Annotated in this window: 45 protein-coding genes, 1 pseudogene and 1 riboswitch; of the genes and pseudogenes, 11 read left to right on the forward strand and 35 right to left on the reverse strand. The window is 70.4% G+C overall.

Going from position 1 to position 48480, the window contains the following annotated elements:
• Positions 1-276 (reverse strand): annotated as a pseudogene (locus tag ABD747_RS01505) (MFS transporter); the annotation flags it as partial.
• 70 nt (positions 277-346) lie between these two features.
• Here ABD747_RS01505 and ABD747_RS01510 point away from each other — a divergent pair.
• A complete protein-coding gene (locus ABD747_RS01510; RefSeq protein WP_344801301.1) occupies positions 347-1291 on the forward strand; it encodes a LysR family transcriptional regulator in 945 nt (314 codons plus the stop codon).
• 9 nt (positions 1292-1300) lie between these two features.
• On the opposite strand, the gene ABD747_RS01515 is transcribed toward ABD747_RS01510, so the two are convergent.
• Positions 1301-2203: a LysR family transcriptional regulator gene (locus ABD747_RS01515; RefSeq protein ID WP_344801302.1), complete on the reverse strand. Its 903-nt coding sequence runs from the start codon at positions 2201-2203 to the stop codon at positions 1301-1303.
• Positions 2204-2274: 71 nt separating this feature from the next.
• Here ABD747_RS01515 and ABD747_RS01520 point away from each other — a divergent pair, with 71 nt between their 5' ends.
• A complete protein-coding gene (locus ABD747_RS01520; RefSeq protein WP_344801303.1) occupies positions 2275-3234 on the forward strand; it encodes a DMT family transporter in 960 nt (319 codons plus the stop codon).
• Here the strand turns inward: ABD747_RS01520 and ABD747_RS01525 are convergent.
• A complete protein-coding gene (locus ABD747_RS01525) occupies positions 3212-4435 on the reverse strand; it encodes a beta-1,3-glucanase family protein (RefSeq protein ID WP_344801305.1) in 1224 nt (407 codons plus the stop codon). The genes ABD747_RS01520 and ABD747_RS01525 overlap by 23 nt on opposite strands.
• Before the next feature lie 375 nt (positions 4436-4810).
• Here ABD747_RS01525 and ABD747_RS01530 point away from each other — a divergent pair, with 375 nt between their 5' ends.
• Complete coding sequence (locus tag ABD747_RS01530) at positions 4811-5392, forward strand: hypothetical protein (RefSeq protein ID WP_344801306.1); 582 nt, start codon at positions 4811-4813, stop codon at positions 5390-5392.
• 160 nt (positions 5393-5552) lie between these two features.
• Here ABD747_RS01530 and ABD747_RS01535 read toward each other — a convergent pair whose 3' ends face one another.
• The gene (locus tag ABD747_RS01535; protein WP_344801307.1) at positions 5553-7751 is read right to left on the reverse strand and encodes a transglycosylase domain-containing protein; all 2199 of its coding nucleotides are present in this window, start codon (positions 7749-7751) and stop codon (positions 5553-5555) included.
• 164 nt (positions 7752-7915) lie between these two features.
• Here ABD747_RS01535 and ABD747_RS01540 point away from each other — a divergent pair, with 164 nt between their 5' ends.
• On the forward strand, positions 7916-8392 hold the full coding sequence (locus ABD747_RS01540) for a PPOX class F420-dependent oxidoreductase (RefSeq protein WP_344801308.1): 477 nt from the start codon (positions 7916-7918) through the stop codon (positions 8390-8392).
• Positions 8393-8399: 7 nt separating this feature from the next.
• On the opposite strand, the gene ABD747_RS01545 is transcribed toward ABD747_RS01540, so the two are convergent.
• The 14 genes from ABD747_RS01545 to ABD747_RS01610 form a co-directional block, all read right to left on the reverse strand.
• Complete coding sequence (locus ABD747_RS01545) at positions 8400-10133, reverse strand: cation:proton antiporter (protein WP_344801309.1); 1734 nt, start codon at positions 10131-10133, stop codon at positions 8400-8402.
• A 39-nt stretch (positions 10134-10172) separates the two neighbouring features.
• Positions 10173-10913, reverse strand: a complete 741-nt coding sequence (locus ABD747_RS01550; protein ID WP_344801310.1) for an SDR family NAD(P)-dependent oxidoreductase — start codon at positions 10911-10913, stop codon at positions 10173-10175.
• A gap of 124 nt (positions 10914-11037) precedes the next feature.
• Positions 11038-11790, reverse strand: coding sequence for an IclR family transcriptional regulator domain-containing protein (locus ABD747_RS01555; RefSeq protein WP_344801311.1), 753 nt, complete (start codon positions 11788-11790; stop codon positions 11038-11040).
• A gap of 3 nt (positions 11791-11793) precedes the next feature.
• Positions 11794-12471, reverse strand: a complete 678-nt coding sequence (locus tag ABD747_RS01560) for a 3-oxoacid CoA-transferase subunit B (protein ID WP_344801312.1) — start codon at positions 12469-12471, stop codon at positions 11794-11796.
• Positions 12468-13154, reverse strand: a complete 687-nt coding sequence (locus ABD747_RS01565) for a 3-oxoacid CoA-transferase subunit A (protein ID WP_425562462.1) — start codon at positions 13152-13154, stop codon at positions 12468-12470. The genes ABD747_RS01560 and ABD747_RS01565 overlap by 4 nt, the downstream gene beginning before the upstream one ends.
• The gene (locus ABD747_RS01570; protein WP_344801313.1) at positions 13151-14350 is read right to left on the reverse strand and encodes a thiolase family protein; all 1200 of its coding nucleotides are present in this window, start codon (positions 14348-14350) and stop codon (positions 13151-13153) included. Before ABD747_RS01570 ends, ABD747_RS01565 begins: the two co-directional genes overlap by 4 nt.
• Positions 14351-14643: 293 nt before the next feature.
• Positions 14644-16320: a phospholipase D family protein gene (locus ABD747_RS01575; RefSeq protein WP_344801314.1), complete on the reverse strand. Its 1677-nt coding sequence runs from the start codon at positions 16318-16320 to the stop codon at positions 14644-14646.
• A 49-nt stretch (positions 16321-16369) separates the two neighbouring features.
• Entirely contained in the window at positions 16370-17581 is a 1212-nt protein-coding gene (gene pcaDC / locus ABD747_RS01580) for a bifunctional 3-oxoadipate enol-lactonase/4-carboxymuconolactone decarboxylase PcaDC (RefSeq protein ID WP_344801315.1), read from the reverse strand.
• On the reverse strand, positions 17578-18801 hold the full coding sequence (locus tag ABD747_RS01585) for a lyase family protein (protein ID WP_344801316.1): 1224 nt from the start codon (positions 18799-18801) through the stop codon (positions 17578-17580). The genes pcaDC and ABD747_RS01585 overlap by 4 nt, the downstream gene beginning before the upstream one ends.
• 4 nt (positions 18802-18805) lie before the next feature.
• Entirely contained in the window at positions 18806-19375 is a 570-nt protein-coding gene (gene pcaG, locus ABD747_RS01590) for a protocatechuate 3,4-dioxygenase subunit alpha (RefSeq protein ID WP_344801317.1), read from the reverse strand.
• Positions 19375-20208: a protocatechuate 3,4-dioxygenase subunit beta gene (pcaH, locus tag ABD747_RS01595; RefSeq protein WP_344801318.1), complete on the reverse strand. Its 834-nt coding sequence runs from the start codon at positions 20206-20208 to the stop codon at positions 19375-19377. Before pcaH ends, pcaG begins: the two co-directional genes overlap by 1 nt.
• Before the next feature lie 71 nt (positions 20209-20279).
• On the reverse strand, positions 20280-21626 hold the full coding sequence (locus tag ABD747_RS01600; protein ID WP_344801319.1) for an MFS transporter: 1347 nt from the start codon (positions 21624-21626) through the stop codon (positions 20280-20282).
• A gap of 62 nt (positions 21627-21688) precedes the next feature.
• Positions 21689-22558, reverse strand: coding sequence for a shikimate dehydrogenase (locus ABD747_RS01605; protein WP_344801320.1), 870 nt, complete (start codon positions 22556-22558; stop codon positions 21689-21691).
• Between the two features lie 227 nt (positions 22559-22785).
• Positions 22786-23436 (reverse strand): TetR/AcrR family transcriptional regulator, encoded by a 651-nt coding sequence (locus tag ABD747_RS01610; protein WP_344801321.1) that lies wholly within the window; start codon positions 23434-23436, stop codon positions 22786-22788.
• A gap of 105 nt (positions 23437-23541) precedes the next feature.
• Between ABD747_RS01610 and ABD747_RS01615 the strand changes: the two genes are divergently transcribed.
• On the forward strand, positions 23542-25356 hold the full coding sequence (locus ABD747_RS01615) for a bifunctional sugar phosphate isomerase/epimerase/4-hydroxyphenylpyruvate dioxygenase family protein (protein ID WP_344801322.1): 1815 nt from the start codon (positions 23542-23544) through the stop codon (positions 25354-25356).
• Here the strand turns inward: ABD747_RS01615 and ABD747_RS01620 are convergent.
• The gene (locus tag ABD747_RS01620) at positions 25353-25970 is read right to left on the reverse strand and encodes an L-threonylcarbamoyladenylate synthase (protein WP_344801323.1); all 618 of its coding nucleotides are present in this window, start codon (positions 25968-25970) and stop codon (positions 25353-25355) included. The two genes, ABD747_RS01615 and ABD747_RS01620, sit on opposite strands and share 4 nt — an antisense overlap.
• Positions 25971-26004: 34 nt before the next feature.
• Positions 26005-27261, reverse strand: a complete 1257-nt coding sequence (gene lysA / locus ABD747_RS01625) for a diaminopimelate decarboxylase (protein ID WP_344801413.1) — start codon at positions 27259-27261, stop codon at positions 26005-26007.
• 62 nt (positions 27262-27323) lie between these two features.
• Between lysA and ABD747_RS01630 the strand changes: the two genes are divergently transcribed.
• The 4 genes from ABD747_RS01630 (at position 27324) to ABD747_RS01645 (ending at position 30266) form a co-directional block, all read left to right on the forward strand.
• The gene (locus ABD747_RS01630; protein ID WP_344801324.1) at positions 27324-27473 is read left to right on the forward strand and encodes a hypothetical protein; all 150 of its coding nucleotides are present in this window, start codon (positions 27324-27326) and stop codon (positions 27471-27473) included.
• A complete protein-coding gene (locus ABD747_RS01635; protein ID WP_344801325.1) occupies positions 27473-28456 on the forward strand; it encodes a TIGR03557 family F420-dependent LLM class oxidoreductase in 984 nt (327 codons plus the stop codon). The genes ABD747_RS01630 and ABD747_RS01635 overlap by 1 nt, the downstream gene beginning before the upstream one ends.
• Before the next feature lie 36 nt (positions 28457-28492).
• The gene (gene soxR / locus ABD747_RS01640; RefSeq protein WP_344801326.1) at positions 28493-28945 is read left to right on the forward strand and encodes a redox-sensitive transcriptional activator SoxR; all 453 of its coding nucleotides are present in this window, start codon (positions 28493-28495) and stop codon (positions 28943-28945) included.
• Positions 28946-29045: 100 nt separating this feature from the next.
• On the forward strand, positions 29046-30266 hold the full coding sequence (locus tag ABD747_RS01645) for a pyrophosphate--fructose-6-phosphate 1-phosphotransferase (RefSeq protein ID WP_344801327.1): 1221 nt from the start codon (positions 29046-29048) through the stop codon (positions 30264-30266).
• Positions 30267-30311: 45 nt separating this feature from the next.
• Here ABD747_RS01645 and ABD747_RS01650 read toward each other — a convergent pair whose 3' ends face one another.
• Positions 30312-32219 carry a hypothetical protein gene (locus ABD747_RS01650; protein WP_344801328.1) on the reverse strand — a complete coding sequence of 636 codons (1908 nt, stop codon included), beginning with the start codon at positions 32217-32219 and terminating at the stop codon, positions 30312-30314.
• Positions 32220-32425: 206 nt separating this feature from the next.
• Between ABD747_RS01650 and ABD747_RS01655 the strand changes: the two genes are divergently transcribed.
• A complete protein-coding gene (locus ABD747_RS01655; RefSeq protein ID WP_344801329.1) occupies positions 32426-34933 on the forward strand; it encodes an ATP-binding protein in 2508 nt (835 codons plus the stop codon).
• Between the two features lie 8 nt (positions 34934-34941).
• Here ABD747_RS01655 and ABD747_RS01660 read toward each other — a convergent pair whose 3' ends face one another.
• Both ABD747_RS01660 and ABD747_RS01665 read right to left on the reverse strand, forming a co-directional pair.
• Positions 34942-36042: a YhjD/YihY/BrkB family envelope integrity protein gene (locus ABD747_RS01660; RefSeq protein WP_344801330.1), complete on the reverse strand. Its 1101-nt coding sequence runs from the start codon at positions 36040-36042 to the stop codon at positions 34942-34944.
• Between the two features lie 54 nt (positions 36043-36096).
• Positions 36097-37197 (reverse strand): SLC13 family permease, encoded by a 1101-nt coding sequence (locus tag ABD747_RS01665; protein ID WP_344801331.1) that lies wholly within the window; start codon positions 37195-37197, stop codon positions 36097-36099.
• A gap of 64 nt (positions 37198-37261) precedes the next feature.
• On the opposite strand from ABD747_RS01665, the gene ABD747_RS01670 reads away from it, so the two are divergent.
• Positions 37262-37564 (forward strand): 4a-hydroxytetrahydrobiopterin dehydratase, encoded by a 303-nt coding sequence (locus ABD747_RS01670; protein ID WP_344801332.1) that lies wholly within the window; start codon positions 37262-37264, stop codon positions 37562-37564.
• 456 nt (positions 37565-38020) lie between these two features.
• On the opposite strand, the gene gcvP is transcribed toward ABD747_RS01670, so the two are convergent.
• The 12 genes from gcvP to ABD747_RS01730 form a co-directional block, all read right to left on the reverse strand.
• On the reverse strand, positions 38021-40921 hold the full coding sequence (gcvP, locus tag ABD747_RS01675; protein WP_344801333.1) for an aminomethyl-transferring glycine dehydrogenase: 2901 nt from the start codon (positions 40919-40921) through the stop codon (positions 38021-38023).
• Positions 40922-41008: 87 nt separating this feature from the next.
• A riboswitch (glycine riboswitch) is annotated at positions 41009-41118 on the reverse strand.
• 46 nt (positions 41119-41164) lie between these two features.
• Positions 41165-41767 (reverse strand): MerR family transcriptional regulator, encoded by a 603-nt coding sequence (locus ABD747_RS01680; RefSeq protein WP_344801334.1) that lies wholly within the window; start codon positions 41765-41767, stop codon positions 41165-41167.
• Positions 41768-42240: 473 nt separating this feature from the next.
• Entirely contained in the window at positions 42241-42717 is a 477-nt protein-coding gene (locus ABD747_RS01685) for a bifunctional nuclease family protein (RefSeq protein WP_344801335.1), read from the reverse strand.
• A 43-nt stretch (positions 42718-42760) separates the two neighbouring features.
• The gene (gene ftsR, locus ABD747_RS01690) at positions 42761-43501 is read right to left on the reverse strand and encodes a transcriptional regulator FtsR (protein WP_344801336.1); all 741 of its coding nucleotides are present in this window, start codon (positions 43499-43501) and stop codon (positions 42761-42763) included.
• A 55-nt stretch (positions 43502-43556) separates the two neighbouring features.
• Complete coding sequence (locus ABD747_RS01695; RefSeq protein ID WP_344801337.1) at positions 43557-44066, reverse strand: FHA domain-containing protein; 510 nt, start codon at positions 44064-44066, stop codon at positions 43557-43559.
• 193 nt (positions 44067-44259) lie between these two features.
• Positions 44260-44643, reverse strand: a complete 384-nt coding sequence (gene gcvH, locus ABD747_RS01700; RefSeq protein WP_344801338.1) for a glycine cleavage system protein GcvH — start codon at positions 44641-44643, stop codon at positions 44260-44262.
• Between the two features lie 31 nt (positions 44644-44674).
• Entirely contained in the window at positions 44675-45604 is a 930-nt protein-coding gene (locus tag ABD747_RS01705; protein WP_344801339.1) for a DUF881 domain-containing protein, read from the reverse strand.
• Entirely contained in the window at positions 45597-45929 is a 333-nt protein-coding gene (locus ABD747_RS01710) for a small basic family protein (RefSeq protein WP_344801340.1), read from the reverse strand. The genes ABD747_RS01705 and ABD747_RS01710 overlap by 8 nt, the downstream gene beginning before the upstream one ends.
• Entirely contained in the window at positions 45926-46744 is an 819-nt protein-coding gene (locus ABD747_RS01715) for a DUF881 domain-containing protein (protein WP_344801342.1), read from the reverse strand. The genes ABD747_RS01710 and ABD747_RS01715 overlap by 4 nt, the downstream gene beginning before the upstream one ends.
• Positions 46737-47345: a CDP-alcohol phosphatidyltransferase family protein gene (locus ABD747_RS01720; protein ID WP_344801343.1), complete on the reverse strand. Its 609-nt coding sequence runs from the start codon at positions 47343-47345 to the stop codon at positions 46737-46739. The genes ABD747_RS01715 and ABD747_RS01720 overlap by 8 nt, the downstream gene beginning before the upstream one ends.
• Positions 47346-47355: 10 nt before the next feature.
• The gene (locus ABD747_RS01725) at positions 47356-47859 is read right to left on the reverse strand and encodes a hypothetical protein (RefSeq protein WP_344801345.1); all 504 of its coding nucleotides are present in this window, start codon (positions 47857-47859) and stop codon (positions 47356-47358) included.
• Positions 47856-48480: glycosyltransferase family 4 protein (locus ABD747_RS01730; RefSeq protein WP_344801347.1), on the reverse strand; the 625-nt coding region annotated here is incomplete at its 5' end. The genes ABD747_RS01730 and ABD747_RS01725, both read right to left, overlap by 4 nt.

Below are 48480 nucleotides of genomic sequence, written 5' to 3' on the forward strand. Positions count from 1 at the left end.
CCGACCGATGCGGTCGGACCAGACCGACCACGGCAGCACCGACAGCGCGACGCCCCAGGTGGCCAGCGAGACCGAGAGCGCCGCCTGGGACGCGTCGATCCGAAGTCCGCGGGCGAGCACCGGAAGCAGGCCCTGAGGTGCGTACAACTGTGCGAAGGTCGCGATCCCGGCCGCGCCGAGGCCGACCAGCAGGCGCCGGTAGGCCACCGTGCCGGCCCGGTAGCCGGACCAGCGACCCCGGAGCCGGTGCGTCGGGTCGATGGCGGTCGTGCTCACCAGGACACGGTAGAAATCGCCGATCGAGACCACAAATGCATCTTTGGCGCAAATCTCATACGATTTTTGAATGGAAGCGTCCGACCTGCAGCGAATCTCACGGTTGCTGCCGATCTTTCTCGCGGTGGCCGAGACCGAGCAGGTCACGGTCGCGGCGTCGGTGCTGCGGATGCCGCAGCCCACGGTCAGCCGAGCGCTGCACTCGCTGGGCGGCCTGATCGGCGCCCCGGTGGTGGAGCGGCGAGGTCGCGGCATCGTGCTGACCGCGGCCGGTCGCGAGCTGCTTCCCTACGCGCAGTCCGCCGTCGACCAGATCGTCGCCGGGGTGGCCGCAGCCGGCCGGACCGACGTCGTGGGACATGGTGAGATCGCCATCGCGTTCCAGAACATGCTCGGCGAGACCGTGGTCCCGGCCCTGATCCGGCGGTTCCGCGAGCGCTTCCCGGCGGTCTCCTTCGGCCTCACCCAGGGCTCGCGGCAGCGCTGCCTGAGCGCGCTGGATCACGGCGACGCCGCCGTTGCCCTGGTCGCGACCCCGCCGCGCCGAGACGATCTGGTCACCCTCCCGCTGTACGAGGAGCCGCTGGTGCTGGTCGTGCCCCGGCATCATCGGCTCGCCGATCGGAGCCGGGTCGGGCTGGACGCGTTCGCCACCGAGGAGCTGATCGCGCTGAAGCCGGGCTACGGCCTGCGGCTCGGCATCGAGGAGCTGTTCGCCGAAACGGACCGTCGACCCCGGATCGCGTTCGAGGCCGAGGACGCCCATACGGCGCGCGGGCTGGTCTCGGCCGGGCTCGGGGTGACCATCGTGCCGTCCTTCCCGCCCGACCCGCAGACCGAGCAGATCCGGATCGACCACCCGAAGGCGGTCCGCACGATCGGCGCGCTGGCCCGCCCGGGCGGCGGGACTCCCTCGGTCCGGGCCTTCGTCGGCTTTCTCCAGACCTCGGGCGCAGCGGTCGCGGTCAGCTCGCTCGGCCCGTACGCCCGACCGCTGGTCTCGCTCCCGGCCTGAGTCCGACGATCAGCCGGCCTGCCGGGCCTGCTCACGGAGCACCCCGAGCACGGCTGCGGCCGCCGGCGTGTGCGCGACGGAGTCCTTGACCACCGCGAAGATCGAGCGAACCGGGACCGGACAGGTGACGGGCACCGCGACCACGCCCGGCGGCAGGTTCCGGGCGCCGAGCCGCGGCAGCACGGTGATTCCGATCCCCGCCGCGACGAACGCGATCGCGGTCGGGTAGTCGTGAGCCTCGACGTGGAACGGCGGGCTGAAGCCGGCCGCGTGGCAGGCGGTGATCAGGTTCTTGCGGCACCAGCCGCGGGCGAAGTCGTTGTCGACCCACCGGTCGCTGGCCAGCGCGGCGAGCTCGACCTCGGTGGCGGCGGCCGAGGGGTGATCCTGCGCCAGCACCGCGACGTAGGGGTCGTCGAGCAGGTGGTGTGCCCTCACCCCGACCTGCTCCCTGCCGGACTGGTCGACCAGGATCTGGATGTCGGGCCGATCGCCCGGACCGGTCGGGACGTCCTCCAGCAGGCTCAGATCCAGCCGCAGTGCGGGGAAGTCGGCGAGCATCGCCGCGACCACCTGCGGCATCCAGGCCGCACCGACCGACGCGAAGTAGGCGATCGACAGCGCGCCCGTCCGGCCGGCACGGAGATCGCCGACCATCGACTCGACCTCGCCGAGCCGGTCCAGCACCCCGTCCACCCGCAGGGCGAGCGCACGCCCGGCGGCCGTCGGCTCGATCCCCCGGCCGACCCGGCTGATCAGGGTGAGCCCGGTCTCGCGCTGCAGCGCGGTCAGGTGCTGGCTGACCGCCGATGGGGTGTAGCCGAGGTTGGCGGCCGCCGCCTGAACGGAGCCGCTGGCGACGACGGAGCGGAACACGCGGAGGCGATGGACGTCCAGCACGCCAGAGATCATACAGTCAGACTGAACTGTCGTGTAGATCAATTTGCTTGTGCTAACGCTACTGGCGGGCGAGCATGGTGGCCGTGACCTCGCTCGCCGATCCGGCCTCCGCCACCCGCCCGAGCCCGACCGCGGCGGGTCCCGGCTGGCGCCCGCTGGTCGCGGCGGCCGTCACGATGGTGCTGTGGGCGTCGGCGTTCGTGGTCATCCGTGGCCTCCGCGACGTGCTGGATCCCGGTCCGATGGCGGTCGGCCGGCTCCTGGTCGGCAGCGTCGTGCTGAGCGCAATCGCGCTCGGCCGCCGAGGCTGGACCCGGCGGCTGCCGCGTGGCCGGGCGTTGGTCCTGATCATCGGCTACGGGGTGCTCTGGTTCGGTATCTACACCGTCGCGGTGAACGCCGCCGGACGTTACCTCGACGCCGGCACGAGCGCGATGCTGGTCAATCTCGCGCCGATCATCGTCGCGGTGCTGGCCGGAACCTTCCTGCACGAAGGCTTTCCTCGCAACCTGGTGCTGGGGCTGGTGATCGCGTTCGCCGGGGTGGCGATCATCGCCGGGGCCACCGCCACCGGTCAGGTCCGACCGACCGGGGTTCTGTTGGCCCTCGCGGCAGCCGCGTTGTACGCCGTCGGCGTGCTGCTGCAGAAGCAGGCGCTGGCCACCGTCGACCCGGTCACCGTCACCTGGCTCGGCGCGCTGGCGGGGGCGGTCGCCACGCTACCGTTCCTGCCCCGACTGGTCAGCCAGGCCGGCGAGAACCCGTGGCCGGTGCTGCCCGGCGTGATCTTCCTCGGCGTCTTCCCGACCGCGATCGCCTTCCTGCTCTGGACGTATGCGTTGTCGAAGACCAGCGCCGGACGGATGGCCGCCTCGAGCTATGTGGTACCGGGTATCGCGGTGCTGCTGTCCTGGATCTTCCTGACCGAGGTTCCCCCCGTGCTGTCGCTGGTCGGCGGCGCGGTCTCGCTGCTGGGCGTGGCGATCACCCGGCTCGGCCCGCGCCGCCGATCGGCTGCGGTCAGGACAGCGGATCGAGGATGATGCCGGCCTCGGCCGGATCACCGCTGTGTATCAGCGACTCCTGGCCGGTGACGTCGTCGAACGCGAAGCCGTAGGCCTTCTTGTCCACCATGTTCGCGTGGATGATCGCCGAGTAGTGGTTGGTCAGATCCGTTCGATAGAAGGATTCCGGGTCGCTCACCGGCTCCGCGGTCGAGGCGCCGAGGGTCCCCCGGTGCAGCGCGGCGCACAGGGTGCGGGCGATCGGGCCGACGACGAGGTCGTTCGGTGCGGCGAGATTCCCGTCGCAGTCCCAGACGTCGGAGGTGCTCGGCCGGGCGAAGCTGGCGACCTGCTTCCCGGCGGTGTCGGTGAAGATCAACTTCCCGCCCGAGCTCGAGCCGAAGAACTTCTTCTCCGGCTCGTGGGCGAACGGCACCACGGTCAGCTTCTTGCCGGAGTAGGACTTCCAGGCCTTGGCGATGTAGTCGTCCAGGTAGTCAGCGGCCAGCAGGCCCGCGTCGGTCGCCTTGCCCGGCGCCAGCACCCGGAGCACCTGGCCGTCGTCGCCGGTGATCACGGTCCGCTCGAAACCCTTGGTGTGCTTGATCGCGTCGATCACCTTCTGCCGGCCCCCGTCCACCAGGTCGCCGGTCTTGTCGGTGCTGCCGTCGCCGGAGGTCACGTTGACTTGGTGCGGGAGCGCGAACTGGTCGACCTGGGATGAGTTCAGCCACAGACCGGCGTCGTTGAAGGTGAACTCGGACCAGTCGAACAGGGTGTCGGCGTTCTTGTCCGAGGGATTCCAGGGTGCCGGCTGCACCAGCCCGTCGGCGACCAGGGAGAAGGCCAGCTTCTGGCCGAACGAGAAGTAGATCCGTCCGGACAGGTTGCGCGGGATCTTCAGCGTGACGGCGGCGCCGTCGTCGGGACCGGCGATCGAGACGTCCGGCGCCGGGGCCGGGTCGTCGCCGCCGGGCAGCGACCACGGGGTGAAGCGGCCCGCGCGGTCGACGTAGCCCAGCTTGTCGGTCTTCAGGTCCACGCCGAGGACGTACAGATAGAGCGGTCCGGACTGCCCGCTGTTGTTCTTCACCCTGACCGGGAGCTGGGCCGGCGCTGCGGCCTGTGCCGTGGAAACGAGCAGGAGCGTGGACAACGCGGTGACGAACGCGGTCAGGACCGCAACCAGCGTGGCGATGACGCCGGGACGCCGAGGGAGCAGATGACGGGAGATGGACATGGCGAACTGACCCTTTCGGGTGGGGGAACAGGTGCAACCGGTCCCGTCACGGCGCACACGCTCCCACATGGGAGGGGCACCGGGCCGGCGGGCCGGACGCGGACGAAACCAGGGGGCCGCGCGGCATACCGCGGGCGGACGGCACGATGGCCGCCACGGTTCAGATGCGCAATCTGCTCCTCTCGTCGATGAGAGCGCTCTCACAAAGTTACTCAAACGTAACCTCGAAATTGATCAAGGTCAACAGATTGCGCCGCGCGTCCCTGGGACGGACCGAAAAACCGGTCGCCGGAACGTTCAGCCGGCTGTCAGAGTCGAGTCATGAGCGTTGCCGCCGCCGGCGTACGGCTGCCGTGACGTGAGGTCCCGGCGCAGGTGCGCCATGCCGTTGCACAGATCGTCGGCGGCGGACCGATCGTGTCCGCGGTCTCGCAGCCGGGCGGGTTCTCGCCCGGGACCGCGGACCGGTTGCGCACCGCCGAGGGCCGACGGGCCTTCGTCAAGGCGGCCAGCCCGGCCCAGAACGAGCACACGCCCGGCATCCATCGAACCGAGGCCCGGGTCGTGGCGGGGCTGCCGGCCAGCCCCCACCTCCCCCGGCTGCTGGGGACGTACGACGACGGCGAGTGGGTGGCCGCGGTCTACGCCGACATCGAAGGAGCGCCACCGGCCATTCCCTGGCGTGTGCGCGAGATCGAGGCGACGGCGGCGGCGCTGACCGCGATCGCCGAGTGTTGTACGCCGAACCCCGTCCCCGGCCTGCGCCCCGAGGATGTCGTCGGGCGCTATCTGGCCGAGGTCGAGCCCGATCGGCTCACCGCCGCGCTGGCGGGTCTGTCTGGATACTTCGTCGATGCGGCCCGGAACCCCCCGCCACGGGGGCTGCCGACCGTGCGGGCGTTCCAGGCCGCCCACGGCGTGTCCACGCTGCGCTGGCTGCGCCGCCGGCTCCGCTGACTCACCCGTCGTCCTCCCACCGCACTCGACGATCCGGCCGTGCTGGAGCAGGACGATCCGCCCTGGACAGCGCGATCCGCTGCTGCTGCCCGACGGAGAGTCCGACGCCACCCGTCCGGCCGGGCGGGTTCTCAACCGGGAGGGGCCGGTCGGCGAGCGGTCAGCGGGGGCCGGGGCCGGGCTGTGCGCCCTGGCTGCCCTGGTCCTGACCGGGGGTGCCGGTGCCGGGCTGGCCGCCGCCGCCCTGCTGGCCGGAACCGCCGAAGCCCCAGCCGTCGTAGCTGTTCTGGCCGTAGACCAGCGAGGCCGGCGGCGCGTCGAACGACGCGAACGGCTTGCCGGCGAGGTACTTCTGCATCGCCGGCTTCCAGATGTCCTGGCCTGCGTCGCCGCTGCCGGAGCCTTCCAGATACAGGCCGGTGGAGGGAACCGTGTAGCCCTTCAGGCCGCGCTGGTAGCCCGACGAGGTCCGGACGAACGGCTTGCGGGTGTTGTCGATGCTGATCATCGCCGCACCGGCCACCTGCGGTGTGTAGCCGACGAACCAGACCGCCGCGTTGCTGTCGATGGTGCCGGTCTTGCCGGCCTCCGGCCGGCCGTCACCGGTCAGCGCGCGCCGCCCGGTGCCTTGCGTCATCACCTTGGACAGCAGGGAGTTCATGGCGTTCGCGACGTCGGTGGAGATCACCCGCTGACAGTTGGCGCTGGTCACCGCCCGGTCCTTGCCGGCACTGTCGGTGATCTTGGAGACGATGATCGGGTCGCAGTGGATGCCGCCCGAGGCGAACGTGGCATACGCCTCCGCCATCGACAGCGGGCTCACCTCGACCGTGCCGAGGGTGAACGAGGGCTTGTCGGCGTAGGAGCTGATCGGCGCGCCGGCCGTGCTCGACTCGACACCCAGCTTCTCCGCCATCTTCGTCACGTCGCACATGCCGACATCCAGGGCCAGCTGGACGAAGTAGGTGTTCACCGAGAACTCCGCGGCCCGGTTCATGTCCATCACGCCGTTGACCCCGGTCGAGTTGCTCACCTGCCAGTTGCCCGACACTTGCTTGGTGCCGTCGCAGCTGGCGAAGCTGGCGCCGGAGAAGTTCATCGTCGGCCGCGCGTCGAACCGCTTGGACAGCGGGATGCCCTTCTCCAGGGCCGCGGCCGCGGTGAACGCCTTGAAGGTCGACCCCGCCTGGAAGCCCTGGGCACCGCCCATGTCCGGCGTGACCGAGTAGTTCCAGTAGGTCTGGCCCTTCTTGGTGTTCGAGCCCATCGCCGGGCGGCTCTGGGCCATCGCCACGATCAGCCCCGTGCCCGGCTCGATCATGTCCATCGCCGCGATCACCGGATCGGTCGCGCCGACGGCCTTGCTGACCTGTTTCTGCACCGTCTTCTGGGTGTCCGGGTCCAGTTTCGTCTCGATGGTCAGGCCGCCGCGCTTGATCTCTTGCTGCCGCTCCTCGACGGTGCTACCGAGGCTCGCCGTCTGCTCGAGCGAGCGGTAGACGTAGTCGCAGACGAAGGGGTACTTCGTGCCCTGGCAACCGTTCACGGTGTTCTTCACCTGGTGCGCGTCGAACTTGGTTGCCTTCGCCTTGGCCACGTCCGCCGGCCGGGCGGTGCCGAGCTCGGACATCCGGTCCAGCACGACGTTGCGGCGGGCGATGCCGGCGTCGGGGTTGGTCACCGGGTCGTAGCCGTTCGGGTTCTGGACCAGGCCCGCGAGCATCGCCGCCTGAGGCAGGGTCAGCTTCGCCGCGGTGGTGCCGAAGTAGTGCTCGGCGGCGACCTCGATGCCGTAGGCGCCGTCGCCGTAGTAAGCGATGTTGAGGTAGCGCTCGAGGATCTCGTCCTTGGACAGCGTCTTCTCCACCGAGATCGCGTAGCGCAGCTCGCGGATCTTGCGGTCATAGCTGGTCGAGGTGGCCTCCTCGACCGCTGCCTGGTCGCCGCTTTGCTTGGCCGCCTCGACCTGGACCATCTTCACGTACTGCTGGGTGAGGGTCGATCCGCCCTGGGTGACACCACCCGCGAACAGGTTGGTGATGAAGGCGCGGGCCGTGCCCTGCGCGTCCAGCGGGCCGTGCTCGTAGAACCGGTGGTCCTCGATCGAGACGATCGCCTGCCGCATCACCGGCGCGATCTCGTCCAGGCCGACGTACACCCGGTTCTCGTCGTAGAAGTAGGCGAGCACGTGGCCGTTGGCGTCCAGCACCTCGCTGCGCTGGCTCTGCGCCGGCGGGTCGAACGCGATCGGCAGGTCGGCGAGCCCGTTCTCGGCCGCCTTCGCCCCCGCCGCCGCACCGCCGACCGCCGGCAGCGCGATCGCCGCGACCAGCAGCCCGCACAACGCGCTGATCAGCACGAAGAGGCCGCTCGCGCGGGCAACCGCGAGCGGCCGACGGGCAGTGCGTTGGCGTGGAGATCTCATCAACTAGGCCAACCCCGAGACGGCACGATCAGTTCCCGATCCGGGCTGTGATCTGTTCTGGTGACCTGGGTCGCCATCGGCGAGGCTACGCTGGCGGCGTGCCCAGGACGATCGCCACGAACACCACCGTCGGCCTCGACGAGCTGCTCGAGTTCGTCCGTCCGCGCCACCACCTGCTGCTCGCCACCACCCGTGCCGACGGGCGGCCACAGCTCTCCCCGGTGACCGGTGGGGTGGACGCCGCCGGCCGGATCGTCATCTCGTCCTATCCCGGACGGGCCAAGACGACCAACGCCGAGCGGGACCCCCGGGTGTCGGTCTGCGTGTTGTCCGACGACTTCGGCGGGGCCTGGGTGCAGGTCGACGGCGACGCCGAGGTGTTGCACATGCCCGACGCCGAGGACGGTCTGGTGGACTACTTCCGCTGCATCTCCGGCGAGCATCCGGACTGGGCGGAGTATCGAGCGGCGATGCGCGTGCAGAACAAGTCGCTGATCCGGATCACGATCACCAGGTGGGGCCCGATCGCGACGGGTGGCTTCCCCGCCGATGTCGCCGCCCGGCTGGACGGCTGAGACCCGCTCAGTCCTTCTCCCGCAGTTCCAGCCCGACCTGATCGGCGTCGATCTGGTTGAGCGCCCGTTCCAGCACACCGAACGGGTACGTCCCCAGGTCGCGGATCCGCAACAGCTCGTCCCGCTGAGCGTTGAGCAGCTCGATCCGCAGCGCGCGCCGCTCGCTGCGCTGGTCCGGCGTCTCCGCGAGCGGTCCGTCCCGGCCGAGACCGTCCAGGATGGTCCGGGCGGTCTGCAGGGTCTCGGCGGTGTAGGACTGCCCGTCCGGCCGGCGCAGCTCCGGGTCGTCCAGCCGAGCCGACGCCGCCTGGACCAGGTCGGCGCGCAGTGCCGCCGGGGTGTCCGGATCGCCGTTGCCGTGGTGGGCGAACCCGAGCCGGCGAGCCAGCCAACCGAGGGTGCCGCCCTGGATGATCAGGGTGCCCGCGGCCACCACGAACGCGATCAGGACCAGCAGGGCCCGCTGCGGAACGTCACTGTCCAGCGACTGGGCGGCCGCGAGGGTGACCGCGCCCCGCATCCCCGCCCAGACCAGGATGGCGCCCTCCCGCCAGCCCAGACGCTGGGCAGCGAGGTAGTCGAGGTCGGCCAGCCCGCGCGTCACCCGGACGCCGATCTGCTCGACCCGCCGCTGACGTCGCTCGGCATGTTCGGGACTGGTGTCGGACGGGCCGCGAGGGGGCGCGGACTCGATCATGGAGATCCGGTCCTGGATGGTCTCCATCCGGATCCGGGACCGGGCGGCGGCGCGCTCGCGCCGGGCCAGCGCCCACAGCGAGAGGGTGATGAACGCAGCGCGGACGGCGATGATCGCGACGCCGGCCACCGCCGCGACCAGCACCGCCCCGGAGACGCTGCCGTGCTCCGCGGTCACCTCGTCGATCACGGTGTGCATCTCCAGGCCCATGATCAAGAAGATGAAGCTCTCCAGCAGGAGCTCGAGGGTGCGCCAGACGGCTCGCTCGGTGATCCGGTCCTCGGGACGGAGATACTTCGGCGCTCCGTGGCCGGTCACCAGCCCGGCCGTCACGGCGGCCACCAAACCGGACGCGCCCAGGTGCTCGGCCGGCAGGAAGGCGACGAACGGGACGACCAGCGAGACGGCGACGCTGGAGGTCGCCTGGCGCAGCCGGGCGCGAACCCTCAGGTTGAGCCGGCCAACGACGAAACCGATCGCCACCGCGACCAGCACGGCGTAGAGGAAGTCCACCAGCACGTGCCGCCAGACGATCGTCACGCCGACCGCGGCCACCGCCGAGCGGAGCAGGACCAGGGCGGACGCGTCGTTGAGCAGGCTCTCCCCCTCCAGCACGGTGACGATCCGCGACGAGACCCCGGCCTTGCGCACGATAGCCGTGGCGACGGCGTCGGTCGGGCTGATGATGGCCCCGAGGGCAATCGCGAGCGGCAGGCCGATGCCGGGGATCAGCCGGTTCACCAGCAGGCCGACCACGATCGCCGACACGAAGACCAGCACCACCGACAGGCCGGAGATGATCCGGAAGTCCCGCCGGAACTCCATCGTCGGCATGCTGACCGCGGCCGAGTACAGCAGTGGGGGCAGCACGCCGCCGAGGATCACCTCCGACGGCACGTCGACCGTGCCGGTGATCCGGAGGTAGCTGACGATCACCCCGAGCAGCACCAGCAGCAGCGGCGACGCGATGCCGATCCGGGGTGCCAGCGCGTTCACGCCCACCACAGCCAGCACCCCGAGGACCACGACGATCAGCAGATCCATGGGGAGCATTCTGCTCAGCCACGAATCGGCACTCGGGTGCTACTCCACTGCGAGCACCGGTCCGAGCAGGGCGCCGCCGTCGACGACCAGCTCCGAGCCCGTGGTGTAGGTGGCGTCGACCGCGAGATAGAGCACGGCTCGGGCCACCTCGTCGGGTTCACCGATCCGAGGGATCGCCTGGCCGGCATACAGCGAGTCGGGCAGGCCGGCGGTCATCGGCGTACGGATGGGTCCGGGGTGGATCGAGTTGATCCGGACGCCGGTGCCGGCGAAGTCCATCGCGGCGGCCTTGGTCAGCCCACGGACGCCCCACTTCGAGGCGACGTAGCCGGCCAGTCCGGCATAGCCCATCATGCCCGCCGTCGAGGAGATGTTGATCACCACGCCGCCGCGGCTCCGGGTCCGCATGCCCGGCAGCACGGTGTGCATGCCGAGGTAGACACCGGTCAGGTTCACGTCGACGATCCGGCGGAAGTCCGCCGGCGACATCTCCTCGATCCCGCCGAAGATCGCGATCCCGGCGTTGTTGACCAAGATGTCGACCCCACCGAGCCGGTCCGCGACCGCGACCGCGTCAGCCCACTGCTCCTGCTGGGTGACGTCGAGGTGGACGTACGTCGCCCGTTCGCCCAGCTCCTCCTGCAACGCCTTGCCCTCGTCGTCCAGCAGGTCGCCGAACACGACGCCGGCTCCTTCCGCGACGAGGCTCCGCACCTGGGCCTCGCCCAGTCCGCGAGCGCCTCCGCTGACCAGCGCGACCTTGCCGCTCAACCGACCCATGATCGTCCTCCTCCTCGAGTGATCTCGTCATCGACGCTAGGCGCGGTCGCTGCGTCACAGCAGAGGCAGAGGTCCCGGCACGCACGTCTGATGGCTCACACTCCAGGCGGTGCAGCCGGCCCGATCAGCGCAGCGCGGTGCTGGCCAGGTCGGCGCTGACCGCGCCCGCGGTCTCGATCACCCGGTCGCGAAGCTCCGCCGGCCGCTCCGGACTGGTGGTGGAGACGTTGATCGCGGCCACCACCCGGCGGTCGGCGTCGCGGATCGGGGCCGCGAGCGAGTACAGCCCGGCCTCCAGCTCCTGGTCGACCTCGGCCCAGCCCTGCTCGCCGACCGTCCGCAGGATCGCCCGCAGCGCGGCCTCGTCGTGCACGGTCCGCGGGGTCGGCGGGGTGAGGTCGGCGGCCACGAAGTAGGAGTCCAGCTCGTCCGGGGTCAGTGCGGCCAGCAGCACCCGGCCCATCGAGGTCGCGAACGCCGGGAAGCGGGTGCCGACCGCGATCCCGACGGTCATGATCCGCCGGGTCGACACCCGGGCGACGTAGACGATGTCGGTGCCGTCCAGCACGGCCGCCGAGGTCGACTCGCCGATCTCGGCGGAAAGCCGTTCCAGGTGCGGCTGGGCGAGCTTGGGCAATCCGAACCCGGACAGGTATGCCGTGCCGAGCCGCAGCACGTGCGGGGTGAGCTCGAACAGCCGGCCGTCGGTGCGGACGTAGCCCAGCTCGGCGAGGGTGTGCAGGAAGCGGCGGGCCGCCGCCCGGCTGAGCCCGGCGGCGACGGCCACCTCGCTCAGCGTCATCCGGGGTCGGTCGGCGTTGAAGGCGGTGATCACCTGCAGGCCGCGGGCCAGCGACTGGACGAACTCCTCGGCCACCGGTCAGTCCCCGTCACCGAGCACGCGCAGGGCCAGGTCGAGCCGGGACCGCAGCGCGTCGACGCCGATCCCGAAGGTCTCGGTGACGACCGCTCCGCCGGGTCCGACCAGCACCGTCGCGACGTCGGTATAGATCCGGCTGACGCAGCCGACCCCGGTCAGCGGATAGCTGCAGGCCGGCACCAGTTTGGGCTCCCCCGACTTGGTGAACATGGTCATCATCACGAACACGTCCTTCGCCCCGATGGCGAGATCCATCGCGCCGCCGACCGCCGGGATCGCGTCCGCCGCCCCGGTGTGCCAGTTCGCCAGGTCGCCGTGCTCGGAGACCTGGAACGCGCCGAGCACGCAGACGTCGAGGTGGCCGCCGCGCATCATCGCGAACGAGTCGGCGTGGTGAAAGTAGGCCGTGCCGGGCAGCTCGATCACCGGCACCTTGCCGGCGTTGATCAGGTCCGGGTCGATCTCGTCGCCGACCGCCTCCCGGCCCATGTTCAGCATGCCGTTCTCGGTGTGCAGCACGACCCCGGACTCGGGTGTCAGGTAGTTGGCCACGGTCGTCGGCTGGCCGATGCCGAGATTCACGTACGACCCCGCGGGGATCGCGGCGGCCACCGCCTCGGCGATCTCGTTCTTGCTGCGTGGGCCGCGGTCCAGGTGCTCGACGGTGTCCGTGCTCATGCCGACTCCTCGTTGCGCGCGCTCAGGTCGACGATCCGGTCGACGTAGATGCCGGGGGTGATCACGGTCTCCGGGTCGATCTCGCCGGTCTCGACCACCCGGCGGACCTCGGCAATGGTGGTCCTCGCGGCGGTCGCCATCACCGGTCCGAAGTTGCGGGCCGTCTTGCGGTAGGTCAGGTTGCCCATCCGATCACCGACGTATGCCCCGATCAGCGCGACGTCGCCCTTGATCGGATACTCCAGGACGTACGTCCGGCCGTCGATCTCGCGGACCTCCTTGCCCTCGGCCAGGGGCGTGCCGACGCCGGTCGGGCAGAAGAAGGCGCCGATCCCGGCCCCGGCGGCCCGCATCCGCTCGGCCAGGTTGCCCTGCGGCACGACCTCGAGCTCGATCTTGCCGGCCCGGTAGAGGCCGTCGAAGACCCAGGAGTCGGTCTGCCGCGGGAACGAGCAGATCACCTTGCGGACCTGGCCGGCGGCCAGCAGCGCCGCCAGCCCGGTGTCACCGTTGCCCGCGTTGTTGTTCACCACGGTCAGATCCGTGGCACCCTGCCGGATCAGCGCGTCGATCAAGGTGACCGGCATGCCGGCCATCCCGAAGCCACCGATCAGCACGGTCGAGCCGTCGGCGACGTCGGCGACCGCCTGATCGGCCTTCTCGAAGATCTCCACCCGGCTCACGCCCGGGCTCCTTCGGAGTCGAGATTCTCCACCACCACGGCCAGCGCCTGGCCGACGCCGATACAGATCGCCGCGACGCCCCAGCGCTGCCTTTCGGTGATCAACCGCTTGACCAGGGTGCCGAGGATGCGGCCGCCGGAGGCGCCGAGTGGGTGCCCGATGGCGATCGCCCCGCCGCGGGCGTTGACGATCTCGGGGTCGATCCCCCAGGCATCCAGGCAGGCCAGCGACTGCACCGCGAATGCCTCGTTCAGCTCGACCGCACCGACGTCGTCCCAGTCGATCCCGGCCCGGCGAAGCGCGGCGTTCGCCGCCTCGACCGGGGCGAACCCGAACAGCTGTGGCTCCAGCGCGAACGCTCCCCGACCGGCGATCCGAGCCAGTGGCTCCGAGCCGATGGTGGTCGCCGCCGCCTCGGACCCGAGCAGCACCGCGGAGGCGCCGTCGTTCAGCGAGGACGCGTTGCCGGCCGTGATCGTGCCGCCGGGCCGGAAGGCGGGCTTCAACGTCGCCAGCGTCTCGGGCGTGCTGCCCGGCCGGATCGTCTCGTCCCGGGACAGCTCGGCGCCCGGCACCGCGACCACGAGATCGTCGTAGAAGCCGTCGCTCCAGGCGGCATCCGCCAGCCGGTGTGACCGGGCCGCGAACTGGTCCTGGCGCTCGCGGGAGATGCCGAACTTCTCCTGCAACTGCTCGTTGCACTCCCCCAAGCTGACGGTCCACTCCGAGGGCATCCGCTTGTTCACCAGGCGCCAGCCGAGCGTCGTCGACACCGCGCTGAGATCGCCGGCCGGATAGGCCCGGGACGGCTTCGGCAGCACCCAGGGTGCGCGGGTCATCGACTCGACCCCGCCGGTCAGCACGATCTCGGCGTCACCGGTCTCGATCGTCCGCGATCCGATCATGGCGGCATCGAGGCTGGAGCCGCACAGCCGGTTGACCGTGGTCGCCGGGATGCTCACCGGGAGCCCGGCCAACAGCACGGCCATCCGGCCCACGTTGCGGTTCTCCTCGCCGGCGCCGTTCGCGTTGCCCCAGACCACCTCGCCGACGTCGCTCGGATCGAACCGAGGGACCTTCGCGAGCAGCCCGGTCAGCGCCGCTGCCGCGAGATCGTCGGGTCGGACCTCGGAGAGGGCGCCGCCGAGCTTGCCGAACGGGGTGCGGGCGGCGGCGTACAGATAGGCGGGTGTCATCGGCGACCTTCTCCTGGAGTCTGGCTTGCGTTCGCTCTGCGAACACCTGTTCTTCCTGCGAACACAGTTTAGGATCGATCGCAGCGGCGGGTCAACCGGAGGAACGTGTGATGTCGTACGCATTCGGCGCCGAGATCTGGACCTGGGCGGGGCCCGCGCCCTGGTCGAGTTGAGCTGGAGCTGCGCCCGAAGGGCGCGCCCTGATCGTCATGGCGACCGGTGCTCGAGCTGCGTGCGGATCCGCGCGCGGCGAGTCCCCAGGCGGTGGGCCATGCCCCGGTCGGCTGCGCCGGTCAGAACGCGTGCCGCCGGCGGAGCGGCCGCGGCCGCCCGTCTGGATCGTGCACGACCCGGTACATCGGCAGCGCCCAGGCTCGGGTCAGCGCTGAGATGGTCAGTTTTCGAAGCGTCCGCAGCCTCCCCGGCGGCCGATCACCCCGACAGTCGTTGTCCCGCCAGGCCTGCAGCGCAGCCGCGGCCGAGGAGAACGCCTCGAACATCCCTTCGGGAGCGACGCAGTCGGCCATCACGTCGAGCAGCAGCCGATCGTCCAGGTCCGCCGGCGCCCGACCCGTCTCCAGGACGGAGATGTCCCCGGGATAGTCGTCCGGTCCCAGGCGGCGATCGAGATGCTCGGCTGCCAGGGTGAGCCGCAGCCGGCGGGCGTAGGTGCTGTGGTCGCCGCCGGCGCTGTCGAGGACGACCGCGGAGAGCTCTGAGTCGTGCGTCCACGATCGGCGGTTGAAGTTGTCGGACCCGATCGTGGCCCACCAGTCGTCGATTACGCAGACCTTGGCGTGAACGTAGACCGGAAGCCCCCGGTGGTTCTCCAGGCCATAGACGGCGACCCGATCGCCGCCGGCCTCGATCAGCCGGGAGACGGCATCGTGCCGGCCGAGTTCTTGCGGCACCCGCGACAGCGCTCCGGACTGGTCGGGCAGGTGCGGCAACACCGCGATGACCCGGAGCTCCGGTTTCGATCGGAGCGCATCGGCGAACGTCGCCGCGATCTCGGGTGACCAGAGGTACTGGTCCTCGATGTAGATCAGCCGCTCCGCTCGTGCGAGCGCCTTGCTATAGCCGCGGGCGACGCTGCGCTCGCCGCCGCGGGCGAACGGATAGTCCCGCCCGTGGCGCAGGTTCGGATATGTCCGCAGCAGCTGGACGGTGTGCGTCCCGCCCGGCACCGGTTTCGGCGGCGGCGCCTGCACCGGCAACGGGTCCGGCGACAGGTCGTCGCCGGAGAGCCGGTCACGCAGCCGGCGGACCGGGCTACGGCTCAGCGGTGTCGGGTCGGTCCAGCGCTCTCGGAAGACCGTCTCCACGTCGTACACCGCCGGACCCGAGATGGCGGCCTGGATGTCGTGCCAGGCCGGTGTCGGCCCGTACGCCTTCGCCATCGACTGAGCCTGCGGATCGCCCTCGTGCCGTGGGTCGTCGCGGCGGGAGTGACACAGGTCGATCCCGCCGACGAAGGCGATGTCGCGATCGGGCCGGCCGGCGTAGCGGATCACGACCAGCTTCTGGTGGTGCGATCCGCCCGTCCGCACCCGCATGTCGAGCAGCGCCTCCGCGCCGTCGGCCTGCAACTGCTCGCCGGTCTGCCGGTTCTCCGCGCCCGAGAAGGAGAACTTGTCCCAATGCGACCGCCAGATCAGCCCGCGGACGTCGACGCCGCGACGATCGGCGGCACCCAGCAGTGCGACCATGGTCGACCCGGGCTCGTCGGTGAGCCGCTCGTCCGGGTCCCCACGCCAGTCGGTGAACAAGATCAGGTCGCCCGCCCTGGTGCCCGCAATGCAGTCGGCCAGCTCGGCGAAGTAGCTGGCGCCGTGCACCAGCGGACGGACGTGATTGCCCACCGACCAGGCCTGTTGCCCTGGGTGCACGTCGTCGATCGTGGTCTGCGCATTCCCGCGCTCGGACTTGGTCAGCAGCCAGTCGTCGGGAGACATTCGACCGTCGGACACGATCTCACTGTATTGCGGGCCCGCTGGAAAGGACGCAGGCTCGGGCAGGTCACGCGTCGTCGAGCTCGGCGAAGACCCGCTGGGCGATCCGGAACGCGGTGTTGGCGTCGGGCACGCCGCAATAGATCGCCGACTGCAGCATCACCTCCGCGATCTCCTCGCGGCTCAGCCCGTTGCGCAACGCCGCGCGCAGGTGCATGGCCAGCTCCTCGTGGTGCCCGCGCGCGATCAGTGCGGTCAGCGTGATCATCGAGCGGCTGCGCCGGTCCAGGCCCGGCCGGGTCCAGATCGTGCCCCAGGCGTACGTCGTGATCAGCCGTTGGAAGTCCGAGGTCAGCTCGGTGATCGCCGACTCGGCCCGGTCGACGTGATCATCGCCCAGCACCTCGCGCCGCACCACCATCCCCGCGTCGTACGTCGCCTGCAGCGTGTCGGACGGACCCCGCTGGTCGGGGCCGGTGCGGTGCGGGCGACCGGACACGTGCTCGTCGATCAGCTCGGCCACCACCTCGGGCGCCTCGGCCGCCGCCAGGTGCGCCACCTGGTCCAGGATGATCAACTGACCGTTCCGCACGCCGAGTGCGATCTCCTCCAGCAGCGCCGGCGGAGTGGCCGCGTCCTCGTCCCCGGCGATCGCCAGCACCGGCGCGTCGATCTCGACCAGCCGATCCCGGACGTCGAAGCCGGCCAGCGCCTCGCAGACCTGGGCGTACCCCTCCCGATCTGCGTCCTGCAAGGCATGCAGCAGACCGGTGGCCACCTCGGGATGGCGCGACAGGAAGCCGTCGGCGAACCAGCGCTCGGCCGAGGACGAGATCATCACCGGGGTGCCCGAGCGGCGCACCCTCTCCGCGCGCTCGTGCCAACCGCTCGGCTCGCCGATCTTCGCGCCGGTGCAGAGCAGGGCGGCGGAACAGACCCGGTCCGGATGGTCCAGCAGCAGCTGCAGCCCGACGGCGCCGCCGACCGAGTCCCCCGCGTAGCAGAAGCTCCCACCCGGCTCGGACCGTTCGGCCAGCACCCCGTCGACCAGACCGAGCACCCCCTCGGCCAGCTCGGCCAGGGTGAAGCCGGCGCCGACGTTCCTGTTCCGGCCGTGCCCGGGCAGATCCCAGGCCACGAGGTGATAGCGGTCCGCGAGCCTGGCCGCGACCAGCGACCACAGCGCGGTCGACGACGTCCCCAGCGACGGACCCAGCACGAGCAACGGTCCGGCGTCGGACTCGCTCAGCTGGACACCGGTGATGCGCGGGATGGTCACGTCGTCTCCTCCAGCAGGCGACGTCCACGACGGACCGCGGCGTGGACGAACAGGGTGCTGGCACCACGGTAGTCCGGATCGGGCTCTCCCCGGACGAGTTCGATCATGGATCGCTGCTCGGCGCGGACGCCCTCGGCGGCAGCCAGGTTGGCCGCCATCCGCTCGCCGTCGATCCGGAGGCCGGCGAGCAGCTCGGTGGTCTGCGCCGTCGCGGTGACGGACCGCCGGCCGAGGTCGCGCAGCGCCGCCCACTCGGCGTGCCAGGCGCCGTCCGGACGCTGGTCGACCGCCGTCGCGGCGGCGAGGTGGACGACCGAGGCCTGCGCGGGCGCCGCGAGAGCGGCGCGGCGGATCAGCACCGACAGCGCCGGGTTCCGCTTGTGCGGCATGGTCGAGGAGCCACCGCCCGTCCCCTCGGCCAGCTCCCCGATCTCCGGCCGGGACAGGGTCGCGACGTCCGCCGCCAGGTGTCCACAGGCGTCGGTGCAGCCGACCAGCGCGTCCGCGACCCGGGTGAGCGGCGCCCGGGCGACGTGCCACGGCGGCCGCGCCGCGAGCCCGAGCCGGGCCGCGGTCGACTCGATCAGCCGCCACGACACCTCGGCCGGCCGATCCAGGCCGCGCAGCCGGGCCAGCTCGGTCGAGGCGGCCAGGGTGCCGGCCGCGCCGCCGAGCTGGACCGGCAGCGTCGGCAGCAGCGCGGCGACCGCCTCCGCCGCGTCGGCGATGCCGGTCAGCCAGCCGGTCGCCGTGACGCCGAACGTGATCGGCACCGCGTGCTGGGTCAGGGTCCGCCCGACCTGCGCTGCGTCGCCGTGGGTCTCGATGATCATGATCAGGGTCTGCAGCTGCCGGCGCTGCTCGCCGGCGATCCGGTGCAGCGTGTCGCGCAGGCACAGCATCAGTCCGGTGTCGATCACGTCCTGGCTGGTCAGGCCGCGATGCAGCCACCGGGCCGGCTCCACCGGCAGCCGGCGGCGCAGCAGCGCGACCAGCCCGATCGCCGGGTTGCCACCGGACTCCGCGCCGGTCGCGATCGACGCCACGTCGTCGGCGCCGATCAGGCCGGAGACGGGATGCTGCGCCGCTGCCGGCGCGACCCCCGCTTCGACCAGCGCCGCTAGCCAGGCCGCCTCGACCGACTCCATGGCAGCGAGCCAGGCGGCGTCGCTCAGCAGCGACCCGGCGCGCTCGTCGCCGGGCCAGAACAGGTCACTCACCGGGTCAGTGTCCCGGGTAGCGCAGGAAGACCGTCTCCCGTTCCCCCTGCAGCCGGATGTCGAAGCGGTAGCCGGTCGGCTCGGCGACGGCGATCAGCGTGGCCCGCTCGTCCGGATCGAGCGAGCTCAGCAGCGGATCGGCGTCCAGCGCCGCACTGTCCTCGGGCAGATACGCGCGGGTGAAAAGCCGGTTGGTCAGCCCGCGGGCGAAGATCGTGATCATGAACAGCGCCGGCCGGCCCGGTTCCGTCGGTCCCGGCCGGACGGTGCTGAACGTGTAGTGGCCGGCCCAGTCCACCGAGGCACGGCCCCAGCCGGTGAACGTCCAGCCGTCCCGGTCCAGCGAACCCTCTGCCTGCACCACCGTGCCGTCCTCGTCGGCCTGCCAGAGCTCGAGCAGGGCATCGGGGATCACATCCCCAGCGCCGTCGTACACGGTGCCGTGCAGGCGGATCGCCCGCGCCGAACCCGGCGGGACGAGCTCGTCACCGCCGACGTACGGCAGGGCGTAGCCGAAGAACGGGCCCACGGTCTGGCCAGGCGTCGGGACGAGCCCCGGTGTCCGGTCGGCCATCAGTGCTCGTCTCCCTCGTCCTCGGTCCAGGTCCGCTGGCTACCGGTCAGCACGATGTCCCAGCGATAACCCGTGGCCCATTCGTGCTGGGTGACGTCGTGGTCGTACGTCGCCACCAACCGATCACGTGCGCCGGCATCGACGATCGACTGATAGATCGGGTCCAGCGCGAACAGCGGATCGCCCGGGAAGTACATCTGGGTGATCATCCGCTGGGTGAAGTCGGTGCCGAACAGCGAGAAGTGGATGTGGGCCGGACGCCAGGCGTTGTGATGGTTCTTCCACGGATACGGGCCCGGCTTGATCGTGGTGAACCGGTATTCCCCGTCCGGACCGGTCAGGCAGCGGCCGACCCCGGTGAAGTTCGGGTCGATCGGAGCCGGGTGCTGGTCGCGCTTGTGGATGTAGCGGCCGGCCGCATTGGCCTGCCAGATCTCCACCAACTGGCTCCGCACCGGCCGCCCGTCGCCGTCGACGATCCGGCCGGTGACCACGATCCGCTCACCGATCGGCTCGCCGCCGCCCTGGATGGTGAGGTCCGCCTCCAGTGCGTGCACGTCACGGTGACCGAAGCACGGCGCCCATAGCTCGATCGTCTCCGGGTCGGCGTGCCGCAGGTCCTTGGTCGGGTGCCGCAGGATGCTGCTGCGATAGGGCGGATAGTCGTAGCGCGGTTGCAGCTCCGTGCCGCCGGAGCGAGCGTAGTCGGCGATGATCTGCTCGATCTCCGCGCTCAGCTGTCCCTGGGTCGCGCTCGCGCTGTCCGGGTCGCTCGGCACCGGGTGATCGAAGGACTCCGAGGATGCGGAGGTGAGAGGCGTCGTTGTCGTCACGTCTGGACTGTACGAGACCTGGTCCACTCAGACCACCATCCCTTCTGCTCGGTGGAAGGAATCGCCGGCCCTCAGTCGGAGACCAGCACGCCGCGGGTGCGGACCGCGGCGGACCGGCGGGTGCCGAGCTCGGCGGTCGGCACGTCCCTGGTCTCCCGGGCGGTCGCTGCCGAGATCGCGGCGATCGCGGCGATCACAGCCGTGAAGATCGCGGTGACCACCCAGCCGCCGGGCTGGACCCCGCCCAGCGCGGTGACGATGGTCGGTGCGAAGCCCGCCATCATGAAGCCGACCTGGGTGCCCAGCGCGACGCCGGAGAAGCGGACCTTCGTGCTGAACATCTCGCCGTAGAACGACGGCCAGACGGCGTTCGCCGCCGCGTACCCGCAGGAGAACGTGGCCACCGCGAGGGCGAAGGTCAACAGCTCGTTGCCGGCGCTCATCGACAGCAGGTAGAACGGCATCATCACCGCCGAGGAGATCGCGCCGTAGATGAAGACCGGCTTGCGACCGATCTTGTCGGCCAGCCGGCCGAACAGCGGCTGGGTGATCATCGCGAACGCGTTCGCGACGACGACCAGCCAGAGCGTGATCGCGGCGTTCAGGCCGACCGTCTTGCCGTAGGCGATGGCGAGGTTGCCGAACACGGTGGAGACCGCGGCGATGAAGGCACAGCAGATCACCCGGAGCACGTCACGCCAGTGCTCCTTCAGCAGCGGGACGATCGGCAGCTTCGCGATCTCGCCGTGCTTCTTGGCCTCGACGAAGGTCGGGGTCTCGTGCAGGGAGCGCCGGATGACGTAGGCGACCACGACCACCAGCGCGCTGAGGAAGAACGGGATCCGCCAGCCCCAGCTGTAGCGGGCCGCCTCGGGCATCGCGACCACTGGGATCAGCGCGAACGCGGCGAGGATCTGGCCGCCCTGAGTGCCGGTCAGGGTCCAGGAGGTGAAGAAGCTGCGCCGGTCGTCCGGCGCGTGCTCCAGCGTCAGCGAGCTGGCGCCCGCCTGCTCACCGGAAGCGGAGAGGCCCTGCGCCACCCGGCAGAGCACCAGCAGTGCCGGCGCCCACCACCCGATCTGCGCGTACGTCGGCAGCAGGCCGATCGCGAACGTGGCCACCCCCATCAGCACCAGGGTGAACATCAGCACCTTCTGCCGGCCGATCCGGTCACCGTAGTGCCCGATGAAGATCGCGCCGATCGGGCGGGCGATGTAGGCGATGCCGAACGTCGCGAATGACATCACCAGCGCCGAGGCGTCGGAGTCGGGGAAGAACACGTGCGGGAAGATCAGTGCGGCGGCGGAGCCGAACAGGAAGAAGTCGTAGTACTCCACGGCGCTGCCCATGAAGCTGGCCAGGGCCGCCTTGCGGGGCGTCCGGCCGACGGTGCCGGCGGATGGGGCTGAGCTCGACATCGAACCCTCCTTTGGGTTGACGTGATCGGGTGGGGGCGTGGACTGCGATCGGTGCGCTGCCCTCAGCGGGCTTCGGCACCGAGCAGCCGGGTGAAGCTGTCGAACATGCGGTCGACGTCCGGGCTGCGCCCGGTGACCAGGGCGAACGTGTCGGCCGCCTGGTGAACGGCCATGTGGCCGCCGTTCAGGGTGCGGCAGCCGGCGTCGCGCGCGGCCTGCAGCAGAGCGGTGTCCAGTGGGCGGTAGACGATGTCGGCGACCCACAGCTGGGCGTGCAACAGGGCCGGATCGAGCGGAAGGCCGGGATGGTCGGCCATCCCGGTCGGCGTGCAGTGCACCAGCCCGTCGCTGGCCGGGACGAGAACGGACAACTTGTCCGGCTCGCTCGCGTCGACCCGAGCGCCCGGGAACCGGTCGGCCAGGCTGTGGGCCAAGGCGCCGGCCCGGGCCGGATCGACGTCGACGATGGTGAGGTGCTCGGTGCCCTGCGAGAGCAGCGCATCGGCCACCGCACTGCCCGCGCCGCCGGCGCCGAGCTGAACGACCTCCGCGGTGCCGGCGCCGGGCAGCCCGGTGCGGAAGGCGGTGCCGAAACCGCTGGTGTCGGTGTTGTAGCCGATCGCTCCGCGCTCGGTGAAGATCACGGTGTTCACCGCGCCGAGCCGCTCGGCGCGCTCGTCCAGCGCGTCGAGCTCGGCGACGACCAGCTGCTTGCATGGATGGGTGATGTTGAGCGCGTCGTAGCCGAGGGTGCGAGCCGAGCGGACCAGGCGGCCGACCTCGGTCGGTGCGATGCCCAGCTCGGCGATGTCGATCGTCCGGTAGACGTAGTCCAGTCCCAGCGCCTTCGCCTCCGCCATGTGCATCGGCGGGGTCAGTGACGGCCCGATGCCGGCCCCGATCAACCCGACCAGGTAAGGCTGCTGCGGCATCCAAACCACCTCCCGAACATCCGTGTCCGTCGCGAACTGCCGCTAATGTACTAACCGGTACGTACGTACGTCAAGCGTTGCGTGTCACGACCGCGCAGCCTTTGTTGCAACTTCGCGCGAGTTCACCCCAGTTCGCTCGTCGAGCAAGACGCGCGAACAAGGTCGAACCCGAGCGAAGTCGGACGGGCCGGCGGGGCGCGCAGCGAGGGTTAGCCGAGCGCAGCTATTCAACCGGTGAGCCAGCCGACGACCACGTCGCCGATCATGGTGCGCAGATGGTCGCGGTTCTCCGGCGCGCCGAGGTCGCGACCGAACAGGAAGCCGAAGGTGTGCCGGTTGGCGACCTGGAACACGCAGTACGAGCTGATCACCAGGTGGACGTCGAGGGCGTCCACGTCCTCGCGGAACTCCCCCGCCGCCCGGCCTCGAGCCAGCACATCGTCCAGCACGGTCACCGCCGGAGCGGCGGAGGTCCGCAAGCCGTCCAGGCGCTTGATGAACTCGCCCCGGTGGATGTTCTCGATCGAGACCAACCGGATGAACTCAGGGTGCGAGACGTGGTGGTCGTAGGTCAGTTCGGCCAGCCTCCGGACTGCCTCCACCGGGTCGAGGTGGCCGACGTCCAGCGCCTGCTCGGCCTGCCGGATGCCGCGGTAGGCGTGGTCGAGCACCGACAGGTAGAGCTGTTCCTTGCCACCGAAGTAGTAGTAGATCATCCGTTTGGTGGTGCGCGTCTGCTCGGCGATCTCATCCACCCGGGCGCCGGAGTACCCGTCCTCGGCGAAGACCCTGGTGGCCACCGCGAGCAGTTCGGCCCGGGTGCGCTCGGCATCGCGCTGGCGTTCGGGGCGCTCCGACGGCGCGGCGCTGGTGGTCACGAGCACGAGCGTACCGATCGTGCGACCGAAGGACTATCCAGTTCGTACAAGTTAATGTACTGTCCAGTACATTAGTCGGCTAGCGCGCCGGAGAGGATCGAACCGATGCGAACGTCCATTGCCACGGTCTGTCTCAGCGGCAGCCTGACCGAAAAGCTGCGCGCCTGCGCCGCGGCCGGCTTCGACGGGGTGGAGATCTTCGAGCCGGACCTGGTCGCCGCGATCCAGAGTCCGGAGGAGATCCGGGCGCTAGCCGAGCGTCTCGGCCTGAGCCTCGACCTCTACCAGCCGTTCCGCGACGCCGAGGGCGTGACGGAGCAGGTGATGGCGACCAACCTGCGCCGGGCCGAGGCCAAGTTCCGGCTGATGAACCGGCTGGGGATCGACCTGATGCTGGTCTGCAGCAACGTGGCGACCGCGAGCCTCGACTCCGACGAGGTCTCCGCCGATCAGCTCGGCCGGCTGTCCGACCTGGCGGCGACGTACGGCATCCGGTTGGCGTACGAGGCCCTGGCCTGGGGCCGCTACGTCAGTGACTACCGCCGCGCCTGGCACATCGTCCGGCGGGCCGATCGGGCCAATCTCGGGGTGTGCCTGGACAGCTTCCACATCTTGTCGCGCGGTCACGACCCGGCCGCTATCGAGAACATCCCGGCCGACAAGATCTTCTTCCTCCAGCTTGCCGACGCACCCTCGCTGTCCATGGACGTGTTGTCCTGGAGCCGGCATCATCGGCTGTTCCCGGGCGAGGGTTCCTGGGACCTCGGCGCGTTCGTCGGGCACGTCGCCGCGGCCGGATATACCGGGCCCCTCTCGCTCGAGGTCTTCAACGACACGTTCCGGCAGACCGATCCGATCCGCACGGCTGCCCACGCGCGCCGGTCGCTGGCCTGGGTCGCCGATCAGGCCGCCCGGTGGCTGGAGCGCGCCGACGGCGATCGCACCGGCGGGCCGACCTCGCTCCCCCGGCTCACCGACGCCGCGTCGCCCACCGGCGTCGACTTCGTGGAGATCAAGGCCGAGAACACCGGCGCGCTCGAGGAGCTGCTGGGCCGGCTCGACTTCGGCTTCCGCGGGCGGCACCGGACCAAGCCGGTCACCTTGTGGTCCGCCGGCGAGGCGCGGGTGATCTTGAACGAACAGCGGGCCCGCGATCAGGTCCCGCACCTGGCGGCGGTCGGGTTCGTCGTTCCCGAGGCCAAGGCAGCGCTGGCCCGGGCCGGCGAGCTCGGAGCTAACCCGGTGCATCGGCGCACGTACGCCGGCGAGGTCGAGCTGAGCGCGGTCCGCGCGCCGGACGGGACGGAGATCTTCCTGGACGAGCCCAGCGCGACCGAGCGGGGCTGGATGGCGGAGTTCGAGCACGGCGAGCCGGGGTCGGAATGCCTGATCACCGGTGTCGATCATGTGAACCTGGTCCAGCCGTGGCAGGACTTCGACGAGGCGGTTCTCTTCTACACCAGCGTTCTGGGCCTGACCGCCGCGCCGTCGACCGAGGTCGCCGGTCCGCGCGGGCTGGTCCGCAGCCAGGTGATGCGGACCTGCGACGGCTCCGTCAGGCTGCCGCTCAACGTGGCACCGGCCATCCTCGACCACGCGGTGCTGCCGCAGCACATCGCGTTCTCGTGTACCGACGTCGCCGCCCTCGCCGAGCGCGCCCGCAGTCAGGGGCTGCCGTTCTTGCCGGTGCCGGGCAACTACTACGAGGACCTCGCCGCCCGCTACGACCTGTCGTCGGACTCGATCGAGCGGCTGCGCGGTTTGAACCTGCTGTACGACCGGGACGGATCGGGCGAGTTCGTGCACTTCTACACCGGCACGATCGGCGAGGTGTTCCTGGAGTTCGTGCAGCGTCGTGGCGGCTACGACGGCTACGGAGCAGGCAACGCACCGGTCCGGCTGGCGGCCCAGGGCGGCTAGAACCGGCTCGGGTCTCCGGTGCCGACCCGGACGATCTCCGGCTCGCCGGAGGAGAAGTCCACCACCGTCGTCGGCGTCGACCCGGTCTCGCCGGAGTCGATCACCGCGTCCAGCACGTGGTCGAGCTCCTCCTTGATCTGCCAGCCTTGGGTCAGCGGCTCCTCCTCGCCGGGGAGCAACAACGTGCTCGACAGCAGCGGCTCACCGAACTCGGCCAGCAGGGCCTGCGCCACCACGTGCTCGGGGATCCGCACCCCGATGGTCCGCTTCTTCGGGTGCAGCACCCGGCGTGGCACCCCTCGATCGGCCGGCAGGATGAAGGTGTAGCCGCCGGGCGTCGCTGCCTTCACCGCCCGGAAGACGGCGTTGTCCAGGTGCACGAGCTGACCGAGCTGGGCGAAGTCGTGGCAGACCAGGGTGAAGTGGTGCTTGTCGTCGAGGTGCCGGATAGCGCGGATCCGGTCCAGTCCGTGCTGGTTGCCCACCCGGCAGCCGAGGGCATAGCAGGAGTCGGTCGGATAGGCGATCAGCCCGTCGGCGCGGAGGATCTCCACGACCTTGTCGATCAACCGGAGCTGCGGATTCTCCGGGTGGATGTCGAAGTAGCGCGCCACAGGGGCAGCGTAGGCCACGACGAAGCGGCCGGGGCTAGTGTCCGACGTCGCGGGCGGCGAGATCCTCCCAGGTCTCCCGACGGACGACAAGGCGGGCCGACCCGTCGGCGGCGAACACGACCGGCAGCCGGCGGTTCCCGTTGTAGTTGTTGGCCATGGTGAAGCAGTACGCCCCCGTCGCGGGCACCACGAGCAGGTCGTCGCGGCGCGGCCGGTCCACGGTGACCGGATCGATCAGCACATCACCGCTCTCGCAGTGCCGACCGACCAACGTCACCTCCTCGGCGTCGGTCGGCTCCAGCCGGTCGACGACGCCTGCCTCGAATCGTTGCTGATACAGCGCGACCTCGAGGTTGTCGCCCATGCCGCCGTCGACGGCGACGAAGGTGCGCGGGCCGCCACGCTTGACCGTCACGACCCGATACAGGGTCGCGGCATTCGTGGCGACCATGCTCCGGCCGGGCTCGATGATGATCTCCGCACCGGAGGGAAGGTGCGCGCGGGCTGCGGCGGTCAGTACGTCGAGATAGGCGGCGACCGAAGCCGGCCGGTCCGACCAGGTGTAGCGCGCGCCCAGACCGCCACCGAGGTCGTACACCTCGAACTCGCCGAGCGCCGCCAGCGGTGCGACCGCCGCGGCGAGCGGCTCGGGGTCGAGGATCTGCGAGCCGACATGCGCGTGCACCCCCCGCAGCCGGATCCGCGAGCTGTGGCCGATCCGGCGGATCAGCTCGCGCGCCTGGCCCGGCGAGACCCCGAACTTGGAGCCCTCGTGGCCGGTGAGGACGTGTTGGTGCGTGTCGGCGATCACGCCGGGGATGACCCGGATGAGCACGTCCTGCCGCCGCCCGGGCGGCACGATCGACTCCAGCCGGTCCAGGTCGTCCGGGCCGTCGACCACCACCAGGCCGACCCCGCTGTCCACCGCCAGCCTGAGCTCCTCGCTGGTCTTGGCGTTGCCGTGCAACACGATCAGTGCCGGGTCCACCCCCGCCCGCAGGCCGCTGAGGATCTCCCCGCCGCCGGCCACGTCCAGGCCGAGACCCTCCGTCACCATCACCCGTTGGACTGCCGTACACGGAAAGGACTTGGACGCGAACACGACCCTGGATCGGGGCCAGCGCGCGGCCAGCTCGCGGCGGTACTCGCGTGCTCGCGCACGCAACGATTTCTCGGCGACGACCAGCACCGGAGTGCCGAACTGCTCGGCCAGCCGGTCGGCCCGGCAGCCGCCGACGGTCAGCATGCCGTCCGGGTCGACGGCGCTGTCACCTGGTAGCAGGTCGAGCATTCTGTCCACGGCCCCGATCCTGGCAGCCGGGTGAGTCGCGGTCCAGTGGGTACGGGCCGATCATGAGTGAGTTCACCAGCGAGGGATCCCAGGCCGCCGACGAAGAGGTGGAGAACGTCCGGAGCGAGCCGAACCGCGATCCGCTGACCGAGCCCGGCGCGGCGGCAGAAGGCCAGCCAACCGAGTCCGACGAGCGGGAGGACGATCGCTGATGCGCTTTGGGTACACGCTGATGACCGAGCAGAGCGGGCCGCGCCGGCTCGTCGACTACGCGGTCAGGGCCGAGCAGCTCGGCTTCGACTTCGAGGTGAGCAGCGACCACTACTCCCCCTGGCTGACCGAGCAGGGGCACGCCCCGTACGCCTGGTCGGTGCTCGGGGCGGTCGCCCAGGCGACCGAGCGCGTCGAGTTGGCGACGTACGTCACCTGTCCGATCCAGCGCTATCACCCGGCCGTGGTCGCGCAGAAGGCGGCGACCCTGAGCCTGCTCAGCGAGGGCCGGTTCATCCTCGGCCTGGGGTCCGGGGAGAACCTCAACGAGCACGTCACGGGAGAGGGCTGGGTCCCGATCGCCCAACGCCAGGACATGCTGGCGGAGGCCGCGACGATCATCCGGGAACTCCTCGGCGGCGAGCTGGTCACCTGGGCCGGCGACTACTTCCGGGTCGACTCCGCCCGCATCTGGGACCCGCCCGAGGATGAGCTGCAGATGGCGATAGCGGTCTCCGGCAAGCAGTCGGTCAACCGGTTCGCCCCGCTGGCCGACCACCTCATCGCCGTCGAGCCGGACTCGGCGCTGGTCGAGTCCTGGGACCGGCGCAAGGCCGGTCCGTCCCGCAAGATCGGCCAGCTGCCGATCTGCTGGGCCCGTGATCGCGACGACGCCGTCCGCCGGGCGCACGAGCAGTTCCGCTGGTTCGGCGGCGGCTGGGGCGTCAACGCCGATCTGCCCACCCCGGCGGGGTTCGCCGCGGCGAGCCAGTTCGTCCGGCCGGAGGACGTGGCCGACACCATTCCGTGCGGACCGCACCTGGACGCGATCGTCGAGGCCGTACGACCGTACCGGGAGGCCGGTTTCACCGACCTCGCGCTGGTGCAGGTCGGAGACGAGGGGCAGACCGAGTTCCTGGACGAGGCCGCCGGCGAGCTGCTCGAACGACTCCGAGCCGGCGAAGCAACCAACCGATCGACATAGCTCAAGCTCGCGTTAAGTGTAGCTACACTGGCTTCTGTGCTGCACAAGACCGATCTGTTGACCATCGGTGAGCTCTCGGAGCGATCCGGGGTCGCGGCGTCGGCCTTGCGCTACTACGAGACGCAGGGACTGATCAGTTCGACCCGGACCTCGGGCAACCAGCGCCGCTACGAGCGCTCGACCTTGCGCCGAGTGGCCTTCGTCCGGTCGGCCCAACGGGTCGGCCTGACGCTGGAGGAGATCGCCGACGCGATGGCCTCGCTGCCGGGTGGACGGGCGCCGACCAAGGCCGACTGGACCCGGCTGTCCCGGTCCTGGCGACCCCGGATCGAAGCGCAGATCGAGCGGCTGGAGCGGCTGCGAGACCGGCTCGACAGCTGCATCGGCTGCGGCTGCCTGTCGCTGGCCCGGTGCAGCCTGTCCAACCCCGAGGACGTGTTGAGCGAGCGCGGACCGGGCGCGTACTACCTCGAACCGACCCACGACTGAGCCCTACCGCCTTTCGCCGTCGCCGACCTCGTCCGCCCGCGTTACGGACACATGACGACCCCGGGCTCCGCCGGCCGTGGTGCGCCCTAGGATGCGATCCATGGTCACCAAGGTCGCACTGCTCACCGCCGGCGGGTTCGCTCCGTGTCTGTCCTCCGCCGTCGGCGGACTGATCGAGCGCTACACCGAGATCGCCCCCGACGTCGAGATCATCGCCTACCGATACGGGTACCAGGGCCTGCTGTCCGGGGACTCGATCACCATCACGCCGGAGGTACGCAAGGGCGCCGCGCTGCTCCATCAGTACGGGGGCTCCCCCATCGGCAACTCCCGGGTGAAGCTGACCAACGCCGCCGACCTGGTCAAGCGCGGGTTGGTGGCCGAGGGCGTCGACCCGTTGCAGGCGGCAGCCGACCGGCTCGAGGCCGACGGCGTCGACGTCCTGCACACCATCGGTGGCGACGACACCAACACCACCGCGGCAGATCTGGCCGCGTTCTTGGCGCGGCACGACTACGCGCTGACCGTGGTCGGACTGCCGAAGACGATCGACAACGACATCATCCCGATCCGGCAGTCCCTCGGCGCCTGGACCGCGGCCGAGCAGGGCGCCCGGTTCGCCAGCAACATCATCGGCGAGCACAATTCGGGCTCGCGGATGCTCATCGTGCACGAGGTGATGGGCCGGCACTGCGGCTGGCTGACCGCGGCGACCGCACAGTCGTATCGGGAGTGGCTGGACACCCGGGAGTGGCTCCCCGAGATCGGGCTGGACCGCAAGGGCTGGGACATCCACGGTGTGTACGTCCCCGAGGCGGTCTTCGATCTCCAGGCCGAGTCGGCCCGGCTGAAGACGGTGATGGACGAGGTCGGCTCGGTGAACCTGTTCGTCTCCGAGGGTGCGGGACTGGACACGATCGTGGCCGAGATCGAGGCGTCGGGCGCCGAGGTGGCCCGCGACCCGTTCGGCCACGTGAAGATCGACAAGATCAATCCGGGCGCCTGGTTCGCCAGCAAGTTCGCCGAGTTGGTCGGGGCCGAGAAGGTGATGGTGCAGAAGTCGGGATACTTCTCCCGCTCGGCCCCGGCAAACGAGCGCGACCTCGAGCTGATCAAGACGATGACGACGCTGGCGGTGGACTGCGCGCTGCGCGGCGAGCCGGGCGTGATCGGCAACGACGAGGAGCGCGGCGACGAGCTGCGCGCGATCGAGTTCGAGCGGATCAAGGGCGGCAAGCCGTTCGACATCACCCAGGACTGGTACAAGGCCCTGCTGTCCGGGATCGGTCAGCCGGAGACGGCGGCGGCGCCGGCCCACTGAGTCCGGCCGGCCCGCGACGTACGAGGATCGCACTGCCAGACGACGTCAGCCGCCGACGATCTTGATGCCCAGGCCGGCGAAGACGGTATTGCGGAGATACAGGCCGTCGGCGTTGATCGTCGTTCCGGGAGTGCTGTCGATGAACAACATGTCGCACGCATCTGAACTCAGCTGGGGCGAGAACATGCCGCCGGGTGACGCTACCAGAAGGTAGTTGTAGATCCTCCACTCGTCGAAGTGGAAGATGTCCTTGCTCCAGACCCAGCTCACGTAGGCGTTCGGATGCTGCTGGTAGTACTTCTGAGCCCAGGAGATCGGCGGGTGGTCCAAGTCGCCGTCGACAAATAGGTCGGACAGCTCCAGGGCAACGAAACCGACCGGCAGGATCTGCTTCCACATGGCTTGCTGCGTCGCCAGGATGGACGCATTGACCATGTCATAGAAGGACGGGTCATCGTCTTGGTTGGGGATCTCGGTGAAGGCAAGGTCGGAAAGCACGCTCGTCTGTCCGTTCACCGTGAAACTCGTCGACCAATAGGCCGGCACGTTCTGGGCATACGTTGCCAACTGCTGGTCGAAGCTGATCGACGTCTTCTCGTAGCGGTTGATCCAGCTCAACAGGTTGCCGCCGAGCGATGATGGAGGGCTCGTGATCCAGGACGCGAGCAGGCCGTTGACGAACGTGCCCAGGAAGGCGCCGGCCTCCTCCAACGGCATGAACGTCGCCCCCACGGCGATCGTGGCCTGGAAGAGGGCCAGTACCGCGCCCACACCGGGGTCCTGCGACGGCTGTTCGAGGGCGTCGAGGGCCTCGTCCAGCTTGGTGTCGGTGTGGTTGTAGACGTAGTCGTTGAAGTTGCGCAGATTCGACAAGTTGTTCTGCACGATCGCGATCTGAGCCTGGGTGGGTCCGAACAAGGTCTCGCCGGCGACGCCGATCGGTGCGAAGGCGAGGTGATCCACCTCCTGATTCGTTGTCGACACGGTTCCCAGGCTCCAGGTGTTGCTGCTCGCGGAGTAGACCACGAGGGCTGCCGGCCTTCCGGTGATCGGCGCCACCCAGACCCATGAACTCAGGAGATCGATCGAGCCGCCCGCGTTGCCGATGGTGACGAAGACCGCTTCCACCGGTGCTCCGGGCCCGTTGGGAGAGGACAGCGAACCATTGAGCCAATCTCTGGAGATCAGGTTGCAGGTGATGATGCTGTCCGCGCCGCCGGGCCCGAACGGGGCAACCGACCAGAGCCTGGCAACGTCGTTCCAGAACGTCGTCGCCCTCGTGACGGGCGCTGGAATGTCTTGCACGGAAACGGGTTCGCCCGTGCCGGACAGTGTGATCAGATGCCAGGCCCCCGTGTTCGTCGGCTCGAACGCGAGCAGTTGCCGATCGGTGGTGGTGAAGCTGCCGGCAGGGGTCCCGCCGGCCTGGAGCGCGGGCAGGCCGGCGGTCTGGCCGATCTGCGTCCAGTTCAACGCTCCGCCCAGGGCCGTGGCAATCCACCAACTCGAGTCCTCCGCGCAATAGGCGACGACGCAATCAGCGCCCGTTCCGCCCAGATCGCACACCCACGACCCGGCATCGGGCATCCACTGGACGGTCTTGACGGCGAGCAGCGACCAATCGATCGTCGGTCCGGTACTCGTCACGGTGCCAAGCCACCAAGTGCTGTCCCCCGCGTTGTAGAACAGCAGCTGATCACGATCCTGCGCCGAGAACCGTCCCTGCCACACGGTATTGCCGATGATGCCGAAGCCGCGCGTGTTTCCTATCCCGGTGAAGGTCAAGGTCGGGGCCTGCGGGTTCGTGACATCCAGGGTGCCGAGCTGCCAGTTCCCCACGCCTTGTGACACGGCCAGCACCTCCGACGAGCCGGAGCCCGTGAAGTCCCCCACCCAGAGCTCACCCGCAATCGACCCTGCGGTTACCCCGCTCTCCGCTGCCAAGACGGCCATCGACTCGCACCTTTCGCCGACCGTGGCACCCGTGGATGACGAGCCGGTCGGCGCCGCCCGGGTGCGGTAGCGGAGCCTAAACCGCTCGCGCCCTGGGATGCATCGGTTGTTTACCCGATCGTGTGACTTGCGGCAGAATCGACGTGCCGGACCGGGTCGGGCAACTGGACCGGTGGTACAGCGGCGTGGACCCGACGGAGCGGCACGTGACGACTGAAGCGTTGCCTCGGCTCACTCCCCGTGAACTGCGAGACCGCCGCCATCAGCTGGGCCTCACCCAGAGCGCGCTGGCGGCCGCGCTGGGCGTCACGGTCACGACCATCGCCCGGTGGGAACGCGGAGAGCGTGCCATCTCGACTCCACTCCTGGTTCGGCTGGCGCTTGATCATCTCGAGACGCAACCGGTGATGCCGGCGGTCGAACGCATTCCGGCGCCGGACGTCGCGCTGGTCGGACGAAGCAGGGAGCTCGCGGCCGTACGTCGGCTGATCGGCGCCGATGGTGCGCGGCTGGTGACATTCGTCGGCCCTGGTGGGGCAGGCAAGTCCGTGCTGGCGCTGGAGGCGGGCCGGCGAGCCGCGGCCGAGCGATCGGCCGGCGGTTGCCTGGTGGAGCTGGCCGATCTGACACCCGGTTCGGCGATCGAGGCCACCGTCGGGCGTGCCCTCGGCGTACGAGATCGGCGGGGCGGGTCGATTGCCGACTCCCTGGTCCGGGCGCTGCACGGCACGGACCTGGTCCTGGTGCTCGACAACTGTGAACACGTCAGCGGGTCTGCCGGCACCCTCGTCGCGGCGATCCTTCGCCGTTGCCCGGCGGTGACCGTGCTGGCCACCTCGCGGGCACCTTTGCGGATCCGCCCGGAGCATCGGCTCGCGGTGGATCCGCTAGCGGTCCCGGACCTGTCTCGTCACCAGAGCCCGGCGGCCCTGCTGCAGGTTCCGTCGGTTCGGCTGTTCGTCGATCGCCGGCGCGCTGTCGACGACGGCTACCGGCTGTCCGGGCACGATGCAAGACCCGTGGCCGAGATCTGCGTTCGGCTCGACGGGCTGCCGCTCGCCCTGGAGCTGGCGGCAGCCGGGGCTGGCGCGATGCAACCTGCGGAACTGCTGAATCGCCTCCCTCAAAGCGGTGGGTCGGACCGCCGCGCGCCGGTCGATCTGCCCGACCGACACCGAAGCCTCGACTCGGTTCTGGACTGGAGCTACCGGTTGTTGGAGCCGATCGCCCAGCTGGTCTTCCGGCGACTGGCGATCTTCACCGGCAGCTTCGATCACCAGTGCGCGATCGACCTGATCGGCGACGACCTGGGCACCGAGCCCGTTCGAGACGCGCTGGCGCATCTGATCGACGTGAGTCTCGTCGCGCCGCTCGGCGGCTCGTCCACGCGCCTGCGCATGCTGGAGACGGTCCGGACCTACGCCGTACGGCTGCTCACCGAGTCCGGAGAGCGACCGCCGCTCGCGAAACGGCACGCCGACTGGTTCACCGCCTGGGCCGAACGGGGAGCCCATCGATTCGAGAACGCCGCGCAAGCGGCGTGGCTCGACGCACTGGACGTCGAGTTCGGCAACGTCCGCGCCGCGTTGACCTGGTGCCTGAGCCCGGACGGAGACCCGAAAATGGGCCTGCGCCTTGCCACCGCCGTACGTCGCTACTGGGACATGCGCGGACTCCCCAGCGAGGGCGAGACCACGTTGGCGGCGATGCTGGCGCGTGACCCGGAGCCGTCACCGGTGCGACTCGACGCGCTGGTCGAGATGGCCGGGCTGGCAACCCGACGCGAGGATGTCACGGCGGTGGAGCGCTGCGCGAACGAGGCCGAACACATCGGTGTGCTGCTCGGCGACCCGCGCGGTCGAGCGCTGGGACTCGCATCGCTCACCTACGCGGCTTACATGCGCGGGGACCCGGCGACGGCCTCGGCGATCGCCGCAGCCGCGCTGGTCTGCGCCGAGGACTCCGGAGATGCCATGGCCGTCAGCCTCGCCCGGCTGGCCGTCGGCGTTGCTGCGCTCGGCAGCGGGCGGCTGAGCGAGGCGCTCGCCCAGTTCACCATGACCTGCGACGCCGCGCGTTCTCGCGGTGACCTGTGGTTGCTCAGCGAGTGCAACGATGTCCTGGCCAGCACTCTCATCGCGCTGGGTGACTTCGCTAGGGCCCGAGCCGCCGGAGTCGAGAGCCTGCTGGCCCGGCTCGAACTGCGCAACCTCCCGGTCGTGCCAATCAATCTGCGGATGATCGGCATCGCCGACGCCGAGCTGGGCGTGCCCGAACGCGCTGCAGTGCTCTTCGGGGCCGCCATCGCACTCGAGCACACGCTGGGCACGATTCCGCACACCCAGTGGGCGCAGGACTACCGCCACGCGCTCGAGATCACCCGGGTGGCTCTCGGCGAGCGCCGGTTCACGCACCTCTGGACAGTCGGCCGGCACGCGTCGGAGACCGAGATCCGGGTGGTGGCGCGCGGACTTCCGTCCGCGCTGATCGACGACACCGCAGCCGGCCCGAACGATCCCCCGGGCCCGCTGTCGCCACGCGAACTGGCGGTGGCGCGGCTGTTCGGTGAGGGACTGACCAGCCGCGAGATCGCCCACCGGCTGGGGATATCCGAGCGAACGGTCGGATCGCACACCGAGCACATCATGATCAAGCTCGGCGTTCACACCCGGGCACAGATCAGCGCCTGGGTCGAACGATCGCATGCCTCGTGAAGCGCCGCTCAGCCGCGGCGGCGCTGCCACCAGCCGGCAACCGAGGCGATCGCGGCACCGATTCCGACCCCGGTGGCCGCGCCGGTGACGTAGCCCATGCCCATCCCGATCCGCACCGAGCGGACGGCGACCGGCTGGGCGACCTTCGGCACCTCCGGTTGCTCTTCGACCGTGCCGCTCGCCTCCTGGGTCATTGCGCGCAACCGGCTGGTCAGGTCTTCAGCCGGCTTCACCTCGCTGACCTCGGCGGTAGCGATCCAGGCCGCCACCAGCAAGATCAACGTCGCGAACAGGTTGAAGAACAGCATGATCGCGATCACCGGGCCGAAGATGACCGCGGCCTTGTTGCTCGTGAAGATCCCGATCAAGAAGCCGGTCAAGTACTGCAGGACGGCCAGGCCGATGGAGCCGATCAGGGCGCCACGACGCACCACGCGCCATGGCATCTTGTTGCTGGGCAAGGCCCAGTACAAGAACATGAACAAGAGCCAGCCCGTGCCGATGGACACCACCACGGGCGCGATCCGGACGAGCCAGCCCAGCCAGCCCACATCGGCCAGCCCGAGCGCCCGCAGGATGAGCCCGGCCAGTCCGGCGGACACCCCGGCGAGGGCGAAGGTGATCGCGATCAGGATCAGGATCACCACCAGGGTGCCCAGGTTGACGGCGAACAACTTGGCGACGTTGACCTTCGGTTCGGCGTCGTCGAAGTCGGTCTTCCACTGCGCACGTACGGCCTTCTTGACGTTGCCGATCCAGCCGGCGCCGGAGTACGCCGCCGTCAACAAGCCCACGATGCCGACCGCTGTGTAGTTGCGCAGCGCGTTCTCGATCACGCCGACCAGGCTCTGACGGGTGGACGCGTCGACGCCGCCGAGTGCGTTGGAGGCCTGGCTGACCACCTGCCCGATCAGGTCGGGTCGGACCTCGGTCAGGAAGAAGCCCAGGATGGAGAAGGCGAACATCAGCACCGGCACCATCGCCAGCACGGAGAAGTAGGTGATGGCGGCGGCGAACTGCGAGCCGAGCCGCTCGCCGAAGCGCTTGATCGTGCGTTCGAGATGGGCGATCTGTGGTCGGCTGCGGAGCCTGATCAGCCATTCCTTCACGGCGGCACCTCTCCTCGGGTCGTCGGTGATGAAGCTACCCGGATCGACCGCGTGTCAGTCGCGGACGTCCACCAGCCAGGTGGCGCCGGTGGCGAGCAGGATGAGCGGGACCACCAGCACCACGCCGAGCAGGGCGAACCGACGCCAGTCCACCGCGACGCCGGCACTGCGGCAGCGACCCGCCCAGAGCAGGGTGGCCAGGCTGGCCCACGGCGTGATCAGCGGGCCGGCGTTCACCCCCACCAGCAGCGCGACCATCCGCACCGGGGTGTCGGCTACGACCTCCAGCGCCAGATAGCTCGGCAGGTTGTTGGCCAGATTGCTCGCCAGCGCGCCGAGTCCGGCGACCCTGAGCAGCGCGAGCCAGCCCTCGCCCTGGCCGCCGAGCTCGGCCAGCAGCCGGCCCAGGCCGAGGTCGAGCGCGACCTGGATGATCACGAACAGCACGAACACGCCGAGCACGAGCTTCCAGGGCAGCAACCGGTGATCGATCAGCGACCGGTCCACCAGCAGCGCGGCCAGTAGCAGCACGGCGGCCCCGATGGCGGCCGCCACCAGCACCTCGACGCCCGCGAGCAGGGCCGGACCGAGCGCCGCGCAGACCACGATGCCGATCACCAGCAGCCGGCGGTGCCGGACCTCGGGCACCGGCGCGAGGACGTACCGCCCGTGCAGCGAGCGACGGAACACCAGCGCCAGCAGCAGGACCGTCACCAGCAGGCTGGCGACCGCGGCCGGCCAGGTGAGGGCGAGGAAGCCGAACGCGTCGGGCCTGACCCCCATCTCCTCCAGCGGGTGCAGGGCGAGCAGGTTGGTCAGGTTGCTCACCGGGAGGAAGAGCGATGCCGTGTTGGCCAACCAGACCGTGGTGAAGGCGAACATCCGCTCGTTCAGCCCGAGCCGGTGGGCCAGCGCCAGGACCACGGGGGTGAGCAGCACCGCGGTGGTGTCCAGGGACAGCACGGCGGTCGCCAGCGTGGCCAGCACCACCACGAGCAGCCACAGCAGCAGGACCGAGCCGCGGGCCATGCGGGCGGCATGGTGTGCCAGATAGCCGAACACGCCGATCCGGTCGGACAGCTCGGCAATCACGGTCACGCAGACCAGAAAACCGAGGATCGGCAGCACCCGTGCGATCAGGTCGGCGTGAAGCACCCCGACACCCTATTCAGTAGTCCCCGGCTTGACAGCGGCGGAGTCCCCCCACTTACCTGGGGGCATGGCCGACGTACTGAGCTCCGACGACATCGCGACCCGCCTGAAGGATCTGCCGGCGTGGAGCGCCGCCGACGCCGACGGGAATTCGGCGCTCACCGCCACGTTCGAGTTCAACGACTTCGCCGACGCGCTGGACTTCGTGAACCAGGTCGGGCACGAGGCCGAGCAGATGAACCATCACCCCGATATCGACATCCGCTGGAACAAGGTCACCCTGATCCAGTCCTCCCATTCCGCCGGCGGCGTCACCGTCGCGGACTTCGAGCTGGTCCACCGCATCGCCGCCGCCACCGGCCTCTCCTGATCCCGCCGCGACCCGAACCCCGTCCCCCTCCCCCGAAACTGTGCAGCTGTTGCAGTGACCGCCGGCGTGTCGCTGCAACACCTGCACACTTTCGCGGGGACGGTGGGGGTCGGCCGGAGCCGGTCGGGCGCGGAGCGGCGCGAGCTGACATCGGTCGGCGAGCGTCGGGTAGCGCAGCGCCGGGCTCTGACTTGCGACCGAGCGAGCAGCCGCGCCCAGACTGCGGCAGCGCGGGTGAGACCGCGGCTGCGAGCCGAGGGAGAAAGTCAGAGTCTCGAAGGCGCGGAGCGGGCGCGAGCCGACACCCGTCGGCGAGCGTCGGGTAGCGGAGCGCCTGGCTCTGTCTGGACGAAAGAACGAGCAGCCCGCGCGGGCGCGGCAGCGGCAACCACGCCGTGCTGCGAGTGAGGGAGGAAGACAGAGCCGATCGGGCGCGGAGCGGGCGCGAGCCGACAGTTATTCGAGCGGCGGGCAGGAGCAGATCAGGTTGCGGTCGCCGTAGGCACCGTCGATCCGGGCGACCGGCGGCCAGTACTTGTCCGCGCCGCCGGCCGCGATCGGACCTGCGTGCAGGCCGGCCGGGAAGGCCGCGACGAGCCGTGAGTACGGATGGGTCCAGTCGTCGGCGACGATCCGGGCCTGCGTATGCGGCGCGTTCACCAGCGGGTTGTCATCGGCCGGCCAGACGCCGTTCGCCACCTGCTCGATCTCGGACCGGATGCTGATCATCGCGTCGCAGAACCGGTCCAGCTCGGCCAGATCCTCGGACTCGGTCGGCTCCACCATCAGCGTGCCGGCCACCGGGAAGCTCATCGTCGGCGCGTGGAAGCCGTAGTCGATCAGCCGCTTCGCGACATCGTCCACGGTGATCCCGGTCGTCTTGGTCAGCGGCCGCAGGTCGAGGATGCACTCGTGCGCGACCAGGCCGCCGCGTCCCGCGTACAGCACCGGATAGTGCCCCGACAGCCGCTTGGCGACGTAGTTGGCCGCGAGCAGCGCGTGCTCGGTGGCCAGCGTCAGCCCCTCGGCACCCATCATGGCGATGTAGGCGTAGCTGATCGGCAGGATGCCGGCGGAACCGTACGGCGCCGCAGAGATCGGCCCCACCCCGCCCGTCCCGACGCCCTCACTCTCGACCTCCAGTGGATGTCCAGGAAGGTACGGCGCGAGGTGGGACCGGACCGCCACCGGACCGACGCCGGGTCCTCCACCGCCGTGCGGGATGCAGAACGTCTTGTGGAGGTTGAGGTGGCTCACGTCCGCCCCGAACCGGCCCGGCCGGGCCAGCCCGAGCAGGGCGTTGAGATTGGCGCCGTCGACGTACACCTGGCCGCCGGCGTCGTGCACCAGGGCGCAGACGTCGACGATGCTCTCCTCGAACACGCCGTGGGTGGACGGATAGGTGACCATGATCGCGGCCAGCTCGTCGCCGGCGGCGTCGATCTTGGCCCGCAGGTCGTCGAGATCGATCGATCCGTCCGCGGTGGCCTTGACCACGACCACTCGCATCCCCGACATCACCGCGGAGGCCGCGTTGGTGCCGTGCGCGGACGACGGGATCAGGCAGACCCGGCGCCGGCTGTCGCCGCGGGCGTCGTGGTAGGCGCGGATCGCCAGCAGCCCGGCGAACTCGCCCTGGCTGCCGGCGTTCGGCTGGATCGAGACCCGGTCGTAGCCGGTCACCTCGGCCAGCCACGACTCCAGCGTCGAGATCAGCTCGGCGTAGCCGGTGGCGTCCTCGGCCGGCGCGAACGGGTGGAGATTCGCGAAGCCGGGCAGCGAGATGGGCTCCATCTCGGTAGTCGCGTTCAGCTTCATCGTGCACGAGCCGAGCGGGATCATGCCGCGATCCAGGGCGAAGTCACGGTCGGACAGCCGCCGTAGGTAGCGCAGCATCGCGGTCTCGCTGTGGTGGGTGCCGAAGACCGGGTGGGTGAGATAGGCGCTGGTCCGCTCGCTGCCGGCCAGGTCGCCGAACCGGGTCTCGCCGGCGACGACGCCGAACGCGGTCCGGACGGCGTCCAGCGCCGCCGCGTCGGCGTCCTCGCCGACCGCGATCGCGACCAGGTCGGCATCGACCGGCCGCAGGTGCACACCCCAGTCCCGGGCCGCCGCGACGACCACGCTCGCCCGCCCCGGCACCCGGGCCAGCACGGTGTCGAAGAACGACTGGTGCACGACCTCGATGCCGGCCGCGGTCAGGTCGCCGGCCAGCGCGGTCGCGCGCTCGTGGATCCCGGTCGCGATCGTCCGGAGCCCGGCCGGACCGTGGTAGACCGCGTACATGCTGGCGGCGACCGCCAGCAGGACCTGGGCCGTACAGATGTTGGAGGTGGCCTTCTCCCGCCGGATGTGCTGCTCCCGGGTCTGCAGCGCCAACCGGTACGCCTGCGCGCCGTCGGCGTCCCGGGAGACGCCGACGAGGCGTCCGGGAAGACCTCGCTGCAAGCCCTCGCGAACGGCGATGAAGCCGGCGTGCGGGCCACCGTAGAACAGCGGCACGCCGAATCGCTGGCTCGATCCGACCGCGATGTCGGCTCCCCACTCTCCCGGCGGAGTGACCAGGGTCGACGCCAGCAGGTCGCAGGCGGCGATCACCATCGCCCCGGAGGCGTGGGCCTGGTCGGCGATCGCCCGCAGCTCGCCGGTGCCCGCCAGCCGGCCGCTCGCACCCGGGGTCTGGACCACCACCGCGAACGCGTCGGCCGACTCCAGCGCCACGGGCAGCGGGCCGGACGCGACCACGACCTCGATGTCCATCGCCCGCGCCCGGGTACGGACTACCGACACGGTCTGCGGCAGCGTGTCGGCGTCGAGCAGCAGGACGCGACCGGTGCGCGTGCTGCGCCGGGCCAGCGCCATCGCCTCGGCGACGGCGGTGGCCTCGTCCAGCAGGCTCGATCCGGCGATCGGCAACCCGGTGAGGTCGGCGACCATCGTCTGGAAGTTCAGCAGCGCCTCCAGCCGGCCCTGGCTGATCTCCGGCTGATACGGGGTGTACGCGGTGTACCAGGACGGGTCCTCGAGCACGTTGCGCCTGATCACGGCGGGCGTGAGCGTGCCGTGGTAGCCCAGCCCGATCATCGCCGTCAGCGGCCGGTTTCGGGCCGCCAGCGCCCGCAGCGCCGACGCCGCGGCGGCCTCGGTCAGGGGCGCCGGCAGGTCGAGCGCGCCGGTCATCCGGATCGATCGCGGCATCGCGGCATCGACCAGGTCGTCGAGTTCGGCGAACCCGAGCAGGTCGAGCATTGCGGCCCGCTCGTCCGGCTGCGGACCGATGTGCCGGGCCGCGAACGGGCTCACGTCGCCGTGGACGCGGGTTTCGGGGACGGTGTCGAGAGCGGCGGATCCGGGCATCAGCGGGAACTCCTCAGGGTGGCGCGGTGCGGGCCCGTCGTTCGGGTCCGCGCTCCCCCTCTGTCACCGGGTGGGCTCCAGAGTTGCTGTGCCGGCGCGGTCTCGGGTGCCTGAGAGGTTCCGGGGTGGTTGCCCCTTCGGCGCCGCCGCACCGCGGCCTGCTCGGCCGGGCCGACGGACTCTCCCGCGCTGGCGGTCCGTTGTTGCAGGCCAGCTTAGCGGCCCGAGCGGCTAACCGAAGGCTCAGCCGGCGGCACGGGCCCGGCGGCGCTGGGCCAGCTCGTCCGCATGCGACGGCGCGACGGGTACGTCCTCGTCGGCGTGCTCGGTGCGCTCGGCGGGCAGCGTGGACAAGGTGCCCTCGATGTCGCGCCAGACGCCGCCGAGCGCGATGCCGAAGACGCCCTGGCCGCCGCGCAGCAGGTCGATCACCTCGTGGTCGGAGGTGCACTCGAACACCGAGACGCCGTCGCTCATCAGGGTCACCTGGGTCAGGTCGTCCACGCCGCGGGCCCTCAGGTGGTCGATCGCGGTGCGGATCTGGTGCAGCGAGATGCCGGCGTCGATCAGCCGCTTGATCACCTTGAGGATCAAGATGTCGCGGAAGCTGTAGAGCCGCTGCGAGCCGGACCCGGACGCGCCGCGCACCTCCGGCACGACCAGTCCGGTGCGGGCCCAGTAGTCCAGCTGGCGGTAGGTGATGCCGGCCGCGCTGCAGGCGACCGGGCCGCGGAAGCCGAGGTCCTTCGGCAGCGGCGAGAAGTCGCCCTCGAACAGCAGGTCCTGGGCGTCCTCGACGACCGGCGGGCGCGCGTCGTTTGGCGACGGGACCTCTGTGCTGCTCACGTACGACCTCCGAATTCCGCCCTCCGACCAACCGGAGGCGGCGCGATCCGTGGGGGAACCGACTTCCGGCTGCGTAATTCCATCGACGGGATTACCTCTAGCACGCTACGACGCGACGCGGAAGGGGGTCAACGACACGCCGATCCGGTGCGTTTCCAGTTGTCGTGGTCTCAACCCGAGGGTGAGAGTCCGGCACCCTCGACCGGACGGTGAAGCCCGGGCCGCCAGCGGGAGGTAGACGCCGTCTTGACGCGAATCCGCCGCTCGAACGGCGCCACGGGCCGTTTCGGCACCGAAACGGTGATCGAGCGGCGGAAACGCGTCACCGCGGCCCGAGGAGGAGGCTACACAGCCGGTCATGAGTTTGACGCGAATCCGCCGCTCGAATGGCTCCAGGGGCCTCAGAGCCCCGAAAACCGCGATCGAGCGGCAGAAACGCGTCAGAACTTCCAAGGTTCCGGGGCCGCTGAAGGTCAGCGGGGGTCTTCGCCCTTCAGGAAGTCGTCGGGATTGATCTGGTCGAGGAACTCGCGGAACTTCTCCACCTCGTCCTCCTCGGCGTCGGGGATCTCGATGCCGGCCTCGTCGAGCACGTCCTCGGCACAGTAGATGTCCGAGCCGACGCGCAGCGCCAGCGCGATCGCGTCCGAGGGCCGAGCGCTGACCTCGATCCCGTCCACCAGCAACACCGCGTAGAAGGTGCCACTGTCCAGTTCGGTGATGTGCACCTCGGTCAGCTTGTGTCCCAGCGTCCGCAGCGTGTCGACCATCAGATCGTGGGTCAGCGGCCGCGGCGGCACTACGCCTTCCTGCGCGCTGGCGATCGCCGACGCCTCGTTGGCTCCGATCCAGATCGGCAGATAGCGGGTGCCGCCGACCTCGCGGAGCAACACCATCGGCGCGTTGGAGGGCATCTCCACCCGGACACCGACCACATCGAGTTCCCGCATGCGCCCACCCTACTTCGGGGCTCCACGCCGGTGGCCCGCTCCCTCACCGCTCCATCGCGAGCCGGACCAGGGCCGCGTGGAAGCTGATCACGAGCTGCGTGACCTCGCCCGCGACGTCACGACCCGAGGCGGCCCGGCGGACGTACGGCGCGATCGCCTGCTCGACCAGCCCGACCTCGCGGTCGGCGGACATCTTGAACGCGCGCAGGTGCCGGCCGTCGACCCCGAACTCGGCCAGCCGGCGGGCCGCGATGGCGAGCGTCAGCGCCTCCCGACCGTAGTGCGTGCTGCCCCGCTTGGTGACCACGATCTGGGTGCGCTCCAGCTCGACCAGGGCGGCGTCGGTCAGCCCGCTGGCCTCGAGCAGCTCCGCCCGGGTGAGCCGGACCGGCTGCCGCGGTGGCGGCGGTGGTGCGGCCGGGCTCGGCTGCCCACCGGCAGCGGGCCGGTTGGCGCTGCCGTCACCGGCGGCCGGCGTCGCCGACAGCGAGCCGGGCAACGGCGGCGGCTGCTGGCCCTTGTCCATCGCCTCCAGGTGCTCGCGGATCACCTTCAGCGGCAGGTAGTGATCGCGCTGGACCGACAAGATGTAGCGCAGCCGTTCGACGTCGGCGGTGTCGTAGCGGCGGTATCCCGACGGGGCCCGTTCGGGCGAGACGAGTCCCTCGGACTCCAGGAACCGGATCTTCGAGATGGAGATGTCGGGGAAGTCGCCCTTGAGGGTGGCCAGCACCTGACCGATGCTGCGCAACTGCGGCCGCGGTTGGCTCGGGCTCGACGTCATCGGCTCGGCAGGCTCACGTCGGCGGGCTCCGTCGTCAGTCTCGGGATGGGCAGGCTCAGTCCATGCCCTGCGGGCTGCTGAAGTAGACCAGCCGGAACTTGCCGATCTGCACCTCGTCGCCGTGCCGCAGCAGGCACTCGTCGACCAGGTCCCGGTTGACGTATGTTCCGTTCAGGCTTCCGCTGTCGCGCAGCAGCACGCCGTCGGCGGTCTTGTTGAACGTCGCGTGCTTGCGCGACACCGAGATGTCGTCCAGGAAGATGTCGGAGTTCTGGTGCCGGCCGACGGTCACCACGTCGGCGTCGAGCAGGAAGCGGGCGCCGGCGTTGGAGCCACGCTGCACGATCAGCAGCGCGTGACCTCGGGGCAGCGCGTTGACCGCGGCCTCCTCCTCGGCGGTCAGCCCCTCGACCTCGCGCTCCTCGCCGACCGCCGGCATCGTCCGGGTGGTGTCACCGCTGATCACCGGCTCGATCCGGGTGGTCGGCGTCAAGGGCGTGCCGCACTGGCCACAGAAGTTGCTCCCCTCGGGGTTGTCGTGGCCACAGTTGGTGCAGTACGGCATGTCGGATTCCGGCTTTCTATCGATCCTTCGTCGCTGGGCGCCCGCCGAGCTCGGTTCGCCCGCCGAGCTCGGTTCGTGGGTGGCGTGCTCCGCTGGCGTCGCGGGAACACGAGGTTCGATCCGCCAGTCTAGGGTGCCACAAAAGGCTGAACCAATGCTCGAGGTCGAGTCTCGGTGTTGCGGGTCGGGCCGGTCAGGCCAGCTGCTCGGCGTAGGCGTCGGCGTCGAGCAGATCGTCCAGATCGACGTCGTCGTCCAGCTCGACCTCGAACAGCCAGCCGTCGCCGTAGGGGTCGGAGTTGATCGTCTCCGGGTTCGCGTCCAGCTGGCCGTTCACCGCCGAGACCGTGCCCGACACCGGCGAGAAGATGTCGGACACGCTCTTGGTCGACTCCAGCTCGCCGCAGGCGTCGCCGTGCGAGACCGCCTCGCCCACCTGCGGAAGCGTGACGAAGACGATGTCGCCCAGCTGGTCGGCGGCGTACTCGGTGATGCCGATCCGGACCGTGGTGGAGTTGCCGCTGCGGACCCACTCGTGCTCCGCGGAGTACTTGAGATCTTCGGGGAAGTCGGACACGTGTTCGCTCCTGAGGAGGGTGGTTGGGCGCTCAGCGCGGAGTGGGCTCCGGCGACGCCGGTCGAGCGTACTGATTGTTCGTCGGCCCGTGCAAGGAGTCCACAACGACGCTGTCCAGCTGCTCGATCTGCACCTGGCCGCCGATCCGCGGGCCGGTGATCTCGCTCACGATCCCGCCACGGAACCGGGCCGCCTCTTCCAGGCTGTGCGGATCGCCGATCACCTCCAGCACGTACGGCGGTGAGACGACCTGTCCGTCGACCGTCAGCCGTCCGCCCTGGCCGCCGAACCAGCTCGAGGCGACCACCCGGGCGGTGTCGTTCACCTCGATCACCTCGGCGCCGGCGTCGCGCATCTCCTCGACCGCGTCGAGCAGCACGTCGGGGGTCATCTTGTGCTGGGGGTCGCTGATCCGCATCCGGATCCCCGGGCCGATCGCCGGCGCGGTGCCGGCCAGGATGGACAGGTCGTCGACCCGCTGTCGGGCCTCCTCGCGGGCGACCCGCTGGCTGTTCGCGCCTGACTGGAGCTCGCCGCGGGTGCGTTCCAGGTCGGAGATCTCGCGTTCCAGCCGCTGCTGCTGCTCGCCGAGCCCGTCCAGCAGCACGACCAGGTCCTCGCGGCGCGCGTTCGCGTACGTGCTGTCGGTGGTGTTCGCCCGGACCTGCATCACCCCGGCCATCCCGAGCAGGAACAGCATGACCGCGGCGATCACCTGGCCCTTGCCGGGCTTGACCAGCGTGCGCAGCAGCCGGCGCCGGCCGTCGGCGGGCGCTCGGGCCGCGTCCGTCCCCGCCTGCTCGGCTGCCGCGTGCTCGGTCACCGGCTGCTCGGCTGCCGGCTGCTCGGTTGCCGCCTGCTCGGTTGCCGCCTGCTCGGATGCCGGCTGCTCGGCTGCCGGCTGCTCGGCTGCCGCCGGTTCGGGGGCGGCCCGGCGCGGGGCCACTGGCTGCTCAGGCATGGAACAAGGCCCGCCTGATCGCCGCGGCGTTGGTGAAGATGCGGATGCCAAGCACGACCACGACGGCCGTGGACAGCTGCGAGCCGACGCCGATCTGGTCGCCGACGAACACGATCAAGGCGGCGATCAAGACGTTGGACACGAACGAGATCACGAACACCCGGTCGCTGAAGTTGCCTTCCAGATAGGCCCGGAGCCCGCCGAAGATGGCGTCCATCGCGGCGACGATCGCGATCGGCAGATAGGGCTCCAACGGCTGCGGCACGCTCGGTGCCAGCACCAGCCCGACGACGATGCCCGCGACCAGGCCGAGCAGCGGGATCATTGCTTCACCCGGGCATAGCGGAGGGTCATCCCGGGGTCGGCATCCAGGGTGATCTCGTCCACGCTGCTGACCTCGTACCTCATCCGACGGTTCTGCGCGAGCTCGTTCCACCACGCGCCACCGGAGGACTCTACCCAGCGGGCCGGCAGGGTCCGCGGATTTCCGATCGCCTCCACCCGGTACGGCCGGTTCAGCGAGCGGTAGTCGACGGTGATGGCGTCGCCGGCGCTGCGGATCGCGGTCAGGTTGGACAGCCGGTGGCCGTTGATCGAGATCGCCTCCGCACCCGACTCCCAGAGCCCGTTGACCAGCATCTGCAGGTCGATGTCGAGCACCTGGTCCCGGCTGTCGGTGCCGTCGCCGGCGGCGTCGTCGACGGTGATCACCAGCCCGGGCCCGCGGACCGCGCTCGCGCCGGTCACCGGCTCCAGCGCGTTCAGCTCCGCGGTCAGCGCCTTGGCCTGGTCGTCGTCGCCCAACGCGTCTCGGCGCAGCTGAGCGATCTCGGCGTTCAGCGTGGCTGCCTGGACGCGGAGGGCGTCCTGCTGCGCTTCAGCCTGCTGGACTCGGGTGATCAACTCGGCCCGCTCGGTCTCCAACGCCGGCGCGGACCGGGTGGTCTCCACCGCCGCGACGGTGAACAGCACGCCGATCACGAGCGCGACCAGAGCCAGGTCCCAGCGGCCACGGACCCGCGGCCGGCCCCCTCCCCGGCTCGCCACCGCGGCGTAGTCGGGGTCGATCGGCTGCCGGACGATGTCGTTCAGCAGGTCCATGCTGGCGTCGGCGCGGCTGCGCTGCCCGGTCTCAGCCACCGTCGCCGGCCCTCCCCCGCGGCGCCGACCGCACCAGCGCATAGGCCTGGTGGACGTACAACAGTGCGGCGTACCAGTAGAGGCCGGTCCCCCACAGCGCGAACGCCCAGCCCAGCACCCGGGCCACGACGGCCCACGGTTCGGGGGCGGCGCCGAGCAGGATCAACGGGAAGGCGTACAGCAGGCAGAATGTCGCCGCCTTGCCGAGGAAGTGCACCGGCAGCGTGGTGTAGCCACGGGTCCGCAGCAGCGGCACGAGTGCGGCCATCAGCAGGTCGCGGGCGACCAGCGCCAGCACCAGCCACCACGGGATCAGGTCACGCAGCGCGAGGCCGAGGATGGTGGCGAGGATGTAGAGCCGGTCGGCGAGCGGGTCGAGCACCTGGCCGAGCCGGGAGCGCTGGTGCCAGCGGCGCGCGATCCAGCCGTCGAGCCAGTCGGTGATGCCGGACAGGGCCAGCACGACGACGGCCAGCACGTCGGCCTGCGGGCCGAGGATGAGCCAGAGCAGGAGGGGTACGCCGCACAGCCGCAGTGCGCTCAGCGCGTTGGGCACGGTGAACTTCCGGTCGGTGTCGACGCCGGTCGCGCGGCGCGTCACCGCCGCACGATCAGCCGACGAACCCACCCGGCCAGGTTAGTTCGCGACCGCCGGCCATCTCGAAAGCGCGCGGTTCGGCCGCGTGTCCGGCCAGCCGGAACCACCGGGCGGTACGTCGCCGGCGCAGCCCCAGCGCCGACACGACCGCGTCGTTGTGCAGCCGGCGGGCGAGGTCGACCCGGTCGGCGTAGGGCGTGACGGGCTCCAGCGGCACCAGCGCGAGGACCCGGCTGAGGTCGCTCTCGGCCTGCTCCCGGGCGGCGAGGTCGAGATCGGGGACCAGCGCGGCCGTCGCGGCGTCGCAGACCAGCAGGCTGCTGGCTGGGTCGACCTGCGGTGCCCGGGCCGCCTCCAGCGCAGCCTGTGCCCGCCGTACCAGCGCGGCATCGAGCGCCGCCCAGCGGCGCTCTACCCGGGTATGCGCCCGGTCCAGCCGGGTCGCCAGCCACGACAGCCGCCAGCCGGCCGCGAGCAGCACGATCGCCGCCAGCGCGGCGATCTCGACGGGCGTCATCGGGCCCGGCTCCGGTGGGCGGGCCGATGCACCGGGGCCGACGCGGCGAGGGCCGCGCGATAGACCGCATCGACCGCCGGCCCGACCACGGACCAGTCGTAGCGCTGCGCGTGGGCGCGCGCCCGGGCCGTCCGCGCCGGCCGCGGACGACTGACGGTGCGGACAACCGCGGCCGCCAGCGCCGCGGGGTCGTCGACGGGCACCAGCTCGCCCAGCGGCTCGCCGTCGGACGGGCCGAGCAGGTCGGAGAAGGCCGGCAGTGCCGACGCGACGACCGGGGCTCCCGCCGCCATCGCCTCCAGCAGCACGATGCCGAAGCTCTCCCGGGCGAGCTGGGGCGCGACGAACACGTCGGTGTGCTGCAACAGGGCGACCTTCGCCTCGTCGGACACCGGACCCAGCAGTCGTACGCCCGCGGCGCCCGTCACCATCGGTGGCACTGTCGTGCTGCCCCCACCGGCGACGACGATCTCGACCTCGCCCAGCCCGGCCCGGATCGCCGGCACCGCCGCCAGCAGCACGTTCAGCCCCTTGCGCGGCTCGTCCACCCGGCCCAGGAAGGTGATCCTCGGCGGCCGCCCGCCCCGGAAACTGTGCGGCTCCGGCAGCGACACGCCGGCC

It is taken from the genome of Microlunatus ginsengisoli, from assembly GCF_039537205.1.
In the GTDB taxonomy this organism is placed as follows: Bacteria; Actinomycetota; Actinomycetes; order Propionibacteriales; family Propionibacteriaceae; genus Microlunatus; species Microlunatus ginsengisoli.

What these genes read in the sequence shown, in the direction of transcription:
- ABD747_RS01510 (WP_344801301.1), top strand. Translation starts at nt 347, where the DNA reads ATGGAAGCGTCCGACCTGCAGCGAATCTCACGGTTGCTGCCGATCTTT.
- ABD747_RS01515 (WP_344801302.1), bottom strand. Translation starts at nt 2,203, where the DNA reads ATGATCTCTGGCGTGCTGGACGTCCATCGCCTCCGCGTGTTCCGCTCC.
- ABD747_RS01525 (WP_344801305.1), bottom strand. Translation starts at nt 4,435, where the DNA reads ATGTCCATCTCCCGTCATCTGCTCCCTCGGCGTCCCGGCGTCATCGCC.
- ABD747_RS01545 (WP_344801309.1), bottom strand. Translation starts at nt 10,133, where the DNA reads ATGGATCTGCTGATCGTCGTGGTCCTCGGGGTGCTGGCTGTGGTGGGC.
- ABD747_RS01550 (WP_344801310.1), bottom strand. Translation starts at nt 10,913, where the DNA reads ATGGGTCGGTTGAGCGGCAAGGTCGCGCTGGTCAGCGGAGGCGCTCGC.
- ABD747_RS01560 (WP_344801312.1), bottom strand. Translation starts at nt 12,471, where the DNA reads ATGAGCACGGACACCGTCGAGCACCTGGACCGCGGCCCACGCAGCAAG.
- ABD747_RS01570 (WP_344801313.1), bottom strand. Translation starts at nt 14,350, where the DNA reads ATGACACCCGCCTATCTGTACGCCGCCGCCCGCACCCCGTTCGGCAAG.
- pcaG (WP_344801317.1), bottom strand. Translation starts at nt 19,375, where the DNA reads ATGGCCGACCGGACACCGGGGCTCGTCCCGACGCCTGGCCAGACCGTG.
- ABD747_RS01600 (WP_344801319.1), bottom strand. Translation starts at nt 21,626, where the DNA reads ATGTCGAGCTCAGCCCCATCCGCCGGCACCGTCGGCCGGACGCCCCGC.
- ABD747_RS01605 (WP_344801320.1), bottom strand. Translation starts at nt 22,558, where the DNA reads ATGCCGCAGCAGCCTTACCTGGTCGGGTTGATCGGGGCCGGCATCGGG.
- ABD747_RS01615 (WP_344801322.1), top strand. Translation starts at nt 23,542, where the DNA reads ATGCGAACGTCCATTGCCACGGTCTGTCTCAGCGGCAGCCTGACCGAA.
- lysA (WP_344801413.1), bottom strand. Translation starts at nt 27,261, where the DNA reads ATGCTCGACCTGCTACCAGGTGACAGCGCCGTCGACCCGGACGGCATG.
- ABD747_RS01630 (WP_344801324.1), top strand. Translation starts at nt 27,324, where the DNA reads ATGAGTGAGTTCACCAGCGAGGGATCCCAGGCCGCCGACGAAGAGGTG.
- ABD747_RS01635 (WP_344801325.1), top strand. Translation starts at nt 27,473, where the DNA reads ATGCGCTTTGGGTACACGCTGATGACCGAGCAGAGCGGGCCGCGCCGG.
- ABD747_RS01645 (WP_344801327.1), top strand. Translation starts at nt 29,046, where the DNA reads ATGGTCACCAAGGTCGCACTGCTCACCGCCGGCGGGTTCGCTCCGTGT.
- ABD747_RS01650 (WP_344801328.1), bottom strand. Translation starts at nt 32,219, where the DNA reads ATGGCCGTCTTGGCAGCGGAGAGCGGGGTAACCGCAGGGTCGATTGCG.
- ABD747_RS01670 (WP_344801332.1), top strand. Translation starts at nt 37,262, where the DNA reads ATGGCCGACGTACTGAGCTCCGACGACATCGCGACCCGCCTGAAGGAT.
- gcvP (WP_344801333.1), bottom strand. Translation starts at nt 40,921, where the DNA reads ATGCCCGGATCCGCCGCTCTCGACACCGTCCCCGAAACCCGCGTCCAC.
- ABD747_RS01685 (WP_344801335.1), bottom strand. Translation starts at nt 42,717, where the DNA reads ATGCGGGAACTCGATGTGGTCGGTGTCCGGGTGGAGATGCCCTCCAAC.
- ftsR (WP_344801336.1), bottom strand. Translation starts at nt 43,501, where the DNA reads ATGACGTCGAGCCCGAGCCAACCGCGGCCGCAGTTGCGCAGCATCGGT.
- ABD747_RS01695 (WP_344801337.1), bottom strand. Translation starts at nt 44,066, where the DNA reads ATGCCGTACTGCACCAACTGTGGCCACGACAACCCCGAGGGGAGCAAC.
- ABD747_RS01705 (WP_344801339.1), bottom strand. Translation starts at nt 45,604, where the DNA reads ATGCCTGAGCAGCCAGTGGCCCCGCGCCGGGCCGCCCCCGAACCGGCG.
- ABD747_RS01710 (WP_344801340.1), bottom strand. Translation starts at nt 45,929, where the DNA reads ATGATCCCGCTGCTCGGCCTGGTCGCGGGCATCGTCGTCGGGCTGGTG.
- ABD747_RS01725 (WP_344801345.1), bottom strand. Translation starts at nt 47,859, where the DNA reads ATGACGCCCGTCGAGATCGCCGCGCTGGCGGCGATCGTGCTGCTCGCG.